This window comes from Metabacillus sp. YM-086 (genome assembly GCF_048059995.1).
In the GTDB taxonomy this organism is placed as follows: Bacteria; Bacillota; Bacilli; order Bacillales; family Bacillaceae; genus Metabacillus; species Metabacillus litoralis_B.
The window spans coordinates 1-55,741 of sequence record NZ_JBLUOI010000015.1; the positions used below are offsets into that span (position 1 = coordinate 1).

Here is a 55,741-nt window from a genome sequence, read left to right on the forward strand (position 1 = left end):
AAATTGGTTATCCAATCATGTTAAAGGCCTCTTCTGGTGGTGGTGGAATTGGCATGCAAATTGTTAGAAATGATGAGGAAATGGTAAAGGCTTTTGAAGGAAATCAAAAAAGAGCGATTGCATTTTTCGGCAACGGAGAGATGTATTTAGAAAAATACATTGAAAACCCAAGACATATTGAAATACAGCTTTTAGCAGATAACAAAGGAAATACTGTATATCTATGGGAACGAGAATGTTCAATCCAAAGAAGACATCAAAAAATAGTAGAAGAAGCTCCATCTTCTTTTGTAGATTATCAATTAAGAAAAAAAATGGGGGAAACCGGTGTTCAAGCAGCAAAGGCAATAGGCTATCAAAATGCAGGAACAATTGAGTTTTTAGTAGATGAAAACAAAAACTTTTATTTTCTTGAAATGAATACAAGGTTACAGGTCGAGCATCCTGTAACAGAAGAGATTACCGGAATTGATCTAGTCGAAGAACAGTTACGAATAGCGGCAGGAGAATTGTTGCGTTTTTCTCAAGAACAAATACCTATTAAAGGACATTCCATCGAAGTTCGAATATATGCTGAAGATCCAAAAAGCTTTTATCCCTCACCTGGGACTATTACTTCTCTTTCTTTACCAGAGGGAGATGGAATTAGGCACGAGATTGGAATACATGAGAAGTCAATGGTTACCCCTTACTACGATCCGATGGTTGCAAAATTAATTGTTAAAGGAAAAGGTCGTGAGGATGCGATAAATAAACTACAACTTGCGTTATCGGAATACCATGTTGGAGGCATTAAAACAAATATTCCTCTGCTTAGAGAAATTGTTGAACATGCTGCATTTCAATCAGGTGATACAACAACTAACTTTCTAGCAAAATATTTCGAGCGATAGGGGAAGATCATGTCGATGAATGACAAAGCGATCATAACAGACGTAAATGAAGGTATTTTAAAGATTGAATTAAATCGCCCTAAAGCAGCAAATGCCTTGTCTATTAATATGTTAAAAGAACTTCAAGAAGTTTTTGAGCTTGCTAAATATGATCAAAGCATTAGATGCATTGTGATAACGGGATCTGGGGAGAAAGTATTCTGTGCAGGGGCGGATTTAAAGGAACGTGCTGAAATGGATGCTATTCAAGTGAAGAAAACAGTATCTTTGATTAGAGAAACAGTAAATGAACTAGAAACTTTACCTCAGCCTGTTATTGCAGCAATTAATGGAGCTGCATTTGGTGGAGGGCTAGAGCTGGCATTGGCCTGTGATCTAAGAATTGCTTCCCAAACTGCTAAACTTGGATTAACGGAAACATCGCTCGGAATCATTCCTGGTGCAGGGGGGACGCAAAGGTTGCCTCAGTTAATAGGAAAAGGAAAATCAAAAGAATTAATTTTCACAGCTAGAAAAATAGCAGCAGGAGAAGCGCTCCAAATAGGTTTAGTAGAATATGTTGAAGAGCCTGAAAATCTGGAAGGAAAGGCTCTTGAGCTAGCCAATCAAATTGTGCAAAACGCGCCAATTGCCATTACACAAGCGAAAAAAGCCATTAATGAAGGTTATCACCTTGATCTAACTACAGGACTTAGTATTGAGAAAGCAGCATATGAACTGACCATTCCAACAAGGGATCGCTTGGAGGGGTTAAAGGCATTTAAAGAAAAGCGAAGACCACATTATATAGGAGAATAAAAGATGGAAAACAGGACAATATGTTGAAGTCCTGTTTTTATTATGAAATTCAATATAAATGATAATATTTTATGTAAACTTGTAAGAGGATTTAATCTAACATTTGGAATATCGTCATATCTGTAAAGTTCGTTAACGTTTCTTAACAATAGTCAAATCATAAAAAGGTTCCTCCCAAAATACATTTTATTGGGAGCTAATCTTACACTCTATTTCCTGCGTAAAATCCAAATAGCTAATCCAGCTCCAATAACGATTCAGGAGGGCAATGTAGCATGAAGTGTAAAAACTGTAATGGTAGTAAACATTTCAATTGCAAAGACTGTTCTGGTGAAGGGTATAAACTTGGAAATCGAGTATGTATTACCTGTAGTGGAGAAGGATCAACAGCTTGTTCCGTTTGTGAAGGGCAAGGAAAAGTAGGTTTTATTAAATGGTTAAAATCTAGTTAATCATATAAGGGTGGTGCTACTTCAGGCTAGCACCACCTGAAGTTTATCCAATAGTCAGTCTATATCTATGCATTGCATATCTTTCGGGTAAAGTGATATATATAGGATAATGCAAATATAGAATGGAGTGACCTCACATGGCAGAAAGTAATCCATTACTGAAAAAACTACAATTTAAAGATAGTGGACAACCAGTTCTCATTGTTCATCATCCTAATTCCTACAATGATGTGATTTCATCTTTTACAGGAGAAGTACATAACGAAAGCAAAGGCCATGAATATGATTTTGTTCAAATTTTTGGTACAGCAAATGATCAGTTGAAGTCGCTCGCACAAAAATCAGTACAAGCTGTTAAGGAAGATGGTTTATTCTGGATTTGTTACCCTAAAAAATCATCCATAACATATAAGGGTTCTGACTGCAGCCGTGAAACAGTTGGTGGCTTATTAGCTGCCGAGGGATATGAACCGGTTCGGCAAATAGCCATAGATGACGATTGGTCAGCTTTACGGTTCCGTAAGGCTGAAAAGATAAAAAAGATGTCACGTAAATTTGCTGTAACCGACGAAGGAAAGCAGCGTACTGAGCAAAATTAATAGGGAAAAGGGTAAAAACAAGGGACGTAGAATATAGTAGTAAAGGTACCTTTTGGAAAGGGGAGTTTTCATGTCAACATATACTTCGAGAAAAGATGTTCCGATTGAGGAAAAATGGAATTTAGATGACCTTTATTCAGACCTGAAAGATTGGGAGAAAGACTACAGTAAAATTAATGAAAAAGTAGATGAATTAAAGCAATTTGACGGAAACATTCATGACGGCCCATCACTTTACTCATTTTTAAAGAAAAAGGAAGAAATGTCTTTTACCTTTAACAAGCTTTATGCTTATGCGATGTTAAAGGTGGATGAAGATACACGGGAAACAAGTTCACAATCGCTGCTAGAACGTGCTAAACAACTGAGTATAAAAGCTGGCTCATCAACTTCTTTTTTTATGCCATTTCTTTTGAGTTTAAAAGAAGAAACATTAAAAGAATACATAACATTAGAACAAAAGCTTGAGTATTTTGAGGAAGACTTATGGGAAGCTTTTCGGTACAAAAAGCATGTATTAAGTAAAGAGCAAGAAGAAGTGATTTCAAAGCTTGGTGAAGCTCTATCTTCACCAAGTCATACATTTGGCATGATGAACAATGCTGATATCAAGTTTGGAGAAGTAACAAGCGATGATGGTGAAAAAGTTGAGTTAACAAGAGGCATGTATGCAAAATTAATCGAGGATGAAAATCGAGAAAAACGTAAAGAAGCATACAAAGCATATTATAAACCATATCTGCAACTCAAAAATTCTATCGCTTCAACTCTGTCATCAGCTATTAAAAACAATGTCACAATGGCAAAGTTACGAAACTATCCTTCTGCTTTAGAGAAAGCGTTATTTGGTGATAATGTTCCTAGAGAAGTATATGAAAATCTAATAGAAACAACGAAGCAAAATATCTCTTCTTTGCATCAATACTCTAGGCTACGTAAGCAAAAATTACAACTTGATGAACTTAGACAATATGATTTAAGTGTTCCATTAGTAAGTGGTGTAAAGCAAGAAATTTCATATGAAAAGGCATATGAAATCATGTGTGAAGCTCTTTCACCATTAGGGGAAGATTACATCAAAACACTAAAGGAATTTAAGGAACACAGATATCTTGATGTGAGGGAAACACCAGGTAAGCGCTCGGGTGCATATAACCTTGGAGTTTATGGAGTTCATCCGTATATTCTTTTAAATCATCAAGACAATTTGGACAGTTTGTTTACTTTGGTTCATGAATGCGGTCATGGTGTTCACAGCAAACTTAGCTCGTTACATCAACCACAAATCACAGCCCGGTACAGCATATTTGTTGCAGAAGTTGCTTCTACTGTTAACGAAGTACTATTAATTAACTACCTTTTAGATAAAGAAGAAAATCCAGATATACGAAAGGATCTGGTTAATCATTTTATTGATCAATTTAAAGGAACATTTTTTACACAAGTAATGTTTGCAGAATTTGAAATGAAAACACATGAAATGGCAGAGAAGGGAATGCCACTAAATGTAGAAGTCTTTAATACAACATATGAGGGGTTGTTCCGTGAATATTACGGAGATGATGTTGTGTTTGATGAAGAGGTAAAATACGGCTGGTCAAGAATTCCACATTTCTACCGTCCTTTTTATGTGTATAAATATGCGACAGGCTTTGCTTCAGCCATTCACCTTGCTACAAAAATTTTAGAAGGTGATGAAAAAACATTACATTCTTACTTGGAATTTTTAAAAAGTGGAAGTGCTGATTATCCATTGGAATTATTAAAGAGTACCGGTGTGGATTTAACTGCACCATATCCGATTGAAAACTCATTAAAGAAATTCAAGGAACTTGTTGAGGAATTTTCTGCTTTATAATAAAAAACAGAGAAGACGTTTGTGCGTCCTTCTCTGTTTTTTATTTCTACGAATAATCAAAGCTAAATTCTCTTCACTAGAATAGCCTCACGCATTTTCTTTAATGCTTCTTTTCCTTCATTGCCACGTTTTAATAAAATATTCACATAAAGAACATCAATTAGCGTTAGTTGTGCGATTCGAGATGATAAAGCTTCTGAACGATATTCGGTTTCCTCAGACACTGTATAGAGAGGAATATCAACAGCTGCACTTAACGGAGACTTAGCATAATTGGTAATTGCGATCATTTTCGCTCCTGTGGATTTTACAACATTCAAGATATGAAGAATATCTTTCGAAGAACCTGAATGAGATATAAAAACGGCGCAGTCTTTTTCCGTCATTTGCGATGCTGCCATTAGCTGGAAGTGTGTATCAATAACAGAGTGAACCTTTAAGCCTGTTCGCACCAGTTTGTGATAGGCATCAAGGGCGATAATGCTTGAACCGCCACTTCCAAAAAATTCAATTGAATTTGCACTAATCATGCAATCAACAGCTGCTTGTAAATGTTCCTCATTTAATACAGATAATGAATCTTCAATCGTCTTTATATTTGATCGAAATACTTTTGAAGCCACTGTATCAACCGTGTCACCTTCTGTTACTTTTTCATGAATATCCTGAATAGGGGAGACAACTTCGGATGCAAGGGCTATTTTCATCGCTTGATATCCTTTATAACCAAGTCGTTTACAAAAGCGAAAAACAGTTGAATCGGCAACCTCTAAATCTTCTGCTAATTGATTAATGGATGAATGAATAATTTTATTTGGGTTTTTTAAAATAAAATCGGCAATTTTTCTTTCCGTTACACTGAACTTTGGATAGAGCTTGCGAATCGTGACTAAACAAGGCTCCTGAGCTTTTTTCATAGATCTTCCCTCCTGGTAGGGCTTTCTTTTATTATACTAAATTTCACAAAAAGAAAAAATAATTTTCTGGAATCGCTTGCAAAAAGAATTTTTTTTCATATAATAAAGATATCAAGAAAATTTATTCCGTAAACAGTTAGGAGAAATACACATGCAAATAGGAATGATAGGCTTAGGAAAGATGGGATATCAGTTATCTCTTAATTTAGTAGATAAAGAGTATGATGTTGTAGCCTTTGATGTTAATGAAGAATCTATGAAAAAAATTTCCTCAATGGGAATACAAACAGCGAATTCAATTCAAGAGCTGGTTCGTAAACTATCAAAGCCAAGAACCGTTTGGATGATGGTTCCAGCTGGAGAGGCAACACAATCTGTTTTTGAACAATTGCTTCCCTATTTAGAAGAGGGAGATCGAATAATAGATGGTGGTAACGCCCACTACAAAGACTCATTAAGAAGAAATGAAGAGTGTGAAACGAACGGAATTTATTTCTTTGATTGTGGAACAAGTGGTGGCGTAGATGGTGCTCGTAATGGAGCTTGCACAATGATAGGTGGAAATGAAGAGGTTTTCAAAGAAATTGAACCGGTTTTCAAAGACATAACGGTTGAGAACGGTTACCTTTATTCTGGGAAAGCAGGAAGTGGTCATTTTCTGAAAATGGTTCATAACGGAATAGAGTACGGAATGATGCAAGCGATTGCGGAAGGATTTGATCTTCTTGATAAAAGTCCATTTGAGTATGATTACGAAAAAGTCGCAAGAGTTTGGAACAATGGATCTGTCATCCGTTCTTGGTTAATGGAGTTAACGGAAAATGCATTTTCTAAAGATGAAAAGCTTGATGGAATCAAAGGAATCATGCATTCATCAGGTGAAGGGAAGTGGACGGTAGAAACGGCACTTGATCTTCAAACTGCTGCACCTGTTATTACGATGGCATTAATGATGAGATATCGTTCGCTTGAAGATGATACGTTTACAGGTAAGGTTGTCGCGGCACTTCGTAATGAATTTGGCGGACATGCTGTAGAGAAAAAATGAATTTTTTTCAATAATTAGGAAGACTAAGAAGACAGCGTTTTAAAAACAGCGCTTTCTTCTTACCCCATAAAAGTAAGGAAGGTAGTGTTCTAGATGTCAGATCAAATGTTAATTTTAGTGGCATTAGCAGGAATTTTTCTATTGTTATTTTTAGTTATTCGTACCAAATTACACGCATTCGTTGCGTTATTATTAGTCAGTTTAATCGTGGGTATTTTAGCAGGAATGCCTTTAAATGAAGTTGTGACCTCGATGCAAAACGGTATGGGTGGAACCCTCGGATTCGTTGCAGTCGTTGTTGGTTTAGGTGCAATGTTTGGGCAAATGCTTGAAGTTTCAGGTGGAGCAGAGCGATTAGCACAAACGCTTGTTAAGAAATTTGGTGAAGATAAATCACAATGGGCGTTAGGTGTAACAGGTTTCCTTGTAGCGATCCCGGTATTCTTTGATGTTGGATTTATCATTTTAGTACCAATTGTTTATGGTTTAGCGAAGAAAACAGGAAAATCTTTATTATACTATGGTATACCATTGTTAGCAGGACTAGCAGTAACACATAGCTTTATTCCTCCAACACCAGGTCCTATTGCTGTTGCTGATTTAATCGGTGCTGATCTTGGCTGGGTTATCTTATTCGGTACGATTGCAGGTATTCCTGCGATGATCATTGCTGGACCACTTTTTGCAAAATATATTTCGAAAAAATTACATGTTGTTGTTCCGGATTATATGAACTTAGAAGAAATTGAGTATGACAAAGAGTTACCTAGCTTTAAATTAATTGCTTCATTAATTATGATTCCACTTGTATTGATTTTACTGAATACGGTTTCAGGAGTATTATTAGAAGAAGGAAATATTGTACGTTCGATTCTTACATTCCTAGGACATCCTTTCGTAGCATTAACAATTGCAACTATTCTAACTTTTGTCTTCTTAGGAACAAAACGTGGATATTCTCGTCAAGAAGTACAAGATATTGCGACAAAAGCATTAGAACCAGCGGGTATTATTATCTTAGTAACAGGTGCTGGTGGGGTATTTAAGCAAATCTTAATCGATTCCGGTGTAGGTCAAGTTCTTGGTGATATGATGGCTGGATCTGCTCTACCACCAATTTTGTTAGCGTTTTTAATTGCAGCAGCAGTTCGTGTTGCACAAGGTTCTGCAACCGTTTCAATGGTTACAGCAGCAGGATTAATGGCTCCACTTATCGAAATCTTAGGATTACAAGGACCTGTACTTGGATTACTTGTTATCGCGATTGCATCTGGTGCAACTGTACTATCACATGTAAACGATTCAGGGTTCTGGTTAGTAGGACGTTATTTCGGTATTAGCGTAAAAGACACATTAAAATCTTGGACTGTTATGGAAACGCTAATTGGTTTAGTTGGTGTAACAGTAGCGTTAATTTTAGGAGTGTTTATTGGATAATAAAGGATAAGGGACGACCATACCGGTTTTCCCTTTTCTCTCATTTAGGAGGATATTGCTATGGGTAATTATATGATGGGCGTTGACATTGGTACAACAAGTACAAAAGCTGTACTTTTTAATGAAGAAGGAAAGGCTGTTAGTCGATTTGGTGTTGAGTATCCCCTTTACACACCAACACCAGCAACAGCTGAACAAGATCCAGAAGAGATTTTTCAAGCTGTTCTTACAGTTATGAAAAGCAGTTTGTTAGAAGCAAATGTTTCAGGTGAGCAAGTTCGCTTTGTATCCTTTAGTTCTGCCATGCATAGTTTAATAGTTGTTGATGGAGAAGGACAACCGATAACAAAGTCAATTACATGGGCTGATAACCGCAGTGCAGAATATGCTGATAAATTAAAACAAGAACATAATGGACATGAAATCTACTTACGTACAGGCACACCGATTCACCCAATGTCACCTTTAGTTAAGCTGCTTTGGTTAAATACTGAACATAAAGAGTATTTTGCACAAGAAAACAAGTTCATTTCGATTAAAGAGTATGTTTTTTATCGATTATTTGGAGAATATGTGATTGATTATTCAATTGCTTCTGCAACCGGGATGTTTAACCTTGAAAAGCTGGATTGGGATGATGAAGCACTTGAGATTGTTGGTGTAAAAAGAGGACAATTATCAAAACCAGTAAGTACAACTGACAGTATTAGAGGCTTAGATCCGGAATTTTCAAGGTTTACGGGATTACCTGTTGATACTCCATTTATTGTTGGAGCAAGTGACGGGGTGCTTTCCAATCTTGGAGTGAATGCCATTGAGCCAGGTGTTGTAGCAGTAACAATTGGAACAAGTGGGGCTATTCGTGCTGTAACAGATCGCCCTGTAACAGATCCAAAAGGAAGGATCTTCTGCTATGCGCTAACAGATAAGCACTGGGTAATTGGTGGACCTGTGAATAATGGTGGCATGATATTTCGATGGGTGAGAGATGAATTAGCAAACGCAGAGGTAGAAACAGCTAAAAGGCTAGGGAAAGATCCTTATGATGTGTTAACAGAAATTGCGGCTACAGTTGCTCCTGGATCAAACGGATTAATTTTCCATCCATATATGGCAGGAGAGCGAGCTCCTCTTTGGAATGCAAATGCACGTGGTTCATTCTTTGGTTTAGGCTTGCATCATAAAAAAGAGCATATGATTCGTGCAGTCCTAGAAGGTATTATGATGAATTTATACAGTGTTCTGCTTGCTCTTGAGGAATTAATCGGAACTCCGACTCGTGTACAAGCAACAGGAGGGTTTGCTCGGTCAGTGTTTTGGCGACAAATGCTAGCCGATGTTTTTGACCAAGAAGTTACAATTCCAGAAAGTTTTGAGAGCTCATGTTTAGGTGCAATTGTGTTAGGAAAATATGGTCTTGGAGAAATTGAGTCTTTAAGTGAAGTGGAAAAAATGGTAGGATCACTTCATTCACATCAGCCGAATAAAGAAGCAACTGCTGCTTATCGCGAACTCATGCCAATCTTTATTCGCTTACCGAGATTACTTGAAAACGAATATAACGCAATTAGTGAGTATCAAAATAAATTTTAATAAAACTGTATGGCGTGTAAAGGATGTATGACCTTTACACGCCTTTTAATATATTTAATAGAGGAAAAAAAGGAAGATATGTGGAATATCAATTAAAAACAACTAGGAGGAGTTTTATTATGTCTCATTTATCTTTAACAACTTGGAGTCTTCATCGAGAGATTGGTCCATTGCGCTGGACATACTGGGATGATATAGAGAAAACACAAAAAACACGTATAGAACAACAACCGGAAAATACTACATTATTGGGATTACCATCTATATTGGAAAAACAGGGGTTTAAATCACTTGAAGTTTGCCATTTTCATTTTCAAAATACCGAAAATGAATACCTTGTAGAATTGAGAAATGCTTTTGAAAAATCAGGAATAACCTTTCATTGCTTATTATTGGATTATGGTGATATTAGTTCTCCAGATGATGAACGAAGAAAATCTGACATAAAATATATAAAAAAATGGATTGATATCGCTGAGAAGGTAGGAGCAAAAAGTATTCGGGTGATTGCTGGAGAAGCAAATCCGAGTGATACGGCAGCATTTGAACGATCAATCGACAGTTTTCGGCAATTACTTGATTATGCTGAACCAAAAGATGTTCGCGTTGTAACGGAAAATTTTAAATCGCTTACATCAACTAAAGAAAATTGTGAGAAACTCATTAGCTCATTCAATAAGAAATTAGGATTAACGGTTGATTTTGGAAACTTTGAACAAGGAGTTAAATTTGACTCAATTGAAGCTTTAGTTCCTTTAGCTGAGTCTATACATGCAAAAGCGAATTATGATATTAATGGTTTAATAGATAAAGGAGAATTTGAAACGTCATTACAAATTGTAGCAAACAGTGATTACGATGGTCCGATTACGTTAGTATATGATGGTCCGGGTAATTTATGGGATGGAATCAATAAAGTGAGGGAGGTAGCTGTAATATACTGTGAGTAGCAGTTTGATTGCAACGGAGGGATTAGCATGAAGTGTGCTTTGGTTATAGGTGGTTCTGGAATGTTAACAGACCTTTCAATTCTGTTAGCTGAAACTGGCTATCTTGTTTATGTAGTCGGAAGAAGTACTGAGAAAATGAACAATTTATTAAAAAAATCAAATAACAACAAAAATCTTATACCCGTATTTCTTGACTATTCAAATGAGCAAAGCTTGAATAAGAAAATAGATGAAATCATCCAAGAAAACAAGACCATTCATTTAATTGTAGCTTGGATTCATTCATATGCTGAGCATGCCGTTCAATCAATTATAAAACAGATACCGAGTACATCTGAATCATCTAGATTTGTCCATGTACTTGGCAGCCGCTCGAACTTAGATAAAATTAAGACAGAACTGACGATTCCTAATCACTGTTTTTATAGTCAAGTGAAACTGGGATATATGAAGCAAGGCGATGGAAAACGATGGTTGACACATGAAGAAATTTGCAACGGTATTATAAAAGCAATCAATAATAAGAAAAACGTTCATGTTGTAGGGATGTTAAATTAATCACTATTATATTCAAATATGTAAGGAAAATGAAAAAAATGCCTATAACGCTTACTCCTTTATTGAATAAAATATAACGACTATAGGGGTAAAGGAGTGGGGAAAATGTCTAAAAGAAAAGAACAAGTGATTAAGGTTGATACATTAGTTATCCACGCGAAAGAAGTAAAAGTGGTTGAGGATCGTGACAGACATGATGACCACAGAGAAGATGATCGTTATGAAAGAAGAAGAGATCCTTGGGGCATGTTCTGGGGAAGAAGACCAGTTGTAGACGTTGAAGAAGACCGAGATGATTACCAAGAGGACGATAAATAAAAAACATTAAATAGACGGGGAAACTCGTCTTATTTTTTGTAAGTAAAATATTTTTGTTTTTAGTTGAATTTTTATTCAAGTTGTTGTATAAATATATGTATAGTTACATAACGATACATTGAATGTAGAAGGTGAATAGAATGGGCCATCAATTTTCCGATCAACTTCCTTCCTTTGAACAATTTGTTTCTTTGCATGAAGCAAGTGGATTAATAAAAAGTAAAAAAGGTACGTATACAAGAGAACAATTATATCAAGCAGCTGAAAATAGCTGGTATCACATATCCATTTATGACCAAGAGCAACTAATTGCATTTGGAAGAATGATCTCTGATGGAGTTTATCAAGCATTAATTTGTGATGTAATGGTTGATCCTTCTTATCAAAAACAAGGCTTAGGTAAAAAAATAATTGAAGCGCTTTTACAAAAATGTAAAGACTCTGGTATACAATCTGTTCAGCTTTTTTCTGCAAAAGGAAAGCAGCAGTTTTACAAGAAATTAGGATTTGAAGAAAGAGAGCTAGATGCTCCTGGAATGTCACTTATAATATAGAAAACTCAGTGTATAGAAGAAACACTGAGTTTTTTTGCGTCAGTATTTAGTACCAAGTTCTAATAACAAATGGTAAAATATAACATAAGAAGATTGTGAGGAGGAATACAATGTTAGATAGTAATAAAATTAAAGAGATTATACAACATCGTTATCCTTTTTTATTAATAGATAAAGTGATAGAGATTGAAGAAGGGAAGAGGGCGGTTGGAATGAAAAATGTTACAGTAAATGAACCGTTTTTCATGGGACATTTTCCTGAATATCCAGTAATGCCGGGTGTATTAATAGTAGAAGCATTAGCGCAAATGAGTGCGGTTGCCATGTTAATGAAAGCAGGAAACGAAGGCCGGTTGGGGCTATTAGCGGGAATTAATAACTGCCGGTTCAAACATCAAGTAAAACCAGGAGATCAATTAAAGCTAGAAATAGAAATTACCCGTGTAAAAGGTTCGATCGGGAAAGGAAGAGGAATTGCTTCAGTGGATGGGAAAGTCGCTTGTGATACAGAATTAACTTTTGCATTTGGTAAGTAAGGAATGGAGATTACATTAATTAGGCATGGACGTTCTCAGTTAGATGCTAAAAAAAGTATTACATTCCAAGAATTTTTAGATTGGGTAAACCAATATAATTCTCGTGGAGTGGTTGAAGAAACTCATTATCCACAAGAAGCTGTAAAGAAAATGAACGAAGCAAATCTTGTTATCACTAGTGATTTAAAAAGATCGATAGATTCAGCGTACCTTTTAAGAAAAAATGTCAAAGCAATATCAAGCAGTCTATTTCGTGAATTAGAATTACCTGTAACAACTAAAAGTTTCCCAAGCATTAAACTATCTTCAGATACATGGGCCGTTTTGCTTAGAATTTTGTGGTTTAGTGGCTATTCTGCTAACTGTGAATCCTATAAAAGTGCTAAACAACGAGCAGAATTAGCAGCAAATAAAATCATGGAACTTACAACTAAACATCAAAATGTTGTTTTAATAGGACATGGCTTTTTTAATCGGTTACTTGCAAAAGAGCTTCAAAACAAAGGATGGAAAAGAAAAACAAAAATAACCGCAAAGCATTGGGGTGCCATCACTTTTACAAATCATGTTTAATCTTTCTAATCATTTCAGAAGATTCTGTTCTAATCAAATTAACAATTTTTTATATTTGAAAGGATTGAAGATATGGAGTCATATAAAAACATAGAAAATGGGATTGTGCCTTCTGTTTGCTCACTTGATTGTCCAGATCAGTGCGGATTGCTTCTTCATAAAAAAGACGGTCGAATCACGAAAATTGAAGGAGATCCTGACCATCCAGTAACAAAAGGCGCCATTTGTAATAAAGTTCGCCATATGGGAGAGAGAATCTATGATGCTAATAGACTTCAATCTCCTCTCAAACGAGTAGGTAAAAAAGGAGAAGGTTGTTTCGAGCCCATCACCTGGAAGGAAGCCATTGATACGATTGCTACCAGGTGGAAAAATATCATTTCTGACGCGGGAGCTGAATCCATTTTACCATATAGTTTTTACGGAAATATGGGAAGAATTAATTCAGAGGGAATGGATCGACGTTTTTTCAATCGACTTGGTGCAAGTCAGCTTGACAGAACGATATGTTCAGTAGCTGGTTCAAAGGGCTATCGTTATACAATGGGTGGCAGCTATGGAACTGATCCTGAAGACATGACAGATACTAAGTTATTTATTATGTGGGGAATCAATGCAGTTAGTACGAACATGCACCAAATGATGATTGCTCAGAAAGCAAGGAAAAACGGTGCTAAAATCATTGTGATTGATGTTCATAAAAATCAAACTGGGAAAATGGCAGATTGGTTTATTCCTATATTACCAGGAACAGATGGAGCACTAGCGCTAGGAATTATGCATATTCTTTATAAAGAAAATCTAGTAGACCGATCATTTTTAGAACGATATACTATTGGCTTTAAAGAATTAGAGGAACATGTGCAATCATATGAACCCAAACTTGTTTCGAGCATAACAGGAGTTCCTGAAGAAGAAATTTATTCATTAGCCCGAATGTATGGGGAAATCTCTCCATCGATGATTCGAATTGGAAATGGTCTACAACATCATGATAATGGTGGAATGATAGTTCGTACGATTGCTTGTTTACCTGCTTTAACAGGTCAGTGGTTAGTAAAGGGTGGCGGTGCCATTAAAGGAAATTCAGCATTTTTAGCTTTTAACACGAATTCATTGCAACGACCTGATTTATTAAAGCAACAAACGAGAACAATTAATATGAATCAATTAGGAAAAGCACTATTAGACATGAATTCCCCTGTTCAGTCATTGTTTGTATATGGCACGAATCCAGCTGTTGTTGCACCAGATGTGAACAAGGTAAGAAAGGGATTAGAAAGAGAAGATTTGTTTACGGTTGTTCATGATTTGTTTATAACAGAAACTGCTATGTATGCTGACATTGTTTTACCGGCTACTTCTGCCTTTGAGAACATTGATTTTTATACGTCCTATTGGCATCATTACATACATCTGCAGGAGCCAGTTATCCGTCCTATTGGTGAAAGTAAATCGAATACTGATGTTTTTCGAATGCTTGCGAAAGCGATGGAATTCGATGAATCGGATTTTAAGGACGATGATGTGGAATTAATTAAACAATCGTTAAATCAAACAAACAATCCTTACTTAGAGCATGTAACCTATGAAAAATTAAAGAAACACAGTTATATAAAAGCAAATAGAACTAGTCATTTGTTAGATAATTTAAAAACACCTTCAGGAAAGATCGAATTATATTCTCATCAGATGGAGGAAGAGGGTTATCCACCTTTACCTACTTATATCCCGATTTTTGAAGAAAGTGATTTTCCGTTTTTATTTGTCCCTGGACCAAATCATAATTTCTTAAACTCTACATTTTCTCATCAAGATAAACATATGAAGCTCGAAAAAACATCAAAACTTTTCATGAATTCTCTTGATGCAGAAAGACTTGGTATAAATGATGGTGATACTGTGCGAATTTGGAATCAGCGAGGCGAATGTGAATTACCTGCTTCAGTTGGTGAACAAGTTTTACCAGGTGTTGTTGTGAGCCAAGGATTATGGTCAGATATGAAAGGCAAAAACCATATGGTGAATGCGTTAACTCCAGATCGTATTGCTGATATGGGTGGAGGTGCAGTGTTCTTTTCAGGTCGTGTGAATGTAGAAAAAATGTAGTAGCAAGAATAAAATCACTTCAAATGGAAATAAGAAACATGAGGTGATAATGTGATGGATCGTTTCGAACAAGTGTTTAATCAATACAAAAATCAAGCAGATCTAGAGGAAACGAATGTTGAAATATCAAATGATATGAAGATGAATCAAGAGAAAATCATTGCAGTAAGAAAAAACGATGATGGCGATTTAATTGCATTTCAAACAGAATCGGGTAGACAGTTAGACTATATGCAAGCACTTTCAGAGGCAAAAGGCGGTAAGCTAGCACATGTTGATGTTTTTCATAAGTATGGGCGTGACATTCTTCGTAGCGAGCCTGATGGTGATAAAAGTAATAACTTAGATTCTTTACCAGAATTTTAGAGGTTAACAGTCCATTTTATGGGCTGTTTTTTATTGAATTTATAAGTCATATTAGGTATATATCTATTACGTAAATAAGCCTTCTAACATATGTATAAGTAAAACAGTATCTACAAAAAGATATGGTTTAGTAAATGAAAAGGAGGAAATGACATGGGCTTTGGTTGTAACTATGGATGTGGATATGGATATGCACCAGTTGCATCTCCAGGAGTAAATCCATTTGTGTTGATTGTTGTTTTATTTATTCTTCTTATCATTGTAGGAGCAGCTTGGTGCTAAGAAGTAGAAAAAAGGTTGCCCTGGCAACCTTTTTTATTATTTCGGCAAATATAAGGAAAATTACGCTGACACCAAAGGGACTAGGCAATAAGCCAAGTTTTCTTTTATTCAAGAATCATTCCTTTTTGATAACCCCTCATAAAGCCTGATAAAACCTCTTCTACTGAGTCATTTGCTTCAGGAATTTGTACAATTACCTCATTGCGACTTTCTACACTTGTGATTTGAATCGTTTCCATTCTGTTTATATCAAGTTGTACTTTGAGATCTTCTGCAACTTGGTTTGCTTGAAATTCATCTTGTATTAAGTAACGAACATTTTTCAATGATATACCCTCCATTTTTGCGGAATTTGCTTCACCTTATGCTTTGTGTAAAGTAACCATTTCATGTATGAAAAACTTCGTCTATCTTTTCATTGAATAGGGACGTGTCCACAACATTATACATAAACACCATACAATAGCGTAAAAGCTTTAATGAGAGGAGGCTAGCTAAATGCCATGTATTATTAAAAATTTAAAAATTGATAGTGTTAGTGGTGGAGTGATTAATTTTGGTGATTCGTATTGCATTTCACCTAAAAGCATCGAAAAAGCCATAACAGGATCAGGTGGTGGGGGAGTTGGGGACTTTCAATTAGTTATGAATGGTCAGAGTATAACAAATGGTGTTGATCCTGAAGTTTTAGATCAAAATTTACTTGGTAATAATTAAATTCATCATAATAGACCAGAGAGATCCAAGAGTTTCTCTTAATCCAACTCCTGAATCAAGTGGTCCACGTTTTACTCACTTTATGCTAGGCTTCTAACTCTCTAGGATACCCTAAGGAAGCACGTGAAAGATGCAGCAATAGTTCCTTTGAAACAATACTAGGTTGGTCAATCATTGAATAGTGACTGGCATTTGGGATAAGTTTAAATGTTGAATTTGGAACAGTTTTGTGTAGTAAGAATCCCCAGTATGGTACCAAATATCGGTCATGTTGTCCCCATAAAAATGTAGCAGGACATTTAATATGTGGTAAATAAGGAACAAGATTTTCTGTTTGATGATGGTCTAATGCAAGTGAAGCTTGTTGAAGCTCTGTTGGTCCAGTTGGTGTATCAAACGGAAGAATAAACATTTTAAGTAATTCCGGAGTTAACATAGAAGGATAATAAACGCCTTCTCTTAACATTCTTTCAATAAATAATGGTGAAGGGAAAAACTCTTCAGCAACAGGATAACGAATGGATACTACTTTTGGAAGAGGCCAATTTGAGAAGCAGACGCCATCAATGACAACAATACTTTTTACGCGCTCAGGATGAGTGACAGCCAAGATTTGAACAATTCCTCCTCCAAGATCATGGCCAACAAAGTGTGCTGAGGGAATATGCAGTTGATCAAGCGCACGAAGAATATAAGTAGCCTGTTTTGGAAGAGTTAGGTCTTCATAAGGTCCACGATCTGATTTCCCATAGCCTATAAGTTCAACAGCGAGTACGGAGTAATTTTTCTTTAAATAGGGAATAACGCGATCCCATAAATGAGAATTAGTTGGAATTCCATGTATAAGTACAACTACTTCTTTACAGTTTTCGTGATGATAATGACGAACGTTCATCTGATACTTTCCTACATTTATCCGGTTTTCTGCAAACATTTAGTAAATCCCCCTAACGTTCATGCTTCATTGTAATGTATGCAGAACTGAAATTGTGTTGCCTGTATATGATGCAAAAAACCTAATCATTTCGATTAGGTTTTAATCTTCCTTTAATTTTTGATAATCTGGGGAAATTTCTTCTGATACTTCAGTATTGTAACGTAGATTTCCTATGTTCACACGGCTTTCTTTTTCATATAGAACGTTTTTTCTCATATATCGATGGAAGACGCTCTCAAATAAAGCAACTCCAATTGCTGTGATAAGTGATGCAATAAACACATTAGTCGCATAGGTCGTGATTGTCGCTAGGTAAAACCATGTAAGTAACATTGCAATGGCAAAATCAGAAATTGTTGCTGTGAAGTTTGAAGTTCTCGGTAAAAGCATTAAATCTCCTAATATATAAGATACCAAGCCTAAAATTAGGGTAAGTCCTAATATAACTGAAAAGGAATATTGAAATAGCAAGCCAAGCACCACAAAAAGTAAAAGAAATGACACAACAGATTTTATCGCCAGAGCTTTTAAATGGTTCACTTATTTTTTCCTCCAATCTTTGCCCTCTTAATATCATCAATATTGATATCCCTTATGTTAGAAATTGCATCCAAATTCACATCATTATGGATAATAATAAAAATAAAGATAAATACTAACGTAAGAGAAGGACTTTAAAGTAGGAGTGACTATACATGAAACAGCTAACAATGAAGGAATTATCTTTTATAGAAGATGAAATTAGAGCGGAAGAAATTACAGCAAAAACAATGAACTGGTGTGCTTCTCTTTGTGAAGATGAAAACTTAAAAAAGTCATTAGAGCAAATGGCAGAGCAACATCAGCTAAAAGTTGCAGACTTATCACAGCACTTTAATCAATCAAAAATGATGCAATAAAGGAGATTTTACAATGCCTAACAATATAGAAGGACGAGGATTAACGGATCGTGAAATGGTACAACTTTGTTTGGAGCTAGAAAAAGGAAGATGCCGAAGCTTAAGCAGTACGATGTTGGAAACTACTCATAAGGAACTTCGGGATATCTATACCGAATGTTTTGATACTGCATCCAAAAATCATTATGAGTTATATCAGTTAATGGATGAAAAAGGATGGTATAAAACAGAACTTGCAACTGTTGATCAAATTAAGAACGTTCAGGAATATATGCAAAATAATTTACATCCTGATGATCAGTTTAAGTCATAGGAAGTTTGATTTACATATACAAAAAAAGAGCAGTTCTGCTCTTTTTTTGATGTTTAAGCCATCAATTTAACATTGAGACGTATATGAAAAATAGGTAGTTTAATTTTGTACATGGATTTTTTTGCATTGGACATAATGAGTTTTGAAGGTCTTATAGAAAGTGTTTCTTAAAAGAGCTAAGAGGAAAAGGAGATCATCATGAAAGAAAACAATAAACAGTTTCAACAAGATGCCGATCAATACAAAATGCCGCAAGCATTACAAGAACAACAAGACGTTACCTATAATGTTGGCTATGAAGCATCAACAGGAAACCAAACAAATCCAAATCATGATATATCAAAAAAAGAAAATCGCTCATAAAGATTTATAATGAAGGAGTGTTTAGGAATGACGGTTAATAAAGCAAACGAAAACACTAAAGATCTTGCAGGGAAGATTTATGATGTGAAAGACTATCAAGCAACTGATACATTATCTGCTGGAATAGCGACAACTCATGAACAAGCTTCTGATGCATATATGGAAGGTGAAATACACCCTGTTATTGATGATGTAAACGGTAAAGATGTTGAAGTGAAAAGAGAAGGTTACGAAAAAGAATCACGATAAGAACAAAGGTAAGCCATTTTTTATGGCTTACCTTTTTACATATTTCACTTTTTCTGCAAAGTAAATACTTTTTACATGGCTGGTTAAACTACGAATAGTTATTAGAAACGGAGGTTTTTAGAATGGAGTCACATCATTTGCGGTTAACAGCTTCTGAAATTGGAGGACTTTGGACTAACTATGTATCATATAGTATGTTTGTTTGTGTGTATAAATATTTTTTAGCTCATGTCGAGGATCATGAAATAAAAACTGTTTTAGAACATGCATTAGATTTAGCTCAACAGCATATTGAAGTTGTAACGAAGATCTTTAAGGAAGAGGAACATGCATTACCTGAAGGATTTACTGAAAAAGATGTTGATATAAAAGCACCGAAATTGTTTATAGATGAATTTCTCCTTTTTTATACGAAACAAATGACAAAGGGAGCACTTGTAACTTATAGTACCTTACTTCCACATACATTTCGAAATGATATAAGAGAACATTTTATGTCTTGTATCTCCTCAACAATGGAATTATTCAATGATGTAACAAAAATTATGTTGTCTAAAGGATTACAAGTGAGAACACCTTACATACCTTACTTAAAAGAAGTAGACATGGTTGAAAAGCAACACTTTTTAGCTGGTTGGATTGGTGAACAAAGACCTTTAACGGCGATGGAGATTACAAATTTTCATGCAAATTTACAAACAAATTTCCTTGGAGGCACTTTAGTAACAGCATTCGGACAGGTTGCTCGGACTGAAGATGTGCGAAGGTATATGAGGGAAGGAAAAAAATTAGCAAATAAACATACAGAAATTATGAGTAAATATTTAAAACATGATGATCTTCCTGCTCCAACTCCATGGGATGCTTATGTGCTAGTGACAAAAGAACCTCCTTTTTCAGATAAATTGATGATGTTTCAAGTATCTATGATGTCTGCTGCGGGTATGGGGAATTATGGAACAGCTATAGCAGGAAGTCCGAGACGTGATATTGCTGCAGAATATTCCAAGTTATTAGGAGAGGTTGGTTTATTTGCAGAGAATGGGGCAAGCTTACTGATTAAACATAAGTGGATGGAGCGTCCACCACATGCAGTTGATCGGAATGAATTGATGAAATAGTTAGGTGTGAGGTGTTCTTAGTTTTCTAATTGAAAATGTTGAGAAGGGTTAGACGTGTGTGAATAAAATAGAAGCAATTTTTTGGAGTGTTGCATTGCCTGGATTAGGGCAACTACTTAATAAGAAATATATTAAAGGCATTACCCTTGTTGCGTTAGAAATCATTATTAATGTTCAAGCAAATTTTAATACGATTATCATAAATAGTTTTCACGGAGAAATTGAAAAAGCGATCTATAATACAAATTATCAATGGCTTATGTTTTACCCTTGTTTGTATTTCTTCAGTATTTGGGATGCTTACAAAGATGCTGCTGGTGAACAAGGGAAATACTCTTTTTTACCTTTTGTGTTCGCAGGCTATTTTGTTACAGTTGGACTGATTTATTCATCTAAGTTTAAAATTTTCGGAATAATATTTGGTCCGGTTTGGCTACCCATTTTAGCTGTTATTCCGGGATTAATAGTTGGGTTTCTGTTAAAAAGGCTGTTAAGATAAATTTTAAAAAAGAGGCCCTAGGCTTCTTTTTTGTGACTTCTCTTATAAATGAAAAATAACTGATATGCTCACATAAATATCAATTATCATCATAAACATGATGATAAAAGGTAAAAGAGGGAATTGAATGAAAAAACACAACAAAAATTTTAATACCTTTCAAGAAGCACAGAAAGTATTAGGGGAAGATTTTTGGGATGTCCTTTCGGATGCATACCCTTTAATTGGACCTCGAGCAGATATCCTTCAGTCTGAGGTAGAAATGGTTATTATTATGGATATACCAGGAATAAAAACGCATCAAGATATAAAAATTTTCCTGCAAGACCCATACCTAGTCATTCAAGGTGAGATTCCAAATATTGAAGTTCCACACTATGAGTATCTCCAACAAGAAAGGTTTTATGGATCTTTTAGAAAGAAGATTAAAATGCCTTCTAATGCTATATATCAGCAATTAAAAGCTTCTTACCGTCAAGGTATTCTTCAAATCAATATTCCAACTTCAGGTCGTACCTCATCAGAAGATGTTACTGTTCCAATTGAGTTTTTCAATGAATAACTAGGGGTGACAATTCAGTGGTAAATATAAAAATAGGTGAACTTAAGATTCAAGAGGTAGGATCAACTTCAGGTGTTTTTTCGGGAAAAAACCTACAGAAGGACTTTTCGCACTATAGTAAAGAAACGGCGGGGTTTGGCACTGTTGACGGTAATTTTAACAAAGTGGGTAAAAACATAGGTATGTCAAAGCATGATCAAATAATTGATCAAGGTTTTGTTACTGAATAGTACTAATTGATTTATACAATTAATACTATTCAGCATTTATCTTCTGTTAATAGGTGTATCGATCACATCGTCATCTTTAAACAAAATGAAATTTTCAGAAGCTTTATTAAAATTGCCATAAATTGAACCAAATCCATTTTTTCGGTCTGAGGAAGAAGTCCAATTTAATTGTGTATTTGTACCAACAAATATTCCTGAGTTCGTATCAATTACATATACTTTAATCGCATCAAATTGTACAAATGGACTAGAATAGCTCATAAAAGTTCACCTACACTTGCATTCCTGGTGCCGGAATCACTTCATTTGCCATAATAGGCGTGTCAATTGCATCATTATCTAAAATTACATTATAGTTCGCAGGAAATGTATTAAAAGCTCCTAAAATTAAACCAATCGAAAAGATATTTTTATTATGTGAATCCCAACCGTTCGCATTATTTTGGCCGATAAACAAACCAGCGTTTGTTTCTTGTGCGTTAATAGCAATTGTATTAAAGATGATTGAATTTGGCATGTTACCCCTCCATCCTTATGGTATATAACAACCTATGTAAATACAGAATAAATCGTTACAAAATACGAATTGAGTTGAAGGAAATGAGCAAAATAGATGATTTGTTAAAAAATATAGAGGAAATAAATAGCAAATTAACGCGAATTGAATCTCTTTTGCAAAATAAGGGAAATACAATTAATATTGAGACTCTTACAATGAACGAACCAACATTAAATGAGTTAGTGTTTAATATTGATGCTGTTGATGTAAAAGAAAACAGTGGCTCTCTTAATATTGGCACAACCTTCAATCCAACAGTTGTTAACGAGAAAGAAAAGCAAAAAAAGAAAGAGGAAGAAAAACATAAAGAGGAAAAAGAAAAGGAAAATGAAATTACTATTTTCGTAAATGGGGAGCACAGGAATTATTCTATCGAAAGAGGTGTCTAGCATGAAGTTTCCCGCGCCAATTATGAATATTCGCAACTTAAATATCGGAACAGTGGAAGGTGCCTCATGTGTGAATATAGGAAACAATTTTCCGAATAACTTTACAAGTCATAAAAAACAAGTTCAAGGCTTTGGATCTATTTCAGGTGATTATAATAATATTCAAGATATCATTTCACAAGGACTAACGAAAAGCCAATTTGAAATGATTAATCAAGCAAAAGGATAAACCCTAGACTATAAAAGCTGTGGTGAAATATGAAACCAATCATTGATTATAAAATACCTAAAAAAATTTTGACTCCCACAAGCGGTTTCTTATATGGATATACTCATTCATTGAATCCTTATGCCGGCTGCTCATTTGGTTGTTCTTATTGCTATGTTAGGCAAAGTCCGGTAGGGTTGTTTCGGAAGCAGGAGTGGGGGTCATGGGTTGATGTGAAACAAGATTCTCACGAGAAACTCTCTCGTGAAATGATGAATTTAAGAAAAAGAGACAAGCCTGTAACAATATTCATGTCTTCAAGTACTGATCCCTATCAGCCTGTTGAATATAAAGAACAAATAACAAGGGGGTTACTTGAGGCTATGGCTGAAAACCCACCAGACTTTTTATTTGTACAAACAAGAAGTCCATTAGTAACCAGAGATATAGATTTGTTTCACAAACTGCAGGAGAAGCTAAGGATTAGTATAACAGTGGAAACAGACGATGATGATGTTCGCAAGCGCTTCACTCCGCAGGCACCACCAATACAAGCAAGATTAAAAGCTATTTCAAAGCTTAAAGAGGCTAATTTGCCTGTTCAAGTAGCAGTTGCACCAGTACTACCATTTACAAATGAATTTCCAAAAATTCTTTCAAACTTAGTAAGTCGAATTGTTATTGATGATTACTCAGGTGATGGGAGTCAAGGTAAAAGAAGTGAGAGATTGAATGTAAGAGAATTGTACAAAACTGAAGAATTAGATACTTGGTACGGAAAATATACCTATCAAGTTGCAGTAGAAAAGTTAAAGCAATCACTTTCTTCAGATCAAATATTGATTAGCCAAGAAGGCTTCATGCCATATTAATGACGAATAGAAACCCTCTTGTTAGATAAACTATGACAAGATGAAATTTCATAGAAAGAGGGGACAAGCTTTGCGAGCTGTTCGCAGAAATGAAAAACAAATCGAAACAATCTATTGGTTTTCAATTATTGGCTTTTTATTTAGTGTTATCTATACCATTGTGGTTATGACAAAAGGAGCTCAAGTAATCGATAAAATTGATTATATTTATAACCGCAACCAAAGAGAATCAGAAAGAAAATGGAGAATGACTTTAAAATAGGAGTGGTGCAAAATGAATCAAGAAAAACAACTTGCAGATGAATTAAGTAAAATGATTGAAGAAGATCAAATTCCTTTATCTATTACAGAAGATATCCATGAAATTAGTGGAAGTTTACGATCGGGTAATATGAGTTTAAATGACTTAAAAGGAAAAGATGCATTTATAGAAAAGGCTATAAATGAGGCTAAAAGTCGTTTACATATGTGAGGAATAACGAATGTAGTCAATGACAGGTTAGGCGTAGTATTACAATTTACATGACTACGCCACTGTCTATCTAGGTACAGCAATCGGAAATTTTATCGTAAACTTTGTTCCAACCCCTTGCTTGCTTTCAATTGAAATGCTTCCCTTCATCCCCTTTATAATACTAAACACGACCATCATGCCTAGTCCTGTTCCTTTTTCCTTTGTTGAAAAATAAGGTTCCCCAATCCGATTGATTTGCTCTTGTGACATGCCAATTCCGGTGTCAGATATCTCAATTAAAACGTGTTTATTTAAGATCGATGTATATATTTTTAATGTTCCACCATCTGGCATAGCTTCTATACAGTTTTTGGTGATGTTTAAAAAACATTGCTGAAATTGTTGCTTGTTGCCCTGTATAACACATGTTACAAGATCTGATTCGATTACTACAGAGTTCATATTCGCATAAGAGGAGATAATGTCTTCAATATATTTAAGGTGAATACCTATATCAAGCAACTCCCAATAGGCAGGTGCCGGCTTTGCAAATGTTAAATAATCATTAATAATGTTTGAAGCAGTGTCAAGCTCATCAATTGCAAGCTTAATATACTCATCTCTTTTCTCTTTCTCAATAGTGTCACTTTCTAACACAAGTTGTAAAAATCCTCTTGTAACAGTCAAGGGGTTACGCACTTCATGAGAAACACTAGCAGCAAGTTGACTAACTACTTCAGATTTTTCAGTTTTAATAATTTTTTGCCTTAGAGAGATTGTTTCTCGAATGCTTTCAAATATATAACCAACAACAAATATAGCGACTGTTGGTGAGAATAACATCATAATTGTATGAATTGAGATTATTTCTTCTTTATTTGTGAACACAAATAAAAAAATGGTAAAAACGAAAGTAACATAAACCATCGTCTCAAGCTTCTTTGAAATGTTTGAATTCAAGAAAGTGGAAGACATGAAACCACACACTAACCCTAATACCCCATACATAATTAAAAAGGAAAAGTATGTGTCGGTTACACCATAAAAGAAGGTAAATACGATAACAATGACAATAAATAAAATGGTCGAAGTAACAATTCCGCCATAAAGCCCTCCGATTATATAAGGAATAAGCTTTAAATCCTCAACAAATGAACTTTCTAAGGGAAAAGGAATACAAAGGGTAATTGTTATGGCAGAAGCCATACCAATGACAACTTTATTTTGGTGATGACCTGTTTTTTCTGACCAAAGATGCTGAAGGAAGATTCCAACCAAAATAAAAAGTAAATTCAATAAAAATTCATTTAGCATATTACAACCTTGCTTTCATCTTTAATTTCAAACCTAAGCAATGTTTGTATTCGGCTAAATAAATATAAAATCCTCTTATTTCTATAAAAATTAACAAACTTTACATAGAGAAAATTGTAATTGATTAAGTTAATGAAGTATTGGTTACATTTGGGCGTTATATCTTTTCTTACTATCCCCACACTAGTAGTGTAAGTTAATTTAACGATACTTTCTTAAAGGGAGAGATTTTATGTTTTATCATGTAAAGGAACTGCAATATAACGCAAAGCCAAGTCAACCAGACCCGGTATATGCAAAAAAATTACAAGAAATCCTTGGTGGACAATATGGGGAAATGTCAGTTATGATGCAGTACCTTTTCCAAGGCTGGAACTGTCGTGCTGAAGGAAAATACCGTGATATGATTTTGGATATTGCAACAGAAGAAATTGCCCATGTAGAAATGATCGCCACAATGATTGCCCAACTACTTGACGGTGCACCAGTACAAGACCAAGAGCAGGGGGCAAAAGATCCTGCAGTTGAAGCTGTTTTAGGCGGAATGAACCCTCAACACGCTATTGTAAACGGACTTGGGGCACAACCAAATGACAGTGTAGGCTTCCCTTGGACAGCACGCTATACAATTGCAAGTGGAAACTTATTAGCAGACTTCAGGGCTAATTTAAATGCGGAATCACAAGGTAGACTTCAGGTTTGTCGTTTATACGAAATGACAACAGATCCTGGAGTAAGAGATATGTTATCATTCTTGATTGCGCGTGATACAATGCACCAAAACCAATGGATGGCAGCAATTGAAGAAATTGAACAAACACAAGGTGCGATTGTACCAAGTAACTTTAACCAAGAGTATGAGAAACAAGAGGTATCTTACTCATTTATGAACTTCTCTGAAGGAGAAGACAGCAGCACTGGTAACTGGGCACATGGACCAACACTAGATGGACAAGCGAATTTTGAATATATCCAACACCCAGAGCCAATGGGACAAAAACCACAATTACAACCAGGCCCAGCCTATATGCATGGAACAAATCCTAAAGATATGCGTATCCAGCAAGGGATGGGAAAATTAGAACCGAATCAATCAGCAAATAACAATGTCTTTTCAAAATCACAGCAACCACAAAACCAAAACTTCTAAAATAATGAACCCAAAGCATCTACCATGTTGGTAGGTGCTTTGGAGTTAGAAAGGAATGAAAACTTTGGAAAAGGATCATTTTGGTAAAAACTTAAGTATAGATGGTAAAAGAAAAGAGGAGCACTTAGAAATAAGCTCTACAGGTTATGGATTAGAATCTGTAACTTCATCTGATCCAACTAAATTAAATGAAAAGCAACAGTCAACGTGTGGAGGATTATAACAGGTTGAACTCTTGAAAAGAAGAATGGTCCTCCTCACTCTGAAGATTCATGATACCATTGGTATTAAGAATGGTATATAGAGGAGGACATTTTTCCATGGAAAAGACATATAAGGTTTTTGTGTATGGTACACTCCGTGAACATGAATTCAATCATCATTTGCTAAATGGAGCAGTGTGTCTTGCGAAGCAATGCTGGACTTATGGAATTCTTTTTGATACAGGTTTAGGTTATCCAGCGATGATTACAGATAAGGTAAAAAGAATATACGGAGAGTTATATCAAGTAAATGAAACTATATTAGAAAAGCTAGACTGGTTAGAGGGCTACAAAAAAGAAGGGATCAATAACGAATACGAACGAATAACTCAAACCATTTTTACTGATCATCACTCAGAACAAGCCCATGTATATTGTTACATACATAAAAAAGTAGAAAATCTGCCTATGATTAAAGGTGGTGACTGGAAATGTCACCTATATACAAATAAATCTAAATTACTTTATTTTGCTTATGGTTCATGTATGGATAATGAGAGATTCAAGCTAGGGAAAGTAGAGCACTTGTTTGAAAACATCGTAGGCTGTGGTCATGCCACAAATTTTTCTTTAGCCTTTACGGTTCATTTTCATGACGGAAGTCGCGCGGATATGATAGAAGCAGATGATCTTGTAGAAGGAAAAGTATATGAAATAAATCAGGAAGCCTTGCATTATTTGTATGAACGAGAAGGAGTATTAGCTAACATTTACCGCCCTGCATTTATAAATGTAGTGATAAATGGTGTCATACATAAAAATGTCCTTACATTTCTTGTTAAGAATAAGAAGGAAGAAGTTGCACCACCTGAACATTATTCAAATGAAATACTAAGAGGTGCGAAGGGATTAGTGAGTAGTGGTTATTATCGTAAGTTGCAAAATAAACTATTAACTTTATAGTAGGAATGACATATTGATATTTTAATATAGTAATTTATAACTGCAAACTTTATCATTTTATTTCCTGAATATGATGATCACGAACTTTCATTGAAATATAAAGAAAAATTGACTATAATCGACAGTAAGAGACATTAAGTATGACATGAAAAAGACATCAAGAAAAGAATTAATGTGCTGGTTAACCGAACACATAGTGAAGACGCATTAATCTTAACTTTTTCAAGGATTACATGTGAGACAGGAGCAAGAAAGAATGCGTTTAGTTAGATTAGAGCGATGCTCATCGGGAATAAAGCTAGGAAGATCTATTTATAGTGAAAATGGCAAAATTCTACTAACAAAAGGAACGGAACTTACTGATAGCTTTATTAACAGACTTAAAAATCTTAATATTAATACAGTATACATAGAAGATACAGCATCAGAAGGTATCGATATTATTGAATCTATACCTGTTGAATTATTAAATGAAGCAACGAATGTTATTACAGATGGATTAAATACAATTGCAGATATAAATATTACGAAACCTACCGTCAAGGGTATGATGGAAACGGAAAAAACAATTAGAAATTTTCAACGTATATTCAAGGATATTTTAACGATCTTAACCGAAAACCCAACTGTCCTAAATCTGCTTGCTACCACAAAAATACATGAAAGTCATGTGTATACCCATAGCTTGAACGTAACAATCTATTCGTGTCAGCTTGCAATAAAAAACGGTCTTCAAACAAAAGAAATTGAAGAAATTGGCTTAGGAGCATTATTACATGACCTTGGAAAAATCTTCGTAAAGCCTGAAGTGCTAAACAAGCCTGGTCGATTAACACAAGAAGAATTTGAACAAATGAAATCACATTCACAACTAGGTTTTGATATTTTAAGAAAAGTACATGAAGTACCTTATGTTGTTGCGCATTGTGCTCTTCAGCATCATGAAAGAATTGATGGAGCGGGTTATCCAAGGGGACTGAAAGGAAACGAAATTCATCACTATGCAAAAATTTTAAGTGTGGCTGATGTGTTCGACGCGGTAACAAGTCACAGAGTCTATCGCCCAGCTATGCTTCCACACCAGGGAATGGAGCTTTTGTATTCGGGAAGTGGCACGCAATTTGATACAGATCAATTGAAGTTATTTAAAGACTGCATTGCGATCTATCCACAAGGACTAACTGTTAAATTAAATGACGGAAGAACAGGAATTGTCACTAAATACAATTTCCATTCAGTAGGACGGCCGGAAATCCGGATCATTCGTGACGAAGAAGACCAGGAAGTAGCACCATACGAAATTGATTTATCATCTTCAGGAAACCTTACGCTGGAAATTGTAGAAGCTGATGCATTGTTATAAATTATAGAGTAGATGACCCATGCACTTGAAATTGGTGCTGGGTTATTTTGTGTTGAGCGGTGTTTTCCTGTCGGGATAAGAACGAAGGTGTAACAGCATAATGTGTCTCGATAGAGGGAGAATTGGGACAGAGACTGGTAGAAGCAAGCATGAAGTGTCTCGAAACATGGGGAATCGGGACAGAAACTGGTGGAAGCAAGTATGATGTGTCTCGATACATGGGGAATCGGGACGGAAGCTGGTAGAAGCAAGTATGATGTGTCTCGATATAAGGAGAATCGGGACAAAAAACGTGAGAGGCAAGCAAGATGTGTCTCGATAGAAGGAGAATCGGGACAGAAAACGTGAGAAGCAAGCATAATGTGTCTCGATAGAGGGAGAATCGGGACAGAAACTGGTAGAAGCAAGCATGATGAGTCTCGATAGAGGGAGAATCGGGACAGAAACTGGTAGAAACAAGCATGATATGTCTCGATAGAAGGAGAATCGGGACAGAAAACGTGAGAGGCAAGCAAGAAGTGTCTCGATAGGCGGAGAATCGGGACAGAAACTGGTAGAAGCAAGCAAGAAGTGTCTCGATAGAGGGAGAATCGGGACAGAAACTGGTAGAAGCAAGCATGAAGTGTCTCGATACATGGGGAATCGGGACAGAAAACGTGAGAGGCAAGCATGAAGTGTCTCGATATAAGGAGAATCGGGACAGAAACTGGTGGAAGCAAGTATGAAGTGTCTCGATACATGGGGAATCGGGACAGAAACTGGTAGAAGCAAGCAAGAAATGTCTCGATACATGGGGAATTGGGACGGAAACTGGTAGAAGCAAGTATGAAGTGTCTCGATAGAGGGAGAAACAGGACAGAACCTGGTTGAAACAAGTATGAAGTGTCTCGATACATGGGGAATCGGGACAGAAAACGTGAGAGGCACGCATGATGTGTCTCGATATAAGGAGAATCAGGACAGAAACTGGTAGAAGCAAGTATGAAGTGTCTCGATAGAGGGAGAAACAGGACAGAACCTGTTTGAAACAAGTATGATGTGTCTCGATACATGGGGAATCGGGACAGAAAACGTGAGAGGCAAGCATGAAGTGTCTCGATACATGAGGAATCGGGACAGAAACTGGTAGAAACAAGCATAATATGGGTATTTCGGGCATATGTGGGAATTGTATGCGATGTGGACATGGCTGCCTACATTCTTAGCTGCTAGTTTTTACAACTAATCACCTGAGGTTTCACATTGGATTATCGCCTTTTCCTCATTGCTTTCAAGTAGAATTGCAGGAGGGATTGGATGTGTGGTAGGGGGCATTGCTCGATAAATTATGGGGTGGGAGTGGGTTTTCATACTATTAGCGATTGGACCAGTTCTTGGAATCGTAACTATTGATCAAGTTTAAATTTTATGAGTTAACAGCAATTGGAGGGAAATAAAAATGAAGATAAAGCAACAAGAATTTGAACAAAATCAATTGAAGTATATGATAAGATCTGCAGAAGAAAACGATGCATTCGTCTTATCAGAACTGAGAGTTAGGATTGATGGTGAAACGGAAAATCTAGACAGAGAACCCGGTGAAGCATATATAGATGAAGCTGGTTTTAACCAGTTAATAAAAGAAGATACTGAAAAGCAATGCAACCTTTTTTTGGTCGTTGAAGTAAATAATAAAATTGTAGGTTTTTCACGATGTGAGGGAAGTGGGTTGAAAAGATTAGCTCATAAAGTGGAATTTGGAATTTGTGTGTTAAAGGAATTTTGGGGATATGGTATTGGAAGAAATCTTTTAGGTGAATCTCTAAAATGGGCTGATTCTACTGGTATCAAGAAAGTAACGCTTAGTGTTTTAGAAACCAATGTTACCGCAATTGAGCTTTACAAAAAATTCGGTTTTGAAGTAGAAGGCATACTAAAAAATGATAAGTTGCTATCTGATGGACAATATTATCATACTATGATTATGGGAAGACTATATAAAAAAATAAAATGAGTTTCAAAAGGATTTTTTGTTTGGTAATTGAATGGGTAACTTTAGGATTTGGAAAATATTACAATAAATGTTATAATGGAAAAAGCTCTAAATGGTAGGAGGTTTTCCAATGCAGATGGGGGCATTTACTGTTTATCTTATATTAATCGCAGCCATTGTCATTGATTTCTTTTGGCTTGATGTTGAACAAAAGAGATGGGGCTGGATGAAAAATTGGTCCAGGTTACATAAGGGGTTATTTTTCTCTGGATTTATTGCCTTAACTGCATGTATTTATATTGGCCTAAGCTTGAATTATATGTAAAGAAAGCTCTCAATTTGATAGCTTTCTTTTTTAGGTTAAGGAGGAACAATGGATATTTTTCTAAAAATTCTAGTCTATGTTGTATTTATTTTAGGATCGCTATATTTTTTCTTTGGTAGAATCAGCTCTGAAAGTAAGGAAAAAAGAAAGCATATTAGATTCATAATGTTAGTAAGTATTGTTCCATTAAGCTATTACTATTGGTTCAAGTATTAAAGTTAAGAAGGCATTTATCCTTAAGGCTGAAACATTTTTATTTACAAGTTAGTGATAATCTATACCTGCAATTGTTATTATATGGTATTATTGCAAGGTAATTTTAGATATAATGAGGTTTTTTAAAGGAAGTGTAATTCTTGTCTACGAAACTACTAATTAGTGAAAAATATAGCGCTGATTGTGTAAATTGTTTTGGGCTTTGTTGTGTGGCCTTACCTTATGCAAAATCAGCAGACTTTGCTAAAGATAAAGCTAGTGGATCGCCATGTGAAAATCTTCAAGAAGATTATCGCTGTAAAATTCATAAAAACTTACGAAATACAGGATATCGCGGGTGTACAGTTTATGAATGCTTTGGGGCAGGACAGAAGGTTTCCCAAATGACATATAAAGGGAAAGATTGGCGTGAACACCCAGCAATAGCGAAAGAAATGTACGATGTGTTTCCAATTATGCAGCAGCTTCATGAAATGCTTTGTTATTTAACAGAAGCATTACAGCGAGCAGAAGCTAAACCTATTTATAAAAATCTAAGAGATATGATTGAGAAAACGGAGGCTCTCACTGCTCAAAATCCTAAGTCTATACTCGAGTTGAATCTCCATGTCCATAGAGCTGGTGTGAGTGAGTTACTACAAAAAGTAAGTGAGCTAGTCCGTTCACAAGCAAACAAAGCTCAAAAAAGACATGAAAAAAGAAGTGATTTTATAGGTGCGAAGTTAAGAACAGCTAACCTAAAAGGAGCAAATTTAAGAGGAGCACTGCTTATTGCAGCTGATTTAAGAGAAGCTGATATGAGAGTAACTGACCTTCTTGGTGCAGATTTACGTGATGCAAACTTAAGTGGAGCAAATTTAACGGGATGTATTTTTCTAACACAAGCTCAAATAAATTCCGCTAATGGAAATCGTGATACGAGGTTACCACTTGGTTTAAAAACACCAGATCATTGGCTGGTGAAATAGTAAAGTATTCCCCATCTATAATTAATAATAATATTATGTTAACTAATTGTCAATTATGTTATTTTGCAATAATGAAGATGTGATTTTATTAAAGAAGTTTTGCCAAGTAAAAGGAGTGAACGTATGGCCAGCAAAACATGCTTAATAACTGGTGGAAATTCGGGTATTGGAAAAGCTGCAGCCATTCAACTAGCAAAACATGGGGTGAAAATTATTATCGGTTGCAGAGATGAAAAAAGAGGTTTGGCTGCATTAAAAGAAATAAAGGAGAAAAGTAACAGCAATTCTGCGGAATTATTACTACTAGATATGAGTTCTCAACGTTGTATTAGATCTGCAGTAAATGAATTAATATCTAATCACAGCCTCATCGACGTTCTTATTCACAATGCAGCTGATTTTGATATAAGTAGAAAAGCACCTCAATATTCAGATGAAAACATCGAAACTGTTTGGGCAACAAACCACGTTGGACCTGTTTTGTTGACAGAACTATTACTAGATAAACTAAAACAAAGTGAACAAGGTCGAATTATTACAATTGCTTCACAAGGTTTAGTTTTACACCCGTTTTTAAAAATCAATTATGCTAATCCTGAATTTACCAACGAGAATTTTCGAGTTGAAACAGCGTATTATCAATCAAAACTTGCTCAAGTGATGTACACATATTGGCTTTCCGATAAGTTGAAAAACACAAAAATTACAGTGAATTGTATAAGAGTAACCAATGTGAAAATTGATATTGAACGTTATCCAAACTTATCTCAACTTATGAAGTTTATGTATTCAATAAAAAGTAAGTTTTCCCTCTCTCCCGATGAAATGGCTCAAACATACTTATATTTAGCAACATCACCTGAGTTACAATCAGTTACCGGAAAGTACTTTGACGAAAAAAATAGACTAGTAACTTCATCAAAGTTCAGCAAAGATAAACATCAGATTGAGAAATTGATGGAGGTAACCGCAAAGTATATTTTTACTGACTCATAATCTTCATAATCTTTACTAGATGTTAAAAAGATTGGAGAAATAAGTCAGTATTTGCGCTTCCCCAGGAAATGATGCAATATAAAAAAGGTAGAAACTAGAGGTAGTATTTTGTAAACGTTTAATTATTGAGTATAAAATGACAGGGATTAGTACTCAAAAGTTTAAACAAGAATATTCTTAAAATTAATGTTGAAGTTCACGCGAATTGTGTTAAAATGTATTTAATTCAAAGGCTATGTGTAACTGGCGAAACGCGGATAACCGTGAGGGAGCACATAGTGTCGAAGCCGTTCGCCTGGGCAAAGGTAAGGGAAATCTCCCCTTGCCTTTTTCTGTTTAATAGGAGAGGATAATTCGAGTAAACTATGTTATAATTCCATTATTCTATTAAAATGAAAATATTCATAAAATTTGAAAACTTACCTGATGAAAAGAGGAGATCGAAAGATGAGTACAACAACATTAGAAAAAGTAAAGACAATTAAAACGTTAAATAACATTGCGGAAGTCGGTTTAAATGTATTTAACAAAGGTAATTACGCTATCGACAATAATAGTGAAAACCCTGATGCAATTGTTCTTCGCAGCTTTAACATGCATTCAATGGAATTTGCAAACAACTTAAAAGCTATTGCACGTGCAGGTGCGGGCGTAAACAATATTCCAGTTGATAAATGCACAGAGCAAGGTATTGTTGTATTCAATACTCCTGGTGCGAATGCAAATGCAGTAAAAGAAATGGTACTAACAACTCTGATGGCTTCTTCACGTAACCTTTTTGCAGGTGTTGAATGGACGAAAACATTAGATGGTGAGGGCGATCAAATTCCTAAGCTTGTCGAAGCGGGCAAAAAACAATTTGTTGGGAAAGAGATCAAAGGTAAAACGCTAGGAGTTATCGGTTTAGGTGCGATTGGTGCGCTAGTAGCGAACGACGCTCTTGGGCTAGATATGGATGTGATCGGATTCGACCCATTTATTTCTGTAGATACTGCTTGGAATTTATCTCGTAAAGTTCAACGTGCAATGAGCCTTGAGCAGCTTTATGCTAACTCTGACTATATTACAGTACACGTTCCATTAACTAACGATACAAGAGGTATGTTTAACCAAGAAACATTTAGCATCATGAAGCAAGGTGTTCATATTATGAACTTCTCACGCGGTGAGCTTGTAAATGAGGATGATATGAAGGTAGCATTAGAAAGTGGAAAAGTAGGGAAATATGTAACAGATTTCCCTAATCAAAACGTTTTAAAAATGACAAACGTTGTACCGATTCCACATCTTGGGGCATCTACACAAGAATCTGAGGAAAATTGTGCAATTATGGCAGCACGTCAAGTGAAGGAATTCTTAGAAACAGGAAACATTCGTAATTCAGTAAACTTCCCGAATGCGTCTCTTCCATACACAGGAAAACGTCGTGTAGCAACTTTCCATAAAAACGTGCCAAATATGGTTGGTCAAATTACTCAAGCCATTTCAAGCTATAACTTGAATATTGCAGACATGGTAAACAGAAGCCGCGGTGAGTATGCATACACAATGATTGATATTGACAACGAAGTAAATGGGGACATCATTCCTCAATTAGAAGAGAAAATTACTCAAATTGAAGGTATTGTGACAACTCGTTTAATCTAATATAGTCTATATTTTTATTCAGGTTGCTGTAAAACAGCAGCCTTTTTTGTGTTTCAAAAAGTCACTATAGAAGAAGTAATGAGTGATTTTTTGTAAAATATAAACAATAAGACCACAATTGATTGTTAGGAAGTGACCTGAATGTGTTTAATTAATTTTGCGTACAAAATAGATCCAGTATATCGTCTAATACTTTCTGCAAATCGTGATGAATTTTATAAACGATCTACAGCTCAAGCTGCGTTTTGGGAAGATGTCCCATCTATATTAGCAGGAAGAGACTTAGAGAAAATGGGAACATGGATGGGAGTTACAAAAAACGGCCGATTTGCAGCACTTACGAATTACCGAAGCTCAGCCATTGATAAGAAACAACTACGTTCACGTGGTGAATTAGTGAGTCGATTCCTGCAATTCAATGAAAATCCCAAGGACTACTTGGATAAGATACAAAAAAATCGTGAATATTACCCAGGATTTAATTTACTTGTTGGAGATCAAGATGCACTTTACTATTATTCAAACGTAGAAAATCAAATAAAATTACTTGAACCAGGTTTGTATGGCTTAAGTAATTCCTTACTTGACACACCATGGCCTAAAGTCCGTAAAGGGAAGAAAGGATTACAAACCTGTTTGAATAATGCACGTGAAAATTTGACAGAGTGTTTATTTTCAAGCCTACAATATGAGGATCCAGCTGCTGATTCAGAATTACCAAGCACTGGAGTGTCTATTGAATGGGAACGAAAGCTTTCTCCATTATTTATAAAAACACCGGAATATGGTACAAGATCTTCGACAGTACTATTCATGAAGAGTGAGGAAGTTAAGTTTGTTGAAAGGACATATATTGGAGACGAGGTCAAGGAAAAGAATTTCGAATTTCGAATTGAAATGAAGTAAGCATAAAATTTTTTTTCTTCGATTTAAATTGGTACGATAGTAAAGAATTTGATGAAAGAAAGGACAATTACTATGTCAAATATACAAATACCTGTTTCTGTTTTGAATTTGGTTCCTATTCGTAAAGGGCAGGAAGCTAAAGATGCAATCGATTCTATGGTTGATTTAGCGCAGGCAACAGAAAAAATGGGATACTCACGATACTGGATTGCAGAGCATCATAACACATCAACACTTGTAAGCTCTGCTACAGCCATTTTAATTAAACATACTCTGGAAAACACGGAAAGAATTCGTGTAGGTTCTGGAGGAATTATGCTGCCAAACCATTCTCCACTGGTTGTTGCTGAACAATTTGGAACAATGGCTACTATTTATCCAAATCGTCTCGATTTAGGTTTAGGTCGTGCACCAGGGACAGATATGATGACAGCAAGTGCGTTAAGACGATCGAAAAACGATTCTGTTTATACATTTCCGGAAGATGTTAATTCATTACTTACTTATTTTGGTCCGATGGAGCGTCAAGATTATGTGAAAGCACATCCAGGAGTTGGTACAAATATTCCTATATATATTCTTGGTTCTTCAACAGATTCTGCATACTTAGCAGCTAAACTAGGCTTACCATATGTATTTGCTTCTCATTTTGCTCCGCGATATATGGAGGAAGCCATTTCAATTTATCGAGCAAGATTCCAACCATCTGAATATTTAGATCAACCATATATGACGGTATGTCTAAACGTGATTGCAGCTGAGAGTGACGAAGAGGCGAGATGGGAACAAACCTCAATGCAACAATTTTTCTTAAATGTTGTGCGTGGTACACAAAATCCATTGCAACCACCAGTAGAAAGTATGGATGACATTTGGCAGCCACACGAAAGAGAAATGGCAACGTCGATGTCCAGTGTGACATTGCTGGGAAGTAAAAATTCAATTCATCAACAATTAACAAACTTCCAAGAAAAATATAATGTTGATGAAATCATGGCTGTTTCCTACATTTATGATACTGAAAAACAAAAGCGTTCGTATGAGATTTTTAAAGAAGTGGTAGATGGTAAGTAGGAAGTGTGCAAGTAAATACTAAAGGTTGAAGCGAAATAGGAGTGTTCATTCACATTCCTATTTTGCTATATGAATCCTTCTTACCTGTTTTGTATTTATTCTTTTATCATACTCACTCTTATTAAACCAAAGGCAAATGATTGTTAATATAATGAGAAAAACAAAACCTAACGAGTAAGCCCCTGTTTGGTCTTTAATAACCCCTAATAAAATTGGTGGGAAAAATCCACCAATACCACCAGCTGCTCCAACAATACCTGTTACAGTACCAGTAGAAGTTGGGAATAGATTAGGAACAAGTTTAAAAACAGCACCATTTCCAATGCCTACCGCAAAAGCTAAAAGTAAGCTAGCAAACGTCATGATATAGAAGTTTTCGACTGCCAATGTAAGGAGGAGGCCACAGAAAATAATCACGAGGAAAACACTAGTTAAAATTTTCCCAGGGTTTAACTTATCTGAAAAATAACCTCCGAAAGGTCGTATAAATGTTGCAATCACAATAAATCCTGCAGCCTTCATTCCTGCATCAATTGCTGAGAGCTGGAATAAATCCATTAGAAGAGTAGGTAAGTAGATGCCAAAAGCAACAAATATCCCAAACGTTACAAAATAAAATAACGAAAGAATCCATGTTTGCTTATATTTTAGTACTGATAACTCATTTTTTATAGTTTTTGTTGAATTTGTGTTGGTTGTTTCAGGTGTGAAAAACCAGATAATCGCGGCCATCATAAGTACTGGAATAATTAATCCCCAGAAAATCCATTGAATTCCTACAATTAAAACTAGTGATGGCAGAGAAAAAGAAGCCACTGCAGTACCGATGTTTCCTAAAGCATTGATTCCTAGAGCCGTTCCTTGTTTCTCTTTTGGTGTCCATTTCGATACAAATGTCATCGAAACGGCGAATGAAGCACCAGCTAATCCAATAAAAAAAGCACTAATTAAAAGCATGATATAGGAACTGGAAAACCCTGTGATCATTAGTGGTATGACTAAAAACAAGAGTAAAAGTGTATAAACTTTTCGACCACCAAAACGCTCCGTAAAGATCCCTAATGGAACCCTCATAACTGACCCTAATAAAACCGGTATAGCAATAAGAATACTCTTTTCAGTTGTGTTAAGATCATACATTTTTCCAATTTCATTAATGATTGGAGAAAACGCATTCCAAACAGTAAAAGCAATAACCATACCGAAGGTCGCAATAATCAAGAGTCTTTTGTTTAACTGTTCGTGACTCATTGTTATATGCCCCCTTAACGTTTAAATAATTCCTGTTATCGATTATGACACGGACATGTTGAGATTGTCTTTGAACATGTGAGGTTTCCTGACGTGGATTTATATTTAAACTTTTATATGAGGGGCTTACATTTATTTTGCCTGGCAATTGAATTGGTTTGTTAGAGGATGAATGGAGTATGTATTGAAAAAGATCGTTCTATTCATTCTAATCCGTCATTACATTTAAGCATTTCATTATCAGGTGTGCTTATTAACTTTGAAGTAGAGTTAATTTGCTAATAAGTAAAAGTACTTATAAAGAGAAATTTAAAACTTTTTGTTATAATTCTAACTATCCATAAAAATAGGAGGAACAACAATGGAAATAGGAGTAAGTACCTTTGTTGAAACAACACCAGATGTGAAAACAGGCAAGGTAATAAGTCATGCCGAGAGAATACGAGAAGTCGTAGAGGAAATTGTCCTTGCAGACCAAGTTGGTCTAGATGTATTTGGCGTTGGTGAGCACCATCGTGAAGATTTCGCATCTTCTAGTCCAGCAGTTATTTTATCTGCTGCTGCCTCACAAACAAAGAATATTCGGTTAACAAGTGCGGTTACGGTGTTATCATCAGCTGATCCAGTTCGTGTTTTTCAAGATTTTGCAACACTTGATGCCATTTCGAATGGACGAGCAGAAATTATGGCAGGACGAGGTTCATTTATTGAATCGTTCCCTTTATTCGGTTTTGATTTAAAAGATTATGATGAATTGTTTGAAGAAAATCTTGCATTGTTATTAAAAATCCGAGAATCTGAAACAGTATCATGGAAAGGCGGACATCGACCAGCTATACATAACCGAGGTGTTTATCCACGACCAGTTCAAGATCCTCTACCAGTTTGGATTGGAAGTGGAGGGAATTCTGAATCTGTTATTCGTGCAGGTATTCTTGGGTTACCGCTCGTATTGGCTATTATCGGAGGAATGCCTGTACAATTTGAGCCGCTTGTACAATTATATAAAAAAGCTGTAGCTCATGCTGGCCACGACATGTCCAAGCTAACCGTAGCCTCACATTCTCACGGGTTTATTGCAGATACAACAGAAGAAGCAGCCGATAAATTTTTCCCATCAACTCAATATGTGATGAACAAATTAGGTAAAGAACGCGGCTGGAGTCCATATACAAGAGGAAGCTTTGATACCGCTCGCACTCTTGAGGGGGCATTGTATGTAGGAGATCCCAAAACAGTTGCTGAGAAAATCATTTATCTCAGAAAAAATGTAGGAATCACACGTTTTATGCTGCATGTGCCAGTTGGAAGCATGCCTCATGATGATGTGATGAGAGCGATTGAACTTTTAGGAAAAGAAGTAGCTCCTTTGGTACGTTCGGAAGTTGCAAAATGGGAAAAACAAGAAAGCGGGGAATAGGTTGGACTACTCCCTATTGTCTGAGAAATACATTCAAATCGTTACTCAAAATAAAGCAAACCTCTGGTTCAAAAACGAGGTCTTAATCTGCATTTACCTTGAAACAAAAAAGACACGTCATACTAACGTGTCTTTTTTAGTCATTTGTATCTACTATGACAAAATTTTCTTTTTAATAGCTAAATATATTGCTGAACTTAATAATAATAATGCTGCTATGATAAAAGAAATACTAACAGAGTACAACTCTGTTAAAAATCCAAATGTAACTGAGGAAACAGCAAAAACAAGAGAAAGCAGCGTACCTTGTGCAGCATAAATTTTAGGTAATTGATCAATTGAAGCAGCTCTTTGTAGGGACGTTTGTAACGATATGCTTTTCACTTGCTCTAAAAATCCACATAATGCTGAAAGAAAGAGGGCAGCTAGCGGTGATGAAGTAAACCCGAAGGTAAAGGTGCCAATACAAATTCCAAATGAAGAAATGATGATAACATTAGGAAGATGTGTATCAACCCCCCTTGCAAACTTCACGGCAAAAAGCCCTCCAATGACAAGACCAAGAAAAAAGGTTGCATTAATATAACCCCACCATGCCTGATCTTTCCCTAATATTTCATCAACATAAACATAGAGAATTGCTGCAATCCACACTGCACTCGCAAAATATTCTAAAACATAAATGAAAGAAATCGATCTGAGCGACGGAACTTCCCAAATATAAAGCCAACCTTCCTTCAGTGATTCCCATCTAGAAAAAACTGTGTTTTCATTAACAATTTGTTTAGTCTCATCTCTAAGCAATTGCATAAAAAACGTTGACAGAATAAATAAGCTTAGAGTGAGCCAAATCACTTTATTCCCACCAATTAGGGCAACGATTATTCCTCCTGATGCCCAACCTCCGAGTTGAACCGTTTGATCTAAGGTAGAAACAAAACTGTTTGCTTTTACTAATTCATCTCTGTGGACAAGACGAGGCAGCATTGCATTTCTGGCTGGTGTTGCCCATCCATCAAAAAAAGAAATGAAAAACACAAAAACAAAGGTGATGACGAGATTCCATGAGAAGAAGATCGTTGTCATTTGCATAGTGAAAAGGAACAATGTCTTACCTAGTTGTGAAAAAACCAACAGCGATTTTAATCGATATTGGTCCAAAAGCAGTGGTGCTATAAAACCGCTACTGAATTTCGCAACAGTGATGATAAACGGAACAATTGCTAAATAAACAGCTGATCCTGTTTGCTCATGGATAATGGCCATAAGCCCAACAATGTAAAAAACATCACCACTGTTTGCTAGTAACTGTCCGAGCCAAAGGTGTTTAAAAGATGGTGTTTTCATTTTTTCTCCCTCACTTATATTCAATTTTAGTTTTGGGTAGAAAAAACAACCTACATCTTTTAACCTCCTTTTTTGATTTATAAAAATTATAAAACAGAAACGTGATATTGAAAAGAAGTACCTGTCTTCACAAATAAAAGTGACAATGTGTGTACCTTTACTGTCCAAATGAGTACTAAGCAGGTACTCTAAAACATTTTTAGTATAGAGATATAGTGTTTATTTTTTAGGTTAAATACATATTTCGGGATTATGATTGATTTTGTTGAATATTGTAGAAATCATCAATCGTATTTTTCGACATTACTAGGTTAATAGGAAAAACGATTAAATGTTAAGAATGTATAAATATTACTAGATCTAGAGGGTTTAAGTTTTACATCTATAGTATTTTTGAACTATGATAAATGAGTGAACAATAATTTTTCATAAAAATATTAGGGCAGAATTGAGGACATTTATTATGTTAGTATCTAAATTAGCAAATGCTTCCAAATCCTCCCAAGTTTTAGAGGAAGGAGCCGTTCTAGCTGCAATAGAACGATCAGTTGCAATGATTGAGTTTGATCCAAATGGAAAAGTGTTATGGGCAAATGAAAATTTTGCCAAAACAATGGAATATCACATGGATGAAATGCCTAACCTTCTACATAGTAAATTTTGTACAGAAGAATTTTCTAAGGGAAGAGAATACCTAGTGTTTTGGAGAAATTTACGGAATGGAAAAAGTTTTCAAGAAAAAATACAGCGTGTAACCAAAACAGGTCGACATATTTGGCTTGAAGCTACTTATACACCAGTTTTAGATGAAAATGGGATCGTGCAAGGTGTTGTCAAAATTGCTACAGATATTACTGCACGAGAAAATCATACAGTAGACGTTGCATCGCGTTTACAGCAAATGTCGGCTGATCTTTTAGATCGGGCTGAGCAAGGAATTTCAAAAAGTGAAGATGTCGCAGAGGCAAATGCGGAGCTTGTCTCACATTCTGGAGAAAACTTAGAAATATTAAAGATGTTAAAACAAAAAGCATCTTCTATTGAAAACATTACAAAAACAATAAGAGAAATTGCATCGCAAACCAATCTTTTAGCTTTAAATGCAGCGATAGAAGCGGCACGTGCTGGTGAAAATGGAAGAGGTTTTAACGTTGTAGCAGATGAAGTTAGAAAACTAGCAAATCGTGTACAAGATTCTGTTCAAGAAGTTAATGCACATATCGAAGGAATTACAGGAGAAATTGTTAAAATCAGTGATGTAACTCAGCGTTCACGAACTGGAATAACAAGCAGTCAAGAATTGATTAATCAAGCGATGCAGGAGTTTAAAAGTATTGGCATATCCGCACAACAACTAGATGAGCAAGCTAGAACATTTAAGAAAATGCTTTAATCCTAAAAATACTACATTGTTTATAGACTACTTATAAGAAGCTTACCTTATAAAAGAAGAGAGGTAAGCTTTTTCTCTGTTTGAAAATGACAAATTTTTCTATTCACTTTATTCATAGCTTGCTATACTAAAGATAGATGACAAAAGATCTATTATACATAGAGAGAAGGACCAGTGGTGAGTAGAACTATTTTAATTGTTGATGATCAACCAGAGATTACAGAATTGCTCAGCCTATACTTGAAAAAAGAAGGCTTTCAAATTATCGAAGCCCATGATGGAATGGATGCCTTTCAACTAATTGCGAAAGAAAAAATAGATTTAATGCTTGTGGATATAATGATGCCGATTATTGATGGATATCAGCTTATTAAAAAAGTAAGAGAAACGTTGAGAGTCCCAATTATTATTATCTCGGCAAAGCAGGAAGATCAAGACAAGATAGAAGGGCTGAGTTTAGGAGCGGATGATTTTATTCAAAAGCCATTTAATCCTTTGGAAGTTGTTGCGCGAGTTCAAGCACTTTTAAGAAGGAGTTATAACTATTCCATAGAAACAACAACGCAACCAGAAGATTATAAATACAGAAAAAAAATTGTCGGTGATCTTACTTTAGACGAGGATTCGTTTGCAATTATAAAACAGGAAAAGATCATTCAGTTAACTAAAATAGAGTATAAGATTATTGAGATGTTGATGGAAACTCCTGGAAGGGTGTTTACAAAGCAGCAAATTTTCGAAAGAGCATGGAATGATTATTATATTGGTGGTGAAGAAGACAACACGATTAATGTCCATATTTCAAAGCTCAGAGATAAGATTGAGGAAAATCCGAAAAAACCAATCTACATAAAAACGGTTAGAGGATTGGGGTACAAATTTGAAAAAAAGAATATATTGGCCTTTTAGTAGGTCTATTTTTTTCGAGAAAAAGTGAATGCCCCATTTTAATAGCCTTATCAAAATAAATAATGCTAGTTTATTTCAGAAATTTATTAATATTGGGGAAGGGATGAATTTGACTTTCACGCTGTTTCCAAAGGAAGAAGGACTTCTTCCATATTTGTATATAGCCAACATGTGTATTCCATTTTACTTTTTATTACAAGAACCTCCAAATAAAATGTACCCTGGTTTATTGTTAATGCTTGCATTTGTCATTATCTACCGACAGATGTTCTGGAATAAGGGATTAATGAAACTTTTATTAACAAGTGAGATTATAATTACCCTTATTTTTGCGTATTTTTACAATCCGATGTATTTATATATCGTTTTTGTTTATGTGTACCTTGTTGTTCAGGTGCCGTTAAAATGGATGTACGGTTTAAGTATGCTTTATACAGTTTCTAGTGTTTACCTTATTTATCAGACCATCTTTCCTGATCAACTGCATTTACTGATTAGCTTTCTGCCCCCATTATTTGGTGGGGGAATATTACCGTTTATTATGAGAGCATCACTTAGATACAAAGAATTAAATGAAAATTTGCAGCGACTAATGGAAGAAAAAGAACAACTTGAAGAAAGTAAGAAAAGAATGTTGGCAGATCTTTCTCATGATTTAAAAACACCCATGACAACTATACAAGGATATTCAAAAGCATTATATGAAGGTTTTGTGGAAGACGAAGAACAAGTAAAACGTTATGTAAAGTATATCCATGATAAGTCTGTGAGAGTAACAATTTTAATTGATGAGCTTTTTATGTTTACAAAACTGGAAACTCCGGACTCCCGAATGAATATAGAGAAAAAAGATCTTTGTGAGTTTTATAGAGAAGTTATTGTAGAATATTATCAGTTATTCTCAGAGAAGAAAATGGAGCTAATCATTGATATTCCAACTACTAAATTGATATATGAATTTGACTCGAAGCTTTTATACCGTGCTATTTCAAACTTATTAGAAAACGCTGCTAAGTACAATCCCGAACAAACAGCAGTGTTTATCACGTTAACAAAAAAGGCGAATTGTATCAGTCTAGAAATTGGAGATGATGGTATTGGTATTAAAGACGACCTGACCAATACATTATTTGATCCCTTTGTGAGAGGAGATAAAAGTAGAAAGAAAGACGGTGGCTCTGGTTTAGGATTAGCTATTACAAAGAAAATTATCGAAAAGCATGAAGGGAAGATCATACTCGATACAAAGCCCGTGCGTGGGAAAACGAATTTTATCATAGAACTTCCTGTTAAAGAGGTATAGCACATTAGTGTTATACCTCTTTATTTTGCATTACCCTTTGATCAATTACATGTAAGTTTAATAGTAAAATATGGTTCAGTTAAGATTAAATTAAGACTCAGTTTGTAAGATAAGGTTATAAATAGAGCCAAGACAAAAGGAGTTGGGAAGATGGTAAATGTAATTGAACTTGAACATATTGTGAAAAGTTACGGAGATGTTATAGCAGTTGATGGAATTACCCTACAGGTTAGAAAAGGAGAGGTACTTGGTATTATCGGGGCAAATGGAGCTGGAAAATCAACAACATTAGAGATGATGATGGGACTTAGAAAGCCCGATTCTGGATCAGTGAGGGTTTTAGGGATGGATATGATATTAGCTTCAAATGAAATGAAACAAAAAATTGGGATTCAGCTTCAGCAAACAGCTCTTTATGATCGGATTAAAGTAAAAGAGGCACTTAATCTATTTAGTTCTTATTATGAAAAAAGACGAGACTTAAAAGAAATCATTTCAACACTTGAACTTGAGCCTTATCTCAATAAATATGTTAAAAATTTATCAGGTGGTTGGCAGCAGCGAACGTCTCTTGCACTAGCGCTGGTGAACGATCCAGAGATTGTTTTCTTAGATGAACCAACTACTGGATTAGATCCACAGGCACGATTTGAACTATGGAAGGCTATAAACAAGTTTAGAGCGGAAGGTAAAACAATTATTCTCTCGACTCATTATATGGATGAAGCACAAAGGCATTGTGATCGAATCGCAATCATAAAAAAAGGCAAACTGGTTGCATGTGATGAGCCTATTAAGTTAATTCAATCATTGAATGATAAAGGTTCAATGGAAGATGTTTACTTAGAATACGCGGTAGGTCATTAAAGGAGGAGTAAACATGCAGTCAGTTATTACACATACAAAAATGGAATTAACATTATTTTTTCGTGAAACATTAGCGTTACTTTTTACGTTTATTGTACCAGGAGTTAGTTTTGTTGTATTTGGGTTAATGTTTAAAACAAATTCCTATGATGGGTTGGATTATTTTCAGGCTTATATTCCAAGTATGATTGCGATTATTATTTTTACAACAGCATTTTTCTCAATGGGGCTTCAAGTAGTGATTGACCGGGAAAAAGGAGTTTATAAGCGGCTTAAAGGAACGCCAATTAATCAAAAAGCCATTTTTACTGCAACGATTATAAAAGGATTTTTTGCGATTTATATTGGCGTCATAGAAATTTTGCTTATATCAAAATTTGGATTTTCTACGAATTTAACAAAAAGTCCAATCGAATTTTTCCTTTCATTAACATTTTGTTCGATCACATTTTTTTCATTAGGTTTTCTCGTTTCTAGTCTGGTGAAAAGAATGCAAACAGCACTAGGAATCGCCATGGTCGCCATGTATCCGATGATGTTTTTATCAGGTGCAACGCTTCCGCTTGAAACTCTACCTGAAATTTTACAAAAAATAGCGATCATTGTTCCTTTAACTTATGTTGTAAATGTGTTAAGAGATGGTTGGAACGGGATGCTTTTTACAGCACAAGCCTTGGGTGATATTGGGGTTTTAGCTATGATTTTTGTTTCTTGCTCCATCATTGGAATGAAGTTTTTTCGATGGACTGATTGAACTAGAAAAAAATCGGTGGTAAGTATAAAGAAAAAATTTACAAAAAAGAAGCTTGAAATTTACAAACTCCCTTTAAAGTGAGAGATATACATTACTTGAGGGAGTTTGTTGTATGAATATGAAAAAATTGGCGCCGGCATTTTTCTTTATCACGATCGTTGTTCTTATGATTTCTAAATTACAAATTCCATTATCACAACAAGTGAATTCTTCAAAATCTAATACAAGCCATTTAATTGTTGCGCACCGTGGTGCTTCAGGACATGCACCTGAACATACGATTGCATCTTATAAACTGGGGGAGAAGGTTAATGGGAGTTATATCGAAATAGATTTGCAAATGACAAAGGATGGTCATCTTGTTGCCATGCATGATGAAACGGTGGATCGTACAACAAATGGAACTGGATTCGTTAAAGATATGACATTGAATGAAATTAAGAAATTGGATGCTGGTTCGTGGTTTAATGACATGTACCCGAAGTATGCAAACGAAGCTTTTGAAAAATTGGAAGTACCTACTTTAGAGGGAATTTTTCAAACGTTTAGAAAAGAAGCTAATTATTATATTGAAACAAAATCACCAATAATATATCGAAATATGGAGGAAAAACTACTAGAACTTCTAGATATCTATCAGCTTACCAGCCATAATGATGATTCTAACCATGTGATTATCCAATCATTCAGTTCAGAAAGCTTAGAAAAAATTCACGAGCTAAACCCTAACATCCCTTTAGTTCAGCTTCTTGATTATACAGATAAAGCCTGTATTTCGGACAAACAACTAGCTACTATTAAAAAATACGCGATCGGAATTGCTCCTAACTTTCAATCTATCGATCAAGCATATGTAGAAAAGGCTAGGAAAAGTGGTCTTGACATTCATCCCTACACAATAAATGACGAGGAAGAAATGGAAAACGCATTGTTATGGGGAGTTAACGGTGTATTTACGAATAATCCTGAACTTTTTCAAAATGTATTAAATACATTTAATCGAAGTGAAAAGAAAGATGGAAAGATTAGCAAATAGTAATAATGACAAGGTAATTCCTTTACATAAGATGAAATGATTGATTTCTTTTCCTATATTTGGTGAAATAAAGATGTATATAAAATATATCTTTATTGTGGAGGGGAAAAGAATGGAATTTACTCAGGTGATTAAGAAACGTAGAGAAATTACAAGTTTTTTAGAAGAAAAAATTCCAAAAGAAGTGATGAAGGAACTTCTTAATCAAGCTTGTTTAGCCCCGACTGGTAACAACTTGCCTTCTAGAGAATTTATTGTTGTAACAAATCGTGAGACATTAGATCTTCTTTACCATACAACACCATATATGAAGTGGTTGAAAGAAGCGCAAGCTGCGATTATTGTTACAGGGCGTCCTGAAATTAGCAAGTATTGGCTGCAGGATGCATCTATTGCGTGTAGTTATATTTGGTTATCAGCAGTTAACGAAGGACTTGGTTGTGCTTTTGGAGCGGTTTTTAATATGGAGGATGAAGTAGAATCTGAACAAAGAGAAGAATATGTTAGAAAAACCCTTCACATTCCTGCTGATCGAAGGGTTGTTGCGGTCTTAGGTTTGGGATATCAAAGAGAAGCCCCAAGTAAAAAGGATAGTACTCCAAAAAATGAACTCGTTCATTACGAATTATTTTAGTATGGGAAAATTATTATGGTCGAAAAAGTAGGGATTTGTATTGAATGTAGAAAGACGATATATTGTATTGACGGATTTTTAAATGGAGAGCTAAACGATCAATCAGAGCTATTTTGTTTTCAATGTTTCGATCCAAAAAATGCAAATGATTCTAATACGAAAGATTAATAACAAAAATCCCCACAAATGTGGGGATTTACTTTTACCAAACGTAAGCACCTTCGCATGTGTTAGGCTTTGGTTCGTAATAGCAATGTTGTTTGTATTGTCCTGTGATAGGTTGATCGTACCATGTAGGTGGACATGCAGCATAAGGATTAAAGTACCAAAGTGCAAACTTTGAAGGATGTTCTCTCCAATATTCAAGATTTTGTTTAGCTAATTTTTTTTCTATACCTCTTGCTCTTTGGTAAAAAACATTCCCTTTTTGAACGGCCTCAAAAGAATAATTTCCTCCCTGCACTTGATAAATAACATCTCGCACTGATCGTAAGTCTTTAAAATCTAAACAATTAGCCTTTAGCCGATTAACAATAACATTGCCAACCATCAGCATTCCTAGTTTGCCTTCACCTTCTGCTTCTGCTCTCATCATCCTTGCCATTAAATCGATGTCACTCTCGGTGTATTTCACTCTTGGCATTTTTATCACCTCTAAAAGAATTGTATTAAAAAAATCCTACAAAAATGTAAGGTTTAGCTAATTTTTATAAATTTGGATTGGCCACTTTCATAAAAGCTTAGTTGCATTCTTTTTTTAGAGATTTTTAAAATTAAAAAGCAGGAACTATCTAAGTTAAATATAATGTTATTACTTAAGAAGAATTGGGAAGGGAGCAGAATATGGAAACGGCAAAAAAAACAGGACCGAAAGCAAAGAAGCAAACGAACATAACACAAATTTTCCGCGCTTTATTTTTTATTATACTTTGTTTATTCATTGTGAACATATATTATCTATCTACTAAGGATCAATTGGTACCACAAATCCTTAAAGCATACTCTGCACTTGTAAACTTTAGTCTATCCATCCCAACACCTATTCTTATGTTAATTGGTTATTCAATCGTTATTTTTTATATTGGTTATTATTTAGGAATGAAAAAGAAAAAATAAAAAGAGGGTAATTTTAATGAAATTAATTCATGGTAAAACATTAGAAGAATGGAAAAGAGAAGATCCAAATTTACATAGAATTATTGAAACAGAGGAAACATTTTGGAGGAATCCTAAATATAAGAATTTTGAAGAAGCTGTATTAAAACTTTCCATTACGCTGGATGATGTGAAGGAAGCGGAAGAAAGGCTAATAAGATTTGCACCATATCTTATCAAGGCTTTCCCAGAAACAAAAGAGGCAAATGGAATGATTGAATCGCTAACTATTCGTATTCCTAAAATGAAAAAGGCGATGGAGAATTACTATAAGATGCATGTAAATCAAGAAGTTTTTCTGAAAACTGACAACATGTTACCTATTTCAGGTTCCATTAAAGCTAGAGGTGGAATTTATGAAGTATTAAAATATGCTGAACGAATTGCTATAGACAACGGAATGTTATCATATGATGATGATTACTCCATTTTAACTAACAAATCGTTTAGAGAATTATTTTCACACTATTCAATCGCTGTAGGTTCGACAGGTAATCTCGGACTTAGTATTGGAATCATAAGTGCCAAATTAGGGTTCAATGTATATGTGCACATGTCAGCTGATGCGAAAAAATGGAAAAAAGACTTATTAAAAGAAAAAGGTGTTACTGTTATTGAGTATAATTCAGACTATAGTAGAGCTGTTTCTGAAGGAAGAAGGCAAGCTCAAGCAAATGAGAATATGCATTTTATAGATGATGAGAATTCGAAAGATCTGTTTTTAGGATACGCAGTCGCAGCGCTGCGATTACAAAAGCAATTAGAAGAGTTAGGGATAGTAGTTAATGAAGAAAAACCGCTATTCGTCTATTTACCTTGTGGTGTGGGTGGAGGTCCAGGCGGAGTTGCTTTCGGCTTAAAATTGATTTTTAAGGATGCTGTGCATTGCTTCTTTGCAGAGCCAACTCATTCTCCAGCAATGCTTTTAGGTTTATTAACTGGACTACATGAAAAAGTTTCTGTCCAAGATTTTGATATTGATAATGTCACAGAAGCTGACGGATTAGCTGTAGGCAGACCTTCTGGTTTTGTTGGAAAGCTTTTAGAAGAACTCATCAGTGGGGTTTATACTGTTGAAGATAAACATCTGTTTCAACTGCTTACTATGTTAGTTGACACAGAGGATATAAATTTAGAACCTTCAGCTTTAGCAGGATTTCCAGGTGTAATACATGTAATTCATCAACCCGAATTTCAGTATCCTCATGCAACTCATTTGGTGTGGGCAACAGGGGGAAGCATGTTACCGGAAGAGATGAAGAAGGAGAACTATGAAAAGGGGAAATATTTTCTGAAGAAATAAATCATAATTTTAATTTTATTGGTTTATTGGGTATTTTTTGTAGATGGCATGTATCCGGTGAAAAATTTAAAATCTATTCTGAAAGCACAACCGAATGCGTTACCTACTTAGTAATCGGTATAACTTAAATTCAAGTAGGAATATTAAGAATAATCGTTATTAAAGGTAAATGCAGGAGGAAAGCCATGAAAAATGAAAAAATAAAGCAAATTGAAAATAACTTTGTTGGAATAATTATTGCCTTCATAGTAGCTTATATTATTGGATCATTTATATTTGGCTATGAACTAACAGATGGATTTATAGGTGGTGTCTTTCATAACTAGTATTGCTCAAGGAATTCTCGGTTCTTGAGCTTTTATTGTGCTTTTCATTCAAAGATAAAAAGCATTCATTTGTACCATGTAATTTTGGTCAATTGAACGCTTTTTTTATGGTTTTGTTTTTTTTATTATATGGTTAATTAAGTTAATAAAGGGATGACGATTTTACTCTCGACAAAAATAAAGTTATCCTCGTCCATACTAATTAACGACTATTCAAGTGTTAGTACAACACGTCCGTTAATTTGACCTTTTTCCATTCTTTCGAATACCTCATTAATGTTATCAAGTGGCTCTGTTGAAATATTTGTTTTTACTTTTCCATCTGCAGCAAACTGCACGGCTTCTTGGAGATCTTTTCTTGTTCCAACAATTGAACCTTTTACAGAAACACCGTTAAGAACAGTATCAAAAATTGGAATTGGTAACTCATCGTTTGGAAGACCAACAACGACTAGAGTTCCACCACGCTTAACAGATCCATAAGCTTGTTCAAATGCTTTTTTCGTTACCGCAACACTAACAGCTGCTTGAACTCCACCTACTTTATCTTTAATTTCTTGAATAGGATCACATTTTAAGCCATTAATTGTTAAATCTGCTCCTAATTCGGATGCTAAATCAAGCTTGTCATCTTGAATATCTACAGCAATCACGTTGAAGCCCATTGCTTTTGCATATTGCAATGCAACATGTCCAAGACCGCCGATACCATAAATCGCTACCCAGTCACCAGGTTTAGCTTCACTTACTTTTAAAGCCTTGTATGTTGTAACCCCAGCACAGAAAATTGGAGAAATTTCAGCAAGATCAACACCATCTGGTACTTTTACAACATAGTTTGCAGGTGCTTTACAATATTCTGCATAACCCCCGTCAACTGAATAGCCGGCATTTAACTGATCATGACAAAGTGTTTCTCTCCCAGTTAAGCAGTATTCACATTCACCACAAGCTGAGTATAACCAAGGAATACCAACAATATCTCCAATTTTAATGGAAGTGACACCTTCTGCCACCTTTACGACCTCTCCAACACCTTCATGTCCAGGTACTAATGGAAGCTTTGGTTTTACCGGCCAGTCACCGTGTGCAGCGTGAAGGTCAGTGTGACAAACTCCACATGCTTTAATTTTCACTAATATTTCGCCATACTCAAGAGTTGGGACTGGAATTTCTTTTACCTCTAGTTTTTGTTTGAATACGTTTACAACTGCAGCTTTCATTGTTGTAGGAATAGCTGGATTTGTTACTTGTTGGTCAACACTTGTTTTCATATTTAAGCCCTCCCTTTGTTTTTCGATAAACATATATGCAAGAGGTGTGCCAAGATTCTAAAGTTTAGACTTTTTATAAAAGATATGAATTTATAAGCTTTATTAACTAGTTTTAACATGATATGAATTGAAAGTAGGCCAAAATTCTGGCATGAAATAATCAAATTATTGGCGATGTTTCGTATTTTTGGTAATTTTAAAAAAGTTGTTCCGTATTTTAGGGATTCATGAGCTTTAAAAGGGGATTGTAAAAACAAAAAAGCTTTTGTACAAAGTACAAAAGCTTTTTCTTTATTAATATAGTAAATTACATATAGTCGTAAACAGAATCTTCAAAATAGAGCCAGTGATAGTATTCAATTTGCGGATCTGTCATTTCTGCGATTTCTTTTTCATTGAATTTGTTCTTCGCTAATAAATCCTTCACTTTAGATTGTCTAGCTAATTGGCTCATGGTAAATCCTCCTTAAATATGGAAAAAACGTTGTCTTGTTAGTGTTGTAAACGCTTTCTGTTTTGTTCTTGTTTTTATTATATATCTCAAATTGATATTAAACAAATATCAATTTGAGATTATTATTTTAAAAACAATATAGAATTGTTATTTATTGATTATTTAAGGGAGGTAAACTAGTTAAATCAGGAGAAAATCTGTAGTTAATGGAAAAAATATGGTAAAATAAAAATAATCTGAATACTCTATTTTTGGGTTTGTCGACTACTAAAGGGGAGATTTTGTGATTTGGTTGCTTTTTTTGATACCATTAAGCATTGTAATTACACTAGCTATATATTTTGATAAAAAAACAGGAGCTGTTCCTCCAGATGTTAACAAAGGGAATCATAATGTAGAGTCCGAAGTGTTGGGAAATCAATATAATCATCTAAATGGCGGGGGAGGAGAAGGTGGGTTCTAGAGGGACAGTATACTGTCCCAATTTTTTTTGGCAAAAATATATTCTTAATAAATGAACCAGATACGAAATTTACATTAAATTTACCGATTTGTAATAAGTTTACTGTCATTAATTAATATTCATTCGTTATCATATGTTAGAAAATGATCTTTAAAGTGAGAGGTAATTCTAATGTTTGTAAATGATAAAGTAATGTATAACGGTTGTCTTTACACAGTATTGCATGATTATCAAAATGGACAACTTGAAATTATGAAAATCGATGAAAAGTATTTAGTTGAATTAGTGTATGAAAAAGAAATTATTAGACTTTAAAGCTACCTATCAGGTGGTTCTTTTTTTATAAGACTTTAAGTTTATGTAAGTTGGATTATATCCTTCTTTGAGGTTTGGTTAAATGAATTTTTGAGTCATTCAATAGTATTGTTCTTTTCATTTTCCTGATGATATCGCTTAATTAGTTCATCCAATTGAATACTACATTCCAACGTATACCGACTATCTAGACCGGTATTTTCCGCAATTTGAAATAAATCAGATTTAAGACCATTAATGCACATCATCAGTTGCTTGGTTTCCTTAGCCATCGTTCTTATCCTCCGAAAATAAAATAGACACAAGGAATATTATGCAAAAATTTGTCTTTAAATGAAAGTGTTTCGACAGAAAAACAATCTAAATGACAAAAACTTAACAAACTAAGGGACAAACTAAGGGACAGGTTCACTGTCCCTTAGTTTGTTTTTTATACAAATCACTGTTTAGAGCAATTATTGTTGATCATATCGTTAATTTCTTTAATCAAACCTTTAGCCACAATTTTTAACATGAAATGTATAGGAAACTTGATAGACTTCCCAATAGGACATAGATATAGTAATTCATATAAGGAGTTGAAAGTATGATTGGTATGAATATTCGTATTTTGCGTAAAAAGAATAAAATGAGTCAGGAACTATTAGCTGAGAGATTAAATGTTTCTCGTCAAACTGTAGCAAAGTGGGAAAATGAGGAGGCACTCCCTGATATTTATAAAAGTAAAATGTTAGCTGAAATCTTTCAAGTTACTTTAGATCAATTATCTGGTGAACTGGAGGAGGAAGAGGTTGAACAACTTGCTCCAAAGGGGAAACAATTTTTTGGTGTTGTAAAGGTAGGAGAACGAGGCCAGATTGTTATACCGAAGCAAGCGAGGGAGATGTATCAAATAAAATCAGGCGATAAACTGGTTGTATTAGGGGAAGATGTGACAAAAGGTATTGCCGTCTTAAAAAGTGATGCTTTTCTGGAATTTGCAGAAATGATTCGTAGGGCAGACGTAACAGAAGAGGAAATAGAATGAGAAAAATTGTTTTCTTTTCGATTCCAGCACACGGACATACAAACCCAACAATTCCTGTAGTAGCAGAGTTAGTAAGCCAAGGTCATGAAGTGTGGTATTATTCATTTTTAGAATTTCAAGAAAAAATAGAAAGCGCTGGTGCTCGGTTTATTTCATGTGATAAATTCTTACCCCCGATGTCCCAAGAAGAATTAAATCGCAAAGTGGGAAAAGATTTTGCTGCTTTAATAGAAATGATTGTAGATACAACAATTGCTTTGGATGAGAAGGTGTGTCAAGAATTAAGAGAATACCAGCCTGATTGCATTGTTTCTGATTCTTTATGTTTTTGGGGAAAATTAATTGCAAAGAAATTGGAAATTCCTTATATCTGTTCAACAACAACTTTTGCTTTTAATAATCATACAGCAAAATTAATGAAACGTAGTTTACAAGAAATCGTACGTATGATAACGGGAATGCCGAGAATAAACAAGAAAATGGAATTGCTCCGTTCACACGGATATGAAGTAAATAGTTTTATCTCCATCGTTCAAAATGATAATGACACAGATACAATTGTGTATACATCAAAAGAATTTCAACCGATGGCTGAAACCTTTTCCGACAAATATACATTCGTTGGTCCTTCAATTCGGCAAACAGCAGCATCGAATGAAGTGAATCATAACAAACTTATTTACATTTCATTAGGAACTGTACTTAATCACAATAAACATTTTTACCAAAATTGTATAAGTGCTTTTGCGAATGGTCCATACAAAGTATTAATGTCTGTTGGTGAAAAAACAGAGATTGCTTCTCTTGGCAATCTTCCGGACAATATTATTGTGAAAAACCATGTTGATCAAATTTCCGTTTTAAAGCAAGCAGATGCATTTATTACACATTGTGGAATGAATAGTGTAAATGAAAGTTTGTACTTTGGAGTTCCAATGGTGTTATTTCCGTTGCATAGTGAACAAAGGGTCGTAGCAAATCGAGTTGTAGAACTTGGAGCTGGGATTAAACTAAGAAGAAGCAAACCGAGCTTTTTGGAAAAAGCGGTAGATGGCATAATAAAAAATGAAATATACTCAGAAAATGCACAAAAAATTTCAGAGACCTTTCGGAATGTAGGAGGAGCTAAAAAAGCCGCTATTATTATCTTAAATAAAATAAAAGAAAGGGGATAAAGCACAGGTACTTGTCCGGTATTTT

At 35.1% G+C, this 55,741-nt stretch carries 71 protein-coding genes and 1 riboswitch; of the genes, 58 read left to right on the forward strand and 13 right to left on the reverse strand.

Going from position 1 to position 55,741, the window contains the following annotated elements:
- The 5 genes from ACEWK1_RS08860 to pepF all read left to right on the forward strand — a co-directional run.
- Positions 1-893, forward strand: an 893-nt coding sequence (locus tag ACEWK1_RS08860; protein ID WP_416636009.1) for a biotin carboxylase, incomplete at its 5' end; no start/stop codon positions are given.
- 15 nt (positions 894-908) lie between these two features.
- Positions 909-1,691, forward strand: coding sequence for an enoyl-CoA hydratase (locus ACEWK1_RS08865; RefSeq protein ID WP_416636033.1), 783 nt, complete (start codon positions 909-911; stop codon positions 1,689-1,691).
- A 275-nt stretch (positions 1,692-1,966) separates the two neighbouring features.
- Positions 1,967-2,143, forward strand: coding sequence for a hypothetical protein (locus tag ACEWK1_RS08870; protein WP_212134054.1), 177 nt, complete (start codon positions 1,967-1,969; stop codon positions 2,141-2,143).
- A 137-nt stretch (positions 2,144-2,280) separates the two neighbouring features.
- Positions 2,281-2,742 carry a DUF3052 domain-containing protein gene (locus ACEWK1_RS08875; protein WP_416636011.1) on the forward strand — a complete coding sequence of 154 codons (462 nt, stop codon included), beginning with the start codon at positions 2,281-2,283 and terminating at the stop codon, positions 2,740-2,742.
- A 70-nt stretch (positions 2,743-2,812) separates the two neighbouring features.
- The gene (pepF, locus tag ACEWK1_RS08880) at positions 2,813-4,600 is read left to right on the forward strand and encodes an oligoendopeptidase F (RefSeq protein WP_416636013.1); all 1,788 of its coding nucleotides are present in this window, start codon (positions 2,813-2,815) and stop codon (positions 4,598-4,600) included.
- A 62-nt stretch (positions 4,601-4,662) separates the two neighbouring features.
- On the opposite strand, the gene ACEWK1_RS08885 is transcribed toward pepF, so the two are convergent.
- Positions 4,663-5,517, reverse strand: coding sequence for a MurR/RpiR family transcriptional regulator (locus tag ACEWK1_RS08885; RefSeq protein ID WP_098799576.1), 855 nt, complete (start codon positions 5,515-5,517; stop codon positions 4,663-4,665).
- Positions 5,518-5,668: 151 nt separating this feature from the next.
- Between ACEWK1_RS08885 and gnd the strand changes: the two genes are divergently transcribed.
- The 12 genes from gnd (at position 5,669) to ACEWK1_RS08945 (ending at position 15,841) form a co-directional block, all read left to right on the forward strand.
- Positions 5,669-6,565: a phosphogluconate dehydrogenase (NAD(+)-dependent, decarboxylating) gene (gene gnd, locus ACEWK1_RS08890; protein ID WP_098799577.1), complete on the forward strand. Its 897-nt coding sequence runs from the start codon at positions 5,669-5,671 to the stop codon at positions 6,563-6,565.
- Between the two features lie 93 nt (positions 6,566-6,658).
- Positions 6,659-8,002, forward strand: coding sequence for a GntP family permease (locus tag ACEWK1_RS08895; RefSeq protein WP_098799578.1), 1,344 nt, complete (start codon positions 6,659-6,661; stop codon positions 8,000-8,002).
- A 54-nt stretch (positions 8,003-8,056) separates the two neighbouring features.
- Positions 8,057-9,595: a gluconokinase gene (gene gntK, locus ACEWK1_RS08900; protein ID WP_373995124.1), complete on the forward strand. Its 1,539-nt coding sequence runs from the start codon at positions 8,057-8,059 to the stop codon at positions 9,593-9,595.
- Positions 9,596-9,714: 119 nt separating this feature from the next.
- Entirely contained in the window at positions 9,715-10,545 is an 831-nt protein-coding gene (locus ACEWK1_RS08905) for a sugar phosphate isomerase/epimerase family protein (RefSeq protein WP_416636016.1), read from the forward strand.
- 27 nt (positions 10,546-10,572) lie between these two features.
- A complete protein-coding gene (locus ACEWK1_RS08910) occupies positions 10,573-11,103 on the forward strand; it encodes an SDR family NAD(P)-dependent oxidoreductase (protein ID WP_121662306.1) in 531 nt (176 codons plus the stop codon).
- 105 nt (positions 11,104-11,208) lie between these two features.
- Complete coding sequence (locus ACEWK1_RS08915; RefSeq protein ID WP_121662305.1) at positions 11,209-11,421, forward strand: hypothetical protein; 213 nt, start codon at positions 11,209-11,211, stop codon at positions 11,419-11,421.
- Between the two features lie 140 nt (positions 11,422-11,561).
- On the forward strand, positions 11,562-11,975 hold the full coding sequence (locus ACEWK1_RS08920; RefSeq protein ID WP_121662304.1) for a GNAT family N-acetyltransferase: 414 nt from the start codon (positions 11,562-11,564) through the stop codon (positions 11,973-11,975).
- Between the two features lie 110 nt (positions 11,976-12,085).
- Positions 12,086-12,511, forward strand: coding sequence for a 3-hydroxyacyl-ACP dehydratase FabZ (gene fabZ / locus ACEWK1_RS08925; protein ID WP_121662303.1), 426 nt, complete (start codon positions 12,086-12,088; stop codon positions 12,509-12,511).
- A gap of 3 nt (positions 12,512-12,514) precedes the next feature.
- On the forward strand, positions 12,515-13,084 hold the full coding sequence (locus ACEWK1_RS08930; protein WP_121662302.1) for a histidine phosphatase family protein: 570 nt from the start codon (positions 12,515-12,517) through the stop codon (positions 13,082-13,084).
- 72 nt (positions 13,085-13,156) lie between these two features.
- Positions 13,157-15,193 carry a molybdopterin-containing oxidoreductase family protein gene (locus ACEWK1_RS08935; protein ID WP_121662301.1) on the forward strand — a complete coding sequence of 679 codons (2,037 nt, stop codon included), beginning with the start codon at positions 13,157-13,159 and terminating at the stop codon, positions 15,191-15,193.
- A gap of 54 nt (positions 15,194-15,247) precedes the next feature.
- Complete coding sequence (locus ACEWK1_RS08940) at positions 15,248-15,559, forward strand: DUF3892 domain-containing protein (RefSeq protein ID WP_212134051.1); 312 nt, start codon at positions 15,248-15,250, stop codon at positions 15,557-15,559.
- A 153-nt stretch (positions 15,560-15,712) separates the two neighbouring features.
- Entirely contained in the window at positions 15,713-15,841 is a 129-nt protein-coding gene (locus tag ACEWK1_RS08945) for a YjcZ family sporulation protein (RefSeq protein WP_121662299.1), read from the forward strand.
- Positions 15,842-15,945: 104 nt separating this feature from the next.
- Here the strand turns inward: ACEWK1_RS08945 and ACEWK1_RS08950 are convergent, their stop codons facing one another.
- On the reverse strand, positions 15,946-16,167 hold the full coding sequence (locus ACEWK1_RS08950; protein ID WP_121662298.1) for a hypothetical protein: 222 nt from the start codon (positions 16,165-16,167) through the stop codon (positions 15,946-15,948).
- A gap of 172 nt (positions 16,168-16,339) precedes the next feature.
- On the opposite strand from ACEWK1_RS08950, the gene ACEWK1_RS08955 reads away from it, so the two are divergent.
- Positions 16,340-16,558, forward strand: coding sequence for a spore germination protein (locus ACEWK1_RS08955; RefSeq protein WP_121662297.1), 219 nt, complete (start codon positions 16,340-16,342; stop codon positions 16,556-16,558).
- Positions 16,559-16,643: 85 nt separating this feature from the next.
- On the opposite strand, the gene ACEWK1_RS08960 is transcribed toward ACEWK1_RS08955, so the two are convergent.
- Positions 16,644-17,492 (reverse strand): alpha/beta fold hydrolase, encoded by an 849-nt coding sequence (locus tag ACEWK1_RS08960; protein ID WP_121662296.1) that lies wholly within the window; start codon positions 17,490-17,492, stop codon positions 16,644-16,646.
- Positions 17,493-17,594: 102 nt separating this feature from the next.
- Entirely contained in the window at positions 17,595-18,035 is a 441-nt protein-coding gene (locus ACEWK1_RS08965) for a DUF2512 family protein (RefSeq protein ID WP_121662295.1), read from the reverse strand.
- Positions 18,036-18,190: 155 nt separating this feature from the next.
- On the opposite strand from ACEWK1_RS08965, the gene ACEWK1_RS08970 reads away from it, so the two are divergent.
- The 8 genes from ACEWK1_RS08970 to ACEWK1_RS09005 all read left to right on the forward strand — a co-directional run bounded on the left by ACEWK1_RS08970 (position 18,191) and on the right by ACEWK1_RS09005 (position 21,731).
- Complete coding sequence (locus ACEWK1_RS08970; protein ID WP_212134050.1) at positions 18,191-18,394, forward strand: hypothetical protein; 204 nt, start codon at positions 18,191-18,193, stop codon at positions 18,392-18,394.
- Positions 18,395-18,407: 13 nt separating this feature from the next.
- Positions 18,408-18,707, forward strand: coding sequence for a spore coat protein (locus tag ACEWK1_RS08975; RefSeq protein ID WP_121662293.1), 300 nt, complete (start codon positions 18,408-18,410; stop codon positions 18,705-18,707).
- 198 nt (positions 18,708-18,905) lie between these two features.
- Positions 18,906-19,070 carry a hypothetical protein gene (locus ACEWK1_RS08980; RefSeq protein WP_162987381.1) on the forward strand — a complete coding sequence of 55 codons (165 nt, stop codon included), beginning with the start codon at positions 18,906-18,908 and terminating at the stop codon, positions 19,068-19,070.
- A 27-nt stretch (positions 19,071-19,097) separates the two neighbouring features.
- The gene (locus ACEWK1_RS08985; protein WP_121662292.1) at positions 19,098-19,319 is read left to right on the forward strand and encodes a YozQ family protein; all 222 of its coding nucleotides are present in this window, start codon (positions 19,098-19,100) and stop codon (positions 19,317-19,319) included.
- 122 nt (positions 19,320-19,441) lie between these two features.
- On the forward strand, positions 19,442-20,440 hold the full coding sequence (locus ACEWK1_RS08990) for a DUF3231 family protein (protein WP_212134049.1): 999 nt from the start codon (positions 19,442-19,444) through the stop codon (positions 20,438-20,440).
- Between the two features lie 58 nt (positions 20,441-20,498).
- Complete coding sequence (locus ACEWK1_RS08995; protein ID WP_121662290.1) at positions 20,499-20,939, forward strand: hypothetical protein; 441 nt, start codon at positions 20,499-20,501, stop codon at positions 20,937-20,939.
- A 127-nt stretch (positions 20,940-21,066) separates the two neighbouring features.
- Positions 21,067-21,501, forward strand: a complete 435-nt coding sequence (locus ACEWK1_RS09000; RefSeq protein ID WP_212134048.1) for an Hsp20/alpha crystallin family protein — start codon at positions 21,067-21,069, stop codon at positions 21,499-21,501.
- A 17-nt stretch (positions 21,502-21,518) separates the two neighbouring features.
- On the forward strand, positions 21,519-21,731 hold the full coding sequence (locus ACEWK1_RS09005; RefSeq protein WP_212134047.1) for a hypothetical protein: 213 nt from the start codon (positions 21,519-21,521) through the stop codon (positions 21,729-21,731).
- Positions 21,732-21,767: 36 nt separating this feature from the next.
- Here the strand turns inward: ACEWK1_RS09005 and ACEWK1_RS09010 are convergent, their stop codons facing one another.
- Together ACEWK1_RS09010 and ACEWK1_RS09015 are read right to left on the reverse strand one after the other, a co-directional pair.
- Positions 21,768-21,992, reverse strand: coding sequence for a hypothetical protein (locus ACEWK1_RS09010; RefSeq protein ID WP_121662287.1), 225 nt, complete (start codon positions 21,990-21,992; stop codon positions 21,768-21,770).
- A 10-nt stretch (positions 21,993-22,002) separates the two neighbouring features.
- A complete protein-coding gene (locus ACEWK1_RS09015; protein ID WP_121662286.1) occupies positions 22,003-22,248 on the reverse strand; it encodes a hypothetical protein in 246 nt (81 codons plus the stop codon).
- Positions 22,249-22,331: 83 nt separating this feature from the next.
- Here ACEWK1_RS09015 and ACEWK1_RS09020 point away from each other — a divergent pair, with 83 nt between their 5' ends.
- The 5 genes from ACEWK1_RS09020 to ACEWK1_RS09040 all read left to right on the forward strand — a co-directional run bounded on the left by ACEWK1_RS09020 (position 22,332) and on the right by ACEWK1_RS09040 (position 24,231).
- On the forward strand, positions 22,332-22,679 hold the full coding sequence (locus tag ACEWK1_RS09020; RefSeq protein ID WP_212134046.1) for a hypothetical protein: 348 nt from the start codon (positions 22,332-22,334) through the stop codon (positions 22,677-22,679).
- 1 nt (position 22,680) lies between these two features.
- A complete protein-coding gene (locus ACEWK1_RS09025) occupies positions 22,681-22,908 on the forward strand; it encodes a hypothetical protein (RefSeq protein ID WP_121662284.1) in 228 nt (75 codons plus the stop codon).
- Positions 22,909-22,937: 29 nt separating this feature from the next.
- Positions 22,938-23,759, forward strand: a complete 822-nt coding sequence (locus ACEWK1_RS09030) for an SPL family radical SAM protein (RefSeq protein ID WP_212134045.1) — start codon at positions 22,938-22,940, stop codon at positions 23,757-23,759.
- Between the two features lie 70 nt (positions 23,760-23,829).
- A complete protein-coding gene (locus tag ACEWK1_RS09035) occupies positions 23,830-24,021 on the forward strand; it encodes a hypothetical protein (protein WP_121662282.1) in 192 nt (63 codons plus the stop codon).
- A 12-nt stretch (positions 24,022-24,033) separates the two neighbouring features.
- Positions 24,034-24,231 (forward strand): hypothetical protein, encoded by a 198-nt coding sequence (locus ACEWK1_RS09040; protein ID WP_121662281.1) that lies wholly within the window; start codon positions 24,034-24,036, stop codon positions 24,229-24,231.
- A gap of 66 nt (positions 24,232-24,297) precedes the next feature.
- Here ACEWK1_RS09040 and ACEWK1_RS09045 read toward each other — a convergent pair whose 3' ends face one another.
- On the reverse strand, positions 24,298-25,527 hold the full coding sequence (locus tag ACEWK1_RS09045) for a sensor histidine kinase (protein WP_212134044.1): 1,230 nt from the start codon (positions 25,525-25,527) through the stop codon (positions 24,298-24,300).
- A 232-nt stretch (positions 25,528-25,759) separates the two neighbouring features.
- Here ACEWK1_RS09045 and ACEWK1_RS09050 point away from each other — a divergent pair, with 232 nt between their 5' ends.
- The 12 genes from ACEWK1_RS09050 to ACEWK1_RS09105 all read left to right on the forward strand — a co-directional run bounded on the left by ACEWK1_RS09050 (position 25,760) and on the right by ACEWK1_RS09105 (position 37,310).
- The gene (locus tag ACEWK1_RS09050) at positions 25,760-26,677 is read left to right on the forward strand and encodes a manganese catalase family protein (protein WP_121662279.1); all 918 of its coding nucleotides are present in this window, start codon (positions 25,760-25,762) and stop codon (positions 26,675-26,677) included.
- A gap of 55 nt (positions 26,678-26,732) precedes the next feature.
- On the forward strand, positions 26,733-26,900 hold the full coding sequence (locus tag ACEWK1_RS09055) for a hypothetical protein (protein ID WP_212134042.1): 168 nt from the start codon (positions 26,733-26,735) through the stop codon (positions 26,898-26,900).
- Positions 26,901-26,997: 97 nt separating this feature from the next.
- Positions 26,998-27,843: a gamma-glutamylcyclotransferase gene (locus ACEWK1_RS09060; protein WP_212134040.1), complete on the forward strand. Its 846-nt coding sequence runs from the start codon at positions 26,998-27,000 to the stop codon at positions 27,841-27,843.
- A gap of 256 nt (positions 27,844-28,099) precedes the next feature.
- A complete protein-coding gene (locus tag ACEWK1_RS09065) occupies positions 28,100-29,206 on the forward strand; it encodes an HD-GYP domain-containing protein (protein ID WP_121662277.1) in 1,107 nt (368 codons plus the stop codon).
- 122 nt (positions 29,207-29,328) lie between these two features.
- Positions 29,329-29,451, forward strand: coding sequence for a hypothetical protein (locus ACEWK1_RS09070; protein ID WP_269671078.1), 123 nt, complete (start codon positions 29,329-29,331; stop codon positions 29,449-29,451).
- A gap of 1,193 nt (positions 29,452-30,644) precedes the next feature.
- The gene (locus ACEWK1_RS09075) at positions 30,645-31,199 is read left to right on the forward strand and encodes a GNAT family N-acetyltransferase (RefSeq protein WP_212134038.1); all 555 of its coding nucleotides are present in this window, start codon (positions 30,645-30,647) and stop codon (positions 31,197-31,199) included.
- A 109-nt stretch (positions 31,200-31,308) separates the two neighbouring features.
- Positions 31,309-31,503 (forward strand): hypothetical protein, encoded by a 195-nt coding sequence (locus ACEWK1_RS09080; protein ID WP_232273357.1) that lies wholly within the window; start codon positions 31,309-31,311, stop codon positions 31,501-31,503.
- Between the two features lie 356 nt (positions 31,504-31,859).
- Positions 31,860-32,687: a pentapeptide repeat-containing protein gene (locus ACEWK1_RS09085; RefSeq protein ID WP_232273358.1), complete on the forward strand. Its 828-nt coding sequence runs from the start codon at positions 31,860-31,862 to the stop codon at positions 32,685-32,687.
- Positions 32,688-32,810: 123 nt separating this feature from the next.
- Positions 32,811-33,683: an SDR family NAD(P)-dependent oxidoreductase gene (locus ACEWK1_RS09090; RefSeq protein WP_212134037.1), complete on the forward strand. Its 873-nt coding sequence runs from the start codon at positions 32,811-32,813 to the stop codon at positions 33,681-33,683.
- Positions 33,684-33,912: 229 nt separating this feature from the next.
- Positions 33,913-33,991: riboswitch (ZMP/ZTP riboswitch) on the forward strand.
- 139 nt (positions 33,992-34,130) lie between these two features.
- Positions 34,131-35,330, forward strand: a complete 1,200-nt coding sequence (locus tag ACEWK1_RS09095; RefSeq protein ID WP_121662272.1) for a phosphoglycerate dehydrogenase — start codon at positions 34,131-34,133, stop codon at positions 35,328-35,330.
- 141 nt (positions 35,331-35,471) lie between these two features.
- Positions 35,472-36,236 (forward strand): NRDE family protein, encoded by a 765-nt coding sequence (locus ACEWK1_RS09100; RefSeq protein WP_212134036.1) that lies wholly within the window; start codon positions 35,472-35,474, stop codon positions 36,234-36,236.
- 72 nt (positions 36,237-36,308) lie between these two features.
- Positions 36,309-37,310, forward strand: coding sequence for an LLM class flavin-dependent oxidoreductase (locus tag ACEWK1_RS09105; RefSeq protein ID WP_212134035.1), 1,002 nt, complete (start codon positions 36,309-36,311; stop codon positions 37,308-37,310).
- Between the two features lie 57 nt (positions 37,311-37,367).
- Here ACEWK1_RS09105 and ACEWK1_RS09110 read toward each other — a convergent pair whose 3' ends face one another.
- A complete protein-coding gene (locus tag ACEWK1_RS09110) occupies positions 37,368-38,561 on the reverse strand; it encodes an MFS transporter (protein ID WP_212134034.1) in 1,194 nt (397 codons plus the stop codon).
- Between the two features lie 361 nt (positions 38,562-38,922).
- On the opposite strand from ACEWK1_RS09110, the gene ACEWK1_RS09115 reads away from it, so the two are divergent.
- Positions 38,923-39,981 carry an LLM class flavin-dependent oxidoreductase gene (locus ACEWK1_RS09115; RefSeq protein WP_121662268.1) on the forward strand — a complete coding sequence of 353 codons (1,059 nt, stop codon included), beginning with the start codon at positions 38,923-38,925 and terminating at the stop codon, positions 39,979-39,981.
- Between the two features lie 153 nt (positions 39,982-40,134).
- Here ACEWK1_RS09115 and ACEWK1_RS09120 read toward each other — a convergent pair whose 3' ends face one another.
- Positions 40,135-41,328: an MFS transporter gene (locus ACEWK1_RS09120; RefSeq protein ID WP_212134033.1), complete on the reverse strand. Its 1,194-nt coding sequence runs from the start codon at positions 41,326-41,328 to the stop codon at positions 40,135-40,137.
- Positions 41,329-41,791: 463 nt separating this feature from the next.
- Here ACEWK1_RS09120 and ACEWK1_RS09125 point away from each other — a divergent pair, with 463 nt between their 5' ends.
- The 7 genes from ACEWK1_RS09125 (at position 41,792) to ACEWK1_RS09155 (ending at position 48,224) form a co-directional block, all read left to right on the forward strand.
- Entirely contained in the window at positions 41,792-42,721 is a 930-nt protein-coding gene (locus tag ACEWK1_RS09125) for a methyl-accepting chemotaxis protein (RefSeq protein ID WP_212134032.1), read from the forward strand.
- Positions 42,722-42,898: 177 nt separating this feature from the next.
- A complete protein-coding gene (locus ACEWK1_RS09130) occupies positions 42,899-43,630 on the forward strand; it encodes a response regulator transcription factor (RefSeq protein ID WP_212134029.1) in 732 nt (243 codons plus the stop codon).
- 103 nt (positions 43,631-43,733) lie between these two features.
- Positions 43,734-44,933 carry a sensor histidine kinase gene (locus tag ACEWK1_RS09135; protein ID WP_121662264.1) on the forward strand — a complete coding sequence of 400 codons (1,200 nt, stop codon included), beginning with the start codon at positions 43,734-43,736 and terminating at the stop codon, positions 44,931-44,933.
- Positions 44,934-45,083: 150 nt separating this feature from the next.
- Positions 45,084-45,800 carry an ABC transporter ATP-binding protein gene (locus ACEWK1_RS09140; protein WP_212134028.1) on the forward strand — a complete coding sequence of 239 codons (717 nt, stop codon included), beginning with the start codon at positions 45,084-45,086 and terminating at the stop codon, positions 45,798-45,800.
- Between the two features lie 13 nt (positions 45,801-45,813).
- Positions 45,814-46,554 carry an ABC transporter permease gene (locus tag ACEWK1_RS09145; protein ID WP_212134026.1) on the forward strand — a complete coding sequence of 247 codons (741 nt, stop codon included), beginning with the start codon at positions 45,814-45,816 and terminating at the stop codon, positions 46,552-46,554.
- Positions 46,555-46,672: 118 nt separating this feature from the next.
- Positions 46,673-47,590: a glycerophosphodiester phosphodiesterase gene (locus tag ACEWK1_RS09150; protein ID WP_212135106.1), complete on the forward strand. Its 918-nt coding sequence runs from the start codon at positions 46,673-46,675 to the stop codon at positions 47,588-47,590.
- A gap of 112 nt (positions 47,591-47,702) precedes the next feature.
- Complete coding sequence (locus tag ACEWK1_RS09155; protein WP_212134024.1) at positions 47,703-48,224, forward strand: nitroreductase family protein; 522 nt, start codon at positions 47,703-47,705, stop codon at positions 48,222-48,224.
- Between the two features lie 202 nt (positions 48,225-48,426).
- Here the strand turns inward: ACEWK1_RS09155 and ACEWK1_RS09160 are convergent, their stop codons facing one another.
- A complete protein-coding gene (locus ACEWK1_RS09160) occupies positions 48,427-48,867 on the reverse strand; it encodes a cell wall hydrolase (protein ID WP_121662260.1) in 441 nt (146 codons plus the stop codon).
- A gap of 200 nt (positions 48,868-49,067) precedes the next feature.
- Between ACEWK1_RS09160 and ACEWK1_RS09165 the strand changes: the two genes are divergently transcribed.
- From ACEWK1_RS09165 to ACEWK1_RS09175, 3 genes are all read left to right on the forward strand, one after another.
- Entirely contained in the window at positions 49,068-49,340 is a 273-nt protein-coding gene (locus ACEWK1_RS09165) for a hypothetical protein (protein WP_212134022.1), read from the forward strand.
- Between the two features lie 16 nt (positions 49,341-49,356).
- Positions 49,357-50,682 (forward strand): D-serine ammonia-lyase, encoded by a 1,326-nt coding sequence (locus ACEWK1_RS09170; protein ID WP_162987378.1) that lies wholly within the window; start codon positions 49,357-49,359, stop codon positions 50,680-50,682.
- Positions 50,683-50,867: 185 nt separating this feature from the next.
- Complete coding sequence (locus tag ACEWK1_RS09175; protein ID WP_212134020.1) at positions 50,868-51,008, forward strand: hypothetical protein; 141 nt, start codon at positions 50,868-50,870, stop codon at positions 51,006-51,008.
- 209 nt (positions 51,009-51,217) lie between these two features.
- Here the strand turns inward: ACEWK1_RS09175 and adhP are convergent, their stop codons facing one another.
- The gene (gene adhP / locus ACEWK1_RS09180) at positions 51,218-52,231 is read right to left on the reverse strand and encodes an alcohol dehydrogenase AdhP (RefSeq protein ID WP_416636034.1); all 1,014 of its coding nucleotides are present in this window, start codon (positions 52,229-52,231) and stop codon (positions 51,218-51,220) included.
- 358 nt (positions 52,232-52,589) lie between these two features.
- A complete protein-coding gene (locus ACEWK1_RS09185) occupies positions 52,590-52,736 on the reverse strand; it encodes a BH0509 family protein (RefSeq protein WP_121662257.1) in 147 nt (48 codons plus the stop codon).
- A gap of 283 nt (positions 52,737-53,019) precedes the next feature.
- Here ACEWK1_RS09185 and ACEWK1_RS09190 point away from each other — a divergent pair, with 283 nt between their 5' ends.
- A complete protein-coding gene (locus tag ACEWK1_RS09190; RefSeq protein ID WP_251406869.1) occupies positions 53,020-53,199 on the forward strand; it encodes a hypothetical protein in 180 nt (59 codons plus the stop codon).
- A gap of 171 nt (positions 53,200-53,370) precedes the next feature.
- The gene (locus ACEWK1_RS09195; RefSeq protein WP_162987376.1) at positions 53,371-53,514 is read left to right on the forward strand and encodes a hypothetical protein; all 144 of its coding nucleotides are present in this window, start codon (positions 53,371-53,373) and stop codon (positions 53,512-53,514) included.
- A 95-nt stretch (positions 53,515-53,609) separates the two neighbouring features.
- On the opposite strand, the gene ACEWK1_RS09200 is transcribed toward ACEWK1_RS09195, so the two are convergent.
- Positions 53,610-53,786 carry an aspartyl-phosphate phosphatase Spo0E family protein gene (locus tag ACEWK1_RS09200; protein WP_121662255.1) on the reverse strand — a complete coding sequence of 59 codons (177 nt, stop codon included), beginning with the start codon at positions 53,784-53,786 and terminating at the stop codon, positions 53,610-53,612.
- Between the two features lie 314 nt (positions 53,787-54,100).
- Between ACEWK1_RS09200 and ACEWK1_RS09205 the strand changes: the two genes are divergently transcribed.
- Both ACEWK1_RS09205 and ACEWK1_RS09210 read left to right on the forward strand, forming a co-directional pair.
- Positions 54,101-54,541 carry a helix-turn-helix domain-containing protein gene (locus ACEWK1_RS09205; RefSeq protein WP_251406870.1) on the forward strand — a complete coding sequence of 147 codons (441 nt, stop codon included), beginning with the start codon at positions 54,101-54,103 and terminating at the stop codon, positions 54,539-54,541.
- On the forward strand, positions 54,538-55,716 hold the full coding sequence (locus ACEWK1_RS09210) for a macrolide family glycosyltransferase (protein ID WP_416636022.1): 1,179 nt from the start codon (positions 54,538-54,540) through the stop codon (positions 55,714-55,716). Before ACEWK1_RS09205 ends, ACEWK1_RS09210 begins: the two co-directional genes overlap by 4 nt.
- The last annotated feature ends 25 nt before the right edge of the window (positions 55,717-55,741 follow it).

Bases quoted from the DNA above. Each gene is read 5' to 3' on its own strand.
- ACEWK1_RS09160 (WP_121662260.1), bottom strand. From the start codon at position 48,867: ATGCCAAGAGTGAAATACACCGAGAGTGACATCGATTTAATGGCAAGG.
- ACEWK1_RS09015 (WP_121662286.1), bottom strand. From the start codon at position 22,248: ATGCCAAATTCAATCATCTTTAATACAATTGCTATTAACGCACAAGAA.
- ACEWK1_RS09065 (WP_121662277.1), top strand. From the start codon at position 28,100: ATGCGTTTAGTTAGATTAGAGCGATGCTCATCGGGAATAAAGCTAGGA.
- ACEWK1_RS08985 (WP_121662292.1), top strand. From the start codon at position 19,098: ATGACGGTTAATAAAGCAAACGAAAACACTAAAGATCTTGCAGGGAAG.
- ACEWK1_RS09050 (WP_121662279.1), top strand. From the start codon at position 25,760: ATGTTTTATCATGTAAAGGAACTGCAATATAACGCAAAGCCAAGTCAA.
- adhP (WP_416636034.1), bottom strand. From the start codon at position 52,231: ATGAAAGCTGCAGTTGTAAACGTATTCAAACAAAAACTAGAGGTAAAA.
- ACEWK1_RS09105 (WP_212134035.1), top strand. From the start codon at position 36,309: ATGTCAAATATACAAATACCTGTTTCTGTTTTGAATTTGGTTCCTATT.
- ACEWK1_RS08955 (WP_121662297.1), top strand. From the start codon at position 16,340: ATGCCATGTATTATTAAAAATTTAAAAATTGATAGTGTTAGTGGTGGA.
- ACEWK1_RS08945 (WP_121662299.1), top strand. From the start codon at position 15,713: ATGGGCTTTGGTTGTAACTATGGATGTGGATATGGATATGCACCAGTT.
- ACEWK1_RS09010 (WP_121662287.1), bottom strand. From the start codon at position 21,992: ATGAGCTATTCTAGTCCATTTGTACAATTTGATGCGATTAAAGTATAT.
- ACEWK1_RS09185 (WP_121662257.1), bottom strand. From the start codon at position 52,736: ATGAGCCAATTAGCTAGACAATCTAAAGTGAAGGATTTATTAGCGAAG.
- ACEWK1_RS08920 (WP_121662304.1), top strand. From the start codon at position 11,562: ATGGGCCATCAATTTTCCGATCAACTTCCTTCCTTTGAACAATTTGTT.
- ACEWK1_RS08990 (WP_212134049.1), top strand. From the start codon at position 19,442: ATGGAGTCACATCATTTGCGGTTAACAGCTTCTGAAATTGGAGGACTT.
- ACEWK1_RS08960 (WP_121662296.1), bottom strand. From the start codon at position 17,492: ATGTTTGCAGAAAACCGGATAAATGTAGGAAAGTATCAGATGAACGTT.
- ACEWK1_RS08875 (WP_416636011.1), top strand. From the start codon at position 2,281: ATGGCAGAAAGTAATCCATTACTGAAAAAACTACAATTTAAAGATAGT.
- ACEWK1_RS09025 (WP_121662284.1), top strand. From the start codon at position 22,681: ATGAAGTTTCCCGCGCCAATTATGAATATTCGCAACTTAAATATCGGA.
- ACEWK1_RS09155 (WP_212134024.1), top strand. From the start codon at position 47,703: ATGGAATTTACTCAGGTGATTAAGAAACGTAGAGAAATTACAAGTTTT.
- ACEWK1_RS09210 (WP_416636022.1), top strand. From the start codon at position 54,538: ATGAGAAAAATTGTTTTCTTTTCGATTCCAGCACACGGACATACAAAC.
- ACEWK1_RS09195 (WP_162987376.1), top strand. From the start codon at position 53,371: ATGTTTGTAAATGATAAAGTAATGTATAACGGTTGTCTTTACACAGTA.
- ACEWK1_RS09170 (WP_162987378.1), top strand. From the start codon at position 49,357: ATGAAATTAATTCATGGTAAAACATTAGAAGAATGGAAAAGAGAAGAT.
- ACEWK1_RS09030 (WP_212134045.1), top strand. From the start codon at position 22,938: ATGAAACCAATCATTGATTATAAAATACCTAAAAAAATTTTGACTCCC.
- ACEWK1_RS09080 (WP_232273357.1), top strand. From the start codon at position 31,309: ATGCAGATGGGGGCATTTACTGTTTATCTTATATTAATCGCAGCCATT.
- ACEWK1_RS09000 (WP_212134048.1), top strand. From the start codon at position 21,067: ATGAAAAAACACAACAAAAATTTTAATACCTTTCAAGAAGCACAGAAA.
- ACEWK1_RS09125 (WP_212134032.1), top strand. From the start codon at position 41,792: ATGTTAGTATCTAAATTAGCAAATGCTTCCAAATCCTCCCAAGTTTTA.
- ACEWK1_RS09040 (WP_121662281.1), top strand. From the start codon at position 24,034: ATGAATCAAGAAAAACAACTTGCAGATGAATTAAGTAAAATGATTGAA.
- ACEWK1_RS08905 (WP_416636016.1), top strand. From the start codon at position 9,715: ATGTCTCATTTATCTTTAACAACTTGGAGTCTTCATCGAGAGATTGGT.
- ACEWK1_RS08980 (WP_162987381.1), top strand. From the start codon at position 18,906: ATGAAAGAAAACAATAAACAGTTTCAACAAGATGCCGATCAATACAAA.
- ACEWK1_RS09140 (WP_212134028.1), top strand. From the start codon at position 45,084: ATGGTAAATGTAATTGAACTTGAACATATTGTGAAAAGTTACGGAGAT.
- ACEWK1_RS08910 (WP_121662306.1), top strand. From the start codon at position 10,573: ATGAAGTGTGCTTTGGTTATAGGTGGTTCTGGAATGTTAACAGACCTT.
- ACEWK1_RS09200 (WP_121662255.1), bottom strand. From the start codon at position 53,786: ATGGCTAAGGAAACCAAGCAACTGATGATGTGCATTAATGGTCTTAAA.
- ACEWK1_RS09205 (WP_251406870.1), top strand. From the start codon at position 54,101: ATGATTGGTATGAATATTCGTATTTTGCGTAAAAAGAATAAAATGAGT.
- ACEWK1_RS09055 (WP_212134042.1), top strand. From the start codon at position 26,733: ATGAAAACTTTGGAAAAGGATCATTTTGGTAAAAACTTAAGTATAGAT.
- ACEWK1_RS08915 (WP_121662305.1), top strand. From the start codon at position 11,209: ATGTCTAAAAGAAAAGAACAAGTGATTAAGGTTGATACATTAGTTATC.
- pepF (WP_416636013.1), top strand. From the start codon at position 2,813: ATGTCAACATATACTTCGAGAAAAGATGTTCCGATTGAGGAAAAATGG.
- ACEWK1_RS09060 (WP_212134040.1), top strand. From the start codon at position 26,998: ATGGAAAAGACATATAAGGTTTTTGTGTATGGTACACTCCGTGAACAT.
- ACEWK1_RS09075 (WP_212134038.1), top strand. From the start codon at position 30,645: ATGAAGATAAAGCAACAAGAATTTGAACAAAATCAATTGAAGTATATG.
- ACEWK1_RS09145 (WP_212134026.1), top strand. From the start codon at position 45,814: ATGCAGTCAGTTATTACACATACAAAAATGGAATTAACATTATTTTTT.
- ACEWK1_RS09020 (WP_212134046.1), top strand. From the start codon at position 22,332: ATGAGCAAAATAGATGATTTGTTAAAAAATATAGAGGAAATAAATAGC.
- ACEWK1_RS08940 (WP_212134051.1), top strand. From the start codon at position 15,248: ATGGATCGTTTCGAACAAGTGTTTAATCAATACAAAAATCAAGCAGAT.
- ACEWK1_RS08865 (WP_416636033.1), top strand. From the start codon at position 909: ATGAATGACAAAGCGATCATAACAGACGTAAATGAAGGTATTTTAAAG.
- ACEWK1_RS08930 (WP_121662302.1), top strand. From the start codon at position 12,515: ATGGAGATTACATTAATTAGGCATGGACGTTCTCAGTTAGATGCTAAA.
- ACEWK1_RS09165 (WP_212134022.1), top strand. From the start codon at position 49,068: ATGGAAACGGCAAAAAAAACAGGACCGAAAGCAAAGAAGCAAACGAAC.
- ACEWK1_RS09045 (WP_212134044.1), bottom strand. From the start codon at position 25,527: ATGCTAAATGAATTTTTATTGAATTTACTTTTTATTTTGGTTGGAATC.
- ACEWK1_RS09175 (WP_212134020.1), top strand. From the start codon at position 50,868: ATGAAAAATGAAAAAATAAAGCAAATTGAAAATAACTTTGTTGGAATA.
- ACEWK1_RS08870 (WP_212134054.1), top strand. From the start codon at position 1,967: ATGAAGTGTAAAAACTGTAATGGTAGTAAACATTTCAATTGCAAAGAC.
- ACEWK1_RS09150 (WP_212135106.1), top strand. From the start codon at position 46,673: ATGAAAAAATTGGCGCCGGCATTTTTCTTTATCACGATCGTTGTTCTT.
- ACEWK1_RS09115 (WP_121662268.1), top strand. From the start codon at position 38,923: ATGGAAATAGGAGTAAGTACCTTTGTTGAAACAACACCAGATGTGAAA.
- gnd (WP_098799577.1), top strand. From the start codon at position 5,669: ATGCAAATAGGAATGATAGGCTTAGGAAAGATGGGATATCAGTTATCT.
- fabZ (WP_121662303.1), top strand. From the start codon at position 12,086: ATGTTAGATAGTAATAAAATTAAAGAGATTATACAACATCGTTATCCT.
- ACEWK1_RS09120 (WP_212134033.1), bottom strand. From the start codon at position 41,328: ATGAAAACACCATCTTTTAAACACCTTTGGCTCGGACAGTTACTAGCA.
- ACEWK1_RS08970 (WP_212134050.1), top strand. From the start codon at position 18,191: ATGAAACAGCTAACAATGAAGGAATTATCTTTTATAGAAGATGAAATT.
- ACEWK1_RS08975 (WP_121662293.1), top strand. From the start codon at position 18,408: ATGCCTAACAATATAGAAGGACGAGGATTAACGGATCGTGAAATGGTA.
- ACEWK1_RS09110 (WP_212134034.1), bottom strand. From the start codon at position 38,561: ATGAGTCACGAACAGTTAAACAAAAGACTCTTGATTATTGCGACCTTC.
- ACEWK1_RS08935 (WP_121662301.1), top strand. From the start codon at position 13,157: ATGGAGTCATATAAAAACATAGAAAATGGGATTGTGCCTTCTGTTTGC.
- ACEWK1_RS09090 (WP_212134037.1), top strand. From the start codon at position 32,811: ATGGCCAGCAAAACATGCTTAATAACTGGTGGAAATTCGGGTATTGGA.
- ACEWK1_RS09095 (WP_121662272.1), top strand. From the start codon at position 34,131: ATGAGTACAACAACATTAGAAAAAGTAAAGACAATTAAAACGTTAAAT.
- ACEWK1_RS08895 (WP_098799578.1), top strand. From the start codon at position 6,659: ATGTCAGATCAAATGTTAATTTTAGTGGCATTAGCAGGAATTTTTCTA.
- ACEWK1_RS09100 (WP_212134036.1), top strand. From the start codon at position 35,472: ATGTGTTTAATTAATTTTGCGTACAAAATAGATCCAGTATATCGTCTA.
- ACEWK1_RS09135 (WP_121662264.1), top strand. From the start codon at position 43,734: ATGAATTTGACTTTCACGCTGTTTCCAAAGGAAGAAGGACTTCTTCCA.
- ACEWK1_RS08885 (WP_098799576.1), bottom strand. From the start codon at position 5,517: ATGAAAAAAGCTCAGGAGCCTTGTTTAGTCACGATTCGCAAGCTCTAT.